Source organism: Wenjunlia vitaminophila DSM 41686, assembly GCF_000380165.1.
GTDB classification, from domain to species: domain Bacteria; phylum Actinomycetota; class Actinomycetes; order Streptomycetales; family Streptomycetaceae; genus Wenjunlia; species Wenjunlia vitaminophila.
Map to the genome: position 1 here is coordinate 1 of NZ_KB904713.1, position 57,113 is coordinate 57,113.

At 72.1% G+C, this 57,113-nt stretch carries 47 protein-coding genes, 1 tRNA gene and 1 pseudogene (1 of these 49 running past the window's edge); 32 read left to right on the forward strand and 17 right to left on the reverse strand.

Translation table 11 applies throughout. The features are described from left to right. The 6 genes from A3IG_RS32100 to A3IG_RS0123975 all read left to right on the forward strand — a co-directional run. The coding region (locus A3IG_RS32100) for a DUF6292 family protein (protein WP_244885054.1) at positions 1 to 653 on the forward strand (653 nt) is incomplete at its 5' end. Positions 654 to 697: 44 nt separating this feature from the next. Continuing rightward, complete coding sequence (gene ssb, locus A3IG_RS0123955) at positions 698 to 1,144, forward strand: single-stranded DNA-binding protein (RefSeq protein WP_018386135.1); 447 nt, start codon at positions 698 to 700, stop codon at positions 1,142 to 1,144. A gap of 88 nt (positions 1,145 to 1,232) precedes the next feature. Continuing rightward, on the forward strand, positions 1,233 to 2,126 hold the full coding sequence (locus tag A3IG_RS0123960) for a bifunctional DNA primase/polymerase (protein ID WP_018386136.1): 894 nt from the start codon (positions 1,233 to 1,235) through the stop codon (positions 2,124 to 2,126). Between the two features lie 190 nt (positions 2,127 to 2,316). Beyond that, positions 2,317 to 3,525 (forward strand): DUF3631 domain-containing protein, encoded by a 1,209-nt coding sequence (locus tag A3IG_RS0123965; protein ID WP_018386137.1) that lies wholly within the window; start codon positions 2,317 to 2,319, stop codon positions 3,523 to 3,525. Between the two features lie 170 nt (positions 3,526 to 3,695). Then, on the forward strand, positions 3,696 to 3,905 hold the full coding sequence (locus A3IG_RS0123970; RefSeq protein ID WP_018386138.1) for a helix-turn-helix domain-containing protein: 210 nt from the start codon (positions 3,696 to 3,698) through the stop codon (positions 3,903 to 3,905). 73 nt (positions 3,906 to 3,978) lie between these two features. Further along, a complete protein-coding gene (locus A3IG_RS0123975) occupies positions 3,979 to 5,163 on the forward strand; it encodes a site-specific integrase (protein WP_018386139.1) in 1,185 nt (394 codons plus the stop codon). Positions 5,164 to 5,264: 101 nt separating this feature from the next. On the opposite strand, the gene A3IG_RS0123980 is transcribed toward A3IG_RS0123975, so the two are convergent. Beyond that, positions 5,265 to 5,338 (reverse strand) — tRNA-Pro (locus tag A3IG_RS0123980). Between the two features lie 65 nt (positions 5,339 to 5,403). Further along, positions 5,404 to 6,336, reverse strand: a complete 933-nt coding sequence (locus tag A3IG_RS0123985; RefSeq protein WP_018386140.1) for a metallophosphoesterase — start codon at positions 6,334 to 6,336, stop codon at positions 5,404 to 5,406. A 61-nt stretch (positions 6,337 to 6,397) separates the two neighbouring features. Between A3IG_RS0123985 and A3IG_RS0123990 the strand changes: the two genes are divergently transcribed. Further along, positions 6,398 to 6,862, forward strand: coding sequence for a GatB/YqeY domain-containing protein (locus A3IG_RS0123990; RefSeq protein WP_018386141.1), 465 nt, complete (start codon positions 6,398 to 6,400; stop codon positions 6,860 to 6,862). 196 nt (positions 6,863 to 7,058) lie between these two features. On the opposite strand, the gene A3IG_RS0123995 is transcribed toward A3IG_RS0123990, so the two are convergent. Further along, positions 7,059 to 9,236 (reverse strand): transglycosylase domain-containing protein, encoded by a 2,178-nt coding sequence (locus A3IG_RS0123995; RefSeq protein WP_018386142.1) that lies wholly within the window; start codon positions 9,234 to 9,236, stop codon positions 7,059 to 7,061. A 401-nt stretch (positions 9,237 to 9,637) separates the two neighbouring features. Between A3IG_RS0123995 and A3IG_RS31085 the strand changes: the two genes are divergently transcribed. Continuing rightward, positions 9,638 to 9,955, forward strand: coding sequence for a WhiB family transcriptional regulator (locus A3IG_RS31085; RefSeq protein WP_040912222.1), 318 nt, complete (start codon positions 9,638 to 9,640; stop codon positions 9,953 to 9,955). 327 nt (positions 9,956 to 10,282) lie between these two features. Here A3IG_RS31085 and A3IG_RS0124005 read toward each other — a convergent pair whose 3' ends face one another. Together A3IG_RS0124005 and A3IG_RS0124010 are read right to left on the reverse strand one after the other, a co-directional pair. After that, positions 10,283 to 11,722: an ArsA family ATPase gene (locus A3IG_RS0124005; protein WP_018386144.1), complete on the reverse strand. Its 1,440-nt coding sequence runs from the start codon at positions 11,720 to 11,722 to the stop codon at positions 10,283 to 10,285. Further along, entirely contained in the window at positions 11,719 to 12,795 is a 1,077-nt protein-coding gene (locus A3IG_RS0124010) for an ArsA-related P-loop ATPase (protein ID WP_026220606.1), read from the reverse strand. The genes A3IG_RS0124005 and A3IG_RS0124010 overlap by 4 nt, the downstream gene beginning before the upstream one ends. Positions 12,796 to 13,237: 442 nt before the next feature. On the opposite strand from A3IG_RS0124010, the gene A3IG_RS33425 reads away from it, so the two are divergent. The 4 genes from A3IG_RS33425 (at position 13,238) to A3IG_RS0124030 (ending at position 15,839) form a co-directional block, all read left to right on the forward strand. After that, positions 13,238 to 13,399 carry a DUF4177 domain-containing protein gene (locus tag A3IG_RS33425; RefSeq protein WP_018386146.1) on the forward strand — a complete coding sequence of 54 codons (162 nt, stop codon included), beginning with the start codon at positions 13,238 to 13,240 and terminating at the stop codon, positions 13,397 to 13,399. Positions 13,400 to 13,460: 61 nt separating this feature from the next. Next, complete coding sequence (locus A3IG_RS0124020; RefSeq protein WP_018386147.1) at positions 13,461 to 13,925, forward strand: RidA family protein; 465 nt, start codon at positions 13,461 to 13,463, stop codon at positions 13,923 to 13,925. A gap of 40 nt (positions 13,926 to 13,965) precedes the next feature. After that, positions 13,966 to 15,015, forward strand: coding sequence for an NUDIX hydrolase (locus tag A3IG_RS31090; RefSeq protein ID WP_236719243.1), 1,050 nt, complete (start codon positions 13,966 to 13,968; stop codon positions 15,013 to 15,015). Beyond that, on the forward strand, positions 15,012 to 15,839 hold the full coding sequence (locus tag A3IG_RS0124030) for an MBL fold metallo-hydrolase (protein WP_018386149.1): 828 nt from the start codon (positions 15,012 to 15,014) through the stop codon (positions 15,837 to 15,839). Before A3IG_RS31090 ends, A3IG_RS0124030 begins: the two co-directional genes overlap by 4 nt. A gap of 21 nt (positions 15,840 to 15,860) precedes the next feature. On the opposite strand, the gene A3IG_RS0124035 is transcribed toward A3IG_RS0124030, so the two are convergent. Then, positions 15,861 to 16,535 (reverse strand): Crp/Fnr family transcriptional regulator, encoded by a 675-nt coding sequence (locus A3IG_RS0124035; RefSeq protein ID WP_018386150.1) that lies wholly within the window; start codon positions 16,533 to 16,535, stop codon positions 15,861 to 15,863. Positions 16,536 to 16,756: 221 nt separating this feature from the next. Between A3IG_RS0124035 and nth the strand changes: the two genes are divergently transcribed. From nth to A3IG_RS0124050, 3 genes are read left to right on the forward strand one after another with little or no spacing between them, the layout of a single operon-like run. Beyond that, positions 16,757 to 17,656 (forward strand): endonuclease III, encoded by a 900-nt coding sequence (gene nth / locus A3IG_RS31095; protein ID WP_236719244.1) that lies wholly within the window; start codon positions 16,757 to 16,759, stop codon positions 17,654 to 17,656. Continuing rightward, positions 17,653 to 18,390, forward strand: a complete 738-nt coding sequence (locus A3IG_RS31100) for an NUDIX hydrolase (protein WP_018386152.1) — start codon at positions 17,653 to 17,655, stop codon at positions 18,388 to 18,390. Before nth ends, A3IG_RS31100 begins: the two co-directional genes overlap by 4 nt. After that, complete coding sequence (locus tag A3IG_RS0124050) at positions 18,387 to 19,592, forward strand: MarP family serine protease (protein WP_018386153.1); 1,206 nt, start codon at positions 18,387 to 18,389, stop codon at positions 19,590 to 19,592. The genes A3IG_RS31100 and A3IG_RS0124050 overlap by 4 nt, the downstream gene beginning before the upstream one ends. Positions 19,593 to 19,636: 44 nt before the next feature. On the opposite strand, the gene A3IG_RS0124055 is transcribed toward A3IG_RS0124050, so the two are convergent. The 6 genes from A3IG_RS0124055 to A3IG_RS31110 all read right to left on the reverse strand — a co-directional run bounded on the left by A3IG_RS0124055 (position 19,637) and on the right by A3IG_RS31110 (position 27,869). Then, positions 19,637 to 19,843 (reverse strand): hypothetical protein, encoded by a 207-nt coding sequence (locus A3IG_RS0124055; RefSeq protein WP_018386154.1) that lies wholly within the window; start codon positions 19,841 to 19,843, stop codon positions 19,637 to 19,639. Between the two features lie 117 nt (positions 19,844 to 19,960). Beyond that, complete coding sequence (locus tag A3IG_RS0124060; protein WP_026220607.1) at positions 19,961 to 20,881, reverse strand: alpha/beta fold hydrolase; 921 nt, start codon at positions 20,879 to 20,881, stop codon at positions 19,961 to 19,963. A gap of 96 nt (positions 20,882 to 20,977) precedes the next feature. Then, positions 20,978 to 21,424 (reverse strand): phage holin family protein, encoded by a 447-nt coding sequence (locus A3IG_RS31105; RefSeq protein WP_018386156.1) that lies wholly within the window; start codon positions 21,422 to 21,424, stop codon positions 20,978 to 20,980. 106 nt (positions 21,425 to 21,530) lie between these two features. Next, positions 21,531 to 23,063: a Na+/H+ antiporter NhaA gene (nhaA, locus tag A3IG_RS0124070; protein ID WP_018386157.1), complete on the reverse strand. Its 1,533-nt coding sequence runs from the start codon at positions 23,061 to 23,063 to the stop codon at positions 21,531 to 21,533. 260 nt (positions 23,064 to 23,323) lie between these two features. Continuing rightward, positions 23,324 to 25,282: an acetate--CoA ligase gene (acs, locus tag A3IG_RS0124075; RefSeq protein WP_018386158.1), complete on the reverse strand. Its 1,959-nt coding sequence runs from the start codon at positions 25,280 to 25,282 to the stop codon at positions 23,324 to 23,326. Positions 25,283 to 25,469: 187 nt separating this feature from the next. Next, complete coding sequence (locus A3IG_RS31110; RefSeq protein ID WP_018386159.1) at positions 25,470 to 27,869, reverse strand: SulP family inorganic anion transporter; 2,400 nt, start codon at positions 27,867 to 27,869, stop codon at positions 25,470 to 25,472. Positions 27,870 to 28,369: 500 nt separating this feature from the next. Between A3IG_RS31110 and A3IG_RS0124085 the strand changes: the two genes are divergently transcribed. Beyond that, complete coding sequence (locus A3IG_RS0124085) at positions 28,370 to 29,617, forward strand: polysaccharide deacetylase family protein (protein ID WP_018386160.1); 1,248 nt, start codon at positions 28,370 to 28,372, stop codon at positions 29,615 to 29,617. 154 nt (positions 29,618 to 29,771) lie between these two features. On the opposite strand, the gene A3IG_RS0124090 is transcribed toward A3IG_RS0124085, so the two are convergent. Then, positions 29,772 to 30,752, reverse strand: coding sequence for an ATP-binding protein (locus tag A3IG_RS0124090; RefSeq protein ID WP_018386161.1), 981 nt, complete (start codon positions 30,750 to 30,752; stop codon positions 29,772 to 29,774). Between the two features lie 220 nt (positions 30,753 to 30,972). Between A3IG_RS0124090 and A3IG_RS0124095 the strand changes: the two genes are divergently transcribed. Beyond that, a complete protein-coding gene (locus tag A3IG_RS0124095; RefSeq protein WP_018386162.1) occupies positions 30,973 to 31,812 on the forward strand; it encodes a Fic family protein in 840 nt (279 codons plus the stop codon). An 84-nt stretch (positions 31,813 to 31,896) separates the two neighbouring features. Here the strand turns inward: A3IG_RS0124095 and A3IG_RS0124100 are convergent, their stop codons facing one another. Next, complete coding sequence (locus A3IG_RS0124100; protein WP_040912223.1) at positions 31,897 to 32,724, reverse strand: HAD family hydrolase; 828 nt, start codon at positions 32,722 to 32,724, stop codon at positions 31,897 to 31,899. A 620-nt stretch (positions 32,725 to 33,344) separates the two neighbouring features. On the opposite strand from A3IG_RS0124100, the gene ssd reads away from it, so the two are divergent. The 7 genes and pseudogenes from ssd to A3IG_RS33040 form a co-directional block, all read left to right on the forward strand. Beyond that, positions 33,345 to 34,484, forward strand: coding sequence for a septum site-determining protein Ssd (gene ssd / locus A3IG_RS0124105; RefSeq protein ID WP_018386164.1), 1,140 nt, complete (start codon positions 33,345 to 33,347; stop codon positions 34,482 to 34,484). Continuing rightward, a complete protein-coding gene (locus tag A3IG_RS0124110) occupies positions 34,481 to 35,686 on the forward strand; it encodes a TadA family conjugal transfer-associated ATPase (RefSeq protein WP_018386165.1) in 1,206 nt (401 codons plus the stop codon). The genes ssd and A3IG_RS0124110 overlap by 4 nt, the downstream gene beginning before the upstream one ends. Further along, positions 35,683 to 36,633 carry a type II secretion system F family protein gene (locus tag A3IG_RS0124115; protein ID WP_018386166.1) on the forward strand — a complete coding sequence of 317 codons (951 nt, stop codon included), beginning with the start codon at positions 35,683 to 35,685 and terminating at the stop codon, positions 36,631 to 36,633. Before A3IG_RS0124110 ends, A3IG_RS0124115 begins: the two co-directional genes overlap by 4 nt. Continuing rightward, on the forward strand, positions 36,630 to 37,442 hold the full coding sequence (locus A3IG_RS0124120) for a type II secretion system F family protein (protein WP_018386167.1): 813 nt from the start codon (positions 36,630 to 36,632) through the stop codon (positions 37,440 to 37,442). Before A3IG_RS0124115 ends, A3IG_RS0124120 begins: the two co-directional genes overlap by 4 nt. A gap of 64 nt (positions 37,443 to 37,506) precedes the next feature. Then, positions 37,507 to 37,719, forward strand: coding sequence for a DUF4244 domain-containing protein (locus A3IG_RS0124125; RefSeq protein WP_051087623.1), 213 nt, complete (start codon positions 37,507 to 37,509; stop codon positions 37,717 to 37,719). Beyond that, on the forward strand, positions 37,706 to 38,125 hold the full coding sequence (locus A3IG_RS0124130; protein WP_018386169.1) for a TadE family type IV pilus minor pilin: 420 nt from the start codon (positions 37,706 to 37,708) through the stop codon (positions 38,123 to 38,125). The genes A3IG_RS0124125 and A3IG_RS0124130 overlap by 14 nt, the downstream gene beginning before the upstream one ends. A gap of 47 nt (positions 38,126 to 38,172) precedes the next feature. Then, a pseudogene (locus A3IG_RS33040) lies at positions 38,173 to 38,397 on the forward strand (Rv3654c family TadE-like protein); the annotation flags it as partial. Positions 38,398 to 38,709: 312 nt separating this feature from the next. Here A3IG_RS33040 and A3IG_RS0124135 read toward each other — a convergent pair. Further along, positions 38,710 to 41,181, reverse strand: coding sequence for a DEAD/DEAH box helicase (locus tag A3IG_RS0124135; RefSeq protein ID WP_078500902.1), 2,472 nt, complete (start codon positions 41,179 to 41,181; stop codon positions 38,710 to 38,712). Between the two features lie 135 nt (positions 41,182 to 41,316). On the opposite strand from A3IG_RS0124135, the gene bldG reads away from it, so the two are divergent. The 5 genes from bldG to A3IG_RS0124160 all read left to right on the forward strand — a co-directional run bounded on the left by bldG (position 41,317) and on the right by A3IG_RS0124160 (position 48,080). Next, complete coding sequence (gene bldG, locus A3IG_RS0124140) at positions 41,317 to 41,658, forward strand: anti-sigma factor antagonist BldG (protein WP_018386171.1); 342 nt, start codon at positions 41,317 to 41,319, stop codon at positions 41,656 to 41,658. Positions 41,659 to 41,742: 84 nt separating this feature from the next. Further along, positions 41,743 to 42,159, forward strand: coding sequence for an ATP-binding protein (locus tag A3IG_RS0124145; protein ID WP_018386172.1), 417 nt, complete (start codon positions 41,743 to 41,745; stop codon positions 42,157 to 42,159). A gap of 1,127 nt (positions 42,160 to 43,286) precedes the next feature. Further along, the gene (locus tag A3IG_RS0124150; RefSeq protein ID WP_236719247.1) at positions 43,287 to 45,632 is read left to right on the forward strand and encodes a sodium-translocating pyrophosphatase; all 2,346 of its coding nucleotides are present in this window, start codon (positions 43,287 to 43,289) and stop codon (positions 45,630 to 45,632) included. 195 nt (positions 45,633 to 45,827) lie between these two features. Further along, positions 45,828 to 46,448 carry a small secreted protein gene (locus A3IG_RS0124155; protein WP_157862334.1) on the forward strand — a complete coding sequence of 207 codons (621 nt, stop codon included), beginning with the start codon at positions 45,828 to 45,830 and terminating at the stop codon, positions 46,446 to 46,448. Between the two features lie 63 nt (positions 46,449 to 46,511). Next, positions 46,512 to 48,080: a DUF7059 domain-containing protein gene (locus A3IG_RS0124160; RefSeq protein WP_018386175.1), complete on the forward strand. Its 1,569-nt coding sequence runs from the start codon at positions 46,512 to 46,514 to the stop codon at positions 48,078 to 48,080. A gap of 18 nt (positions 48,081 to 48,098) precedes the next feature. Here A3IG_RS0124160 and A3IG_RS0124165 read toward each other — a convergent pair whose 3' ends face one another. After that, the gene (locus A3IG_RS0124165; protein WP_018386176.1) at positions 48,099 to 48,551 is read right to left on the reverse strand and encodes a DUF2752 domain-containing protein; all 453 of its coding nucleotides are present in this window, start codon (positions 48,549 to 48,551) and stop codon (positions 48,099 to 48,101) included. Continuing rightward, positions 48,541 to 49,011, reverse strand: a complete 471-nt coding sequence (locus A3IG_RS33045; protein ID WP_040912225.1) for a TM2 domain-containing protein — start codon at positions 49,009 to 49,011, stop codon at positions 48,541 to 48,543. The genes A3IG_RS0124165 and A3IG_RS33045 overlap by 11 nt, the downstream gene beginning before the upstream one ends. A 468-nt stretch (positions 49,012 to 49,479) precedes the next feature. Between A3IG_RS33045 and topA the strand changes: the two genes are divergently transcribed. The 3 genes from topA to A3IG_RS0124195 form a co-directional block, all read left to right on the forward strand. After that, positions 49,480 to 52,398 carry a type I DNA topoisomerase gene (gene topA / locus A3IG_RS0124175; protein ID WP_018386178.1) on the forward strand — a complete coding sequence of 973 codons (2,919 nt, stop codon included), beginning with the start codon at positions 49,480 to 49,482 and terminating at the stop codon, positions 52,396 to 52,398. 79 nt (positions 52,399 to 52,477) lie between these two features. Then, positions 52,478 to 56,185: a dTMP kinase gene (tmk, locus tag A3IG_RS31120; protein WP_018386179.1), complete on the forward strand. Its 3,708-nt coding sequence runs from the start codon at positions 52,478 to 52,480 to the stop codon at positions 56,183 to 56,185. Positions 56,186 to 56,270: 85 nt separating this feature from the next. Continuing rightward, positions 56,271 to 57,113, forward strand: the 5' portion of a protein-coding gene (locus A3IG_RS0124195) for a DNA polymerase III subunit delta' (protein WP_018386180.1). Its footprint extends 363 nt past the window's final position; 843 of the gene's 1,206 nt are visible here — the first part of the coding sequence; its start codon is at positions 56,271 to 56,273; the stop codon falls past the right edge of the window.

Genomic DNA, 57,113 nt, shown 5'->3' on the forward strand with positions numbered 1-57,113 from the left:
TGACCGCCGCGTGGCCGGGCACCCTCGGCGCCATCATCGGAACCGTCCAGCTCACCGGCGTCCACCGCGCCACCGGCGGGTGCTGCGCCCCCTGGGGCGAGCCCGACGCGTGGCACTGGGAACTCACCCAGCCACGGCCGCTGCCGGACCCCATCCCCTGCCCCGGGCGACTCCGGCTGTGGACACCACCCCCGCAGGTCCTCCAGCAACTCGCCCACGCCACTCCTACCGCCTCGGCGGCCAGCGTGCCCTACCACGACGCGCACACCCCGTACATCAGGGCCGTCGCCAAGGCCCTGGCGGCACTCGGAGTCGCCGTCCACGACTGGGACACCATGCCGGACGACCCCCGCACCGCACACATCACCCTGGACACCGGCCCGGCCACGGCCGCGTACGGCGATGCGGACGTGGGCCTGCTGTGGTCCGAGGAATCGGGGTGGGCCATCGCCTGGGACACCCGAGAATCCGGCCGCTACGAAGCGCTCGCCGACCTCGGCGACGACGTGCTGCCCACCCCCCAGACCCTCGCCGAGCTGACCCGAGACGCCCTCACCACTCGCCCCGCACCCCTGCACGGCCGGTGGGCCACCTACCGCGACTTCGGCGACAACGACAACTTCGAGGACCGCCTGACCACCTACCACGACTGACACCGACACCAGCCACAGCAGCGCCATCTACACAAAGGAGTGCCATGTCCCTCGGCGAGACCCCGATCACCGTGATCGGCAACCTCACCAGTGACCCCGAGCTGAAGTTCACCGACAGCGGAGCGGCCCTGGCGAAGTTCACCGTCGCCTCCACCCCCCGCTCCTACGACAAGGACACCGGCCAGTGGAAGGACGGGACCGCCGCATTCTTCCGGTGCGCCGCCTGGCGGAGCCTGGCTGAGCACGTCGCCGAGAGTCTGACCAAGGGCAGCCGCGTGGTGGTGTCCGGCCGGATGCGCCAGCACAACTGGACCACCCCCGAGGGTGAGAATCGCTCGATGCTCGCCATCGAGGTGGACGACATCGGCGCGTCGCTGCGGTTCACCACCGTCACCATCGGCGGCAAGCCCGCGGCGAGTCCCACGCCCAGTGACGACCCTTGGGCCAACCCCGCGCCGACGGCCCCGACCGGGGCGGAACCGCCGTTCTGACCATGCCCGGGGCGACCGCACTTCTCGCCAAAGACCCACGGTCGCCCCGGCCCAACCCGTCCCTACAACAGAACAGGAGAACACCAGCATGGCCCAACCCGTGCCCGGTCGGCGACCCACCGACCGGCACCCCCTCCTGGCCACCGCACTCCGGCTCGCCACACACGGCGTGCCCGTGCTGCCCCTGCGCGGCAAGCGCCCCCTCGCGAACTGTCCCGCCTGCGCGGACAGCGTGTGCGGGGACCGGCCGAACATGAAGCAGGCCGGACCGTGCGCGTGCCCGCGGCCCTGCCACGGCTGGGCCGCAGCCTCGACCGACACCGCGGTCATCGCCTCCCCGCCCTGGCTCACGGCCTGGCGACAGGCCGACGCTGTGGCCTGGCACCCTGCCGGAGCCGGAATGACCGTGGTGGACCTCGACAGTCCCGACGCGGTGGCGTGGGCCCGCACCACCCTGCCCCCCACCCGAACCGTGCCCACCACCCGCGGAGAGCACTGGATCTACCGCGGCACCATGCCCTCCGTCTGCGCCGTCCGCCCCGGAGTAGACATCAAATCCACCGCCGCTTACACCCGGTGGCGCGGCCCCGGGGCAGGTACCACGCTGCCCCTGCCTGACGCCATCCGCGCGCTGGCCTCGAAGGAAGAAACCACCCCCGCCCCCAGGGGGGCGGGTGGCCTCTTCACCCGAGCACGCTGGGACCGGACCGTGGCCACCGGCTGCCGCCACACCGAGCGGTACGTCCGCACCGGCCTCGACCGCGGCCTAGCCAAGATCCGAACCCACCGCGAGTCCGGCGCCGGATCACAGGCGTACGGCGTCGCCCGGTTCCTCGCCGGGCTGCACTCCTCCTGCCCCGGCCCGTGCGGCCTGGACGCCATCGGGCACGAGATCGTGACCGCCGCGGTCTCCGTCGGCGTCCCCGAGGCGTACGCCCACCGCGCCGTCACCCGCGGCCTCGCTCTGCCGGGCGCCTCATGACCCCGACGCGGCCGGTGTCCGCCACCGCCACCGCACCTACGGCTGGCGAGTGCGGCCGACAGGCGTCGCCCGACAGGGCGTCCATTCAGCTTGTCCCACCGACATCCCACACCAGCGCCTCCCACGCGGCTCGGTCTCGGCTGCCCGCACCCGACACGGCACCCGCCTCCAAGCCCGCCCCGAAAGGCACATGATGAGCACCGATCCCATTGACGGCGCCGCCTTGTTGACCGATGTCGAGCGCTTCCACAGGCGGTTCAACGCGTTCCCCTCCGAGGCCGCTTACGTCGCCGTGGCCCTGTGGGACGCCCACACCCACCTGCTCGACTGCTTCGACAGCACGCCCCGTCTCGCCTTCCTCAGCCCCGAGCCAGGCTCGGGCAAGACGCGGGCGTTGGAGGTGATCGCCACGCTGGTACCCCGACCCATGCACGCAGTCAACGCCAGCCCGGCCGCGCTGTTCCGCGCGGTCGCGGATCAGGGAGGACGGCCCGTCATTCTCTTCGACGAGATCGACACCGTCTTCGGGCCGAAGACCAAGGGCGACAACGAGGACCTGCGCGGCCTGCTCAACGCCGGCCACCGCCGCTCCGGTGTGTCCTACCGGTGCGCCGGGGACGGCGGTACCCAGACCGTGGTGGCGTTCCCCTCGTACTGCGCCGTGGCCATGGGGGGACTGGGCAGCCTCCCCGACACGATCCTGGCCCGGTCGGTCATCATCCGGATGCGCCGCCGGGCCCGCACCGAGAAGGTCGAGCCGTACCGACACCGCATCCACGAACCCCAGGGCAACGCCCTCCGCGACAGGCTTGCGGACTGGGCTCAGCAGGTCCGGTCGGTGGTGGACGGGGTGTTCCCCGAGATGCCCGACGGCATCACCGACCGCCCCGCGGACGTGTGGGAGCCGCTGCTGGCCGTGGCCGACGCGGCAGGCGGTGACTGGCCCCAACGGGCCAGGGACGCGTGCGTGGAACTCGTCACCGCGGTCACCACCGACGACCGAGCGTCCCTCGGAGTCCGACTGCTGACCGACCTACGCGACCACATCTTCCCCGGCGAGACCGCCGTGTCCACCGTGGAAATCCTCCACCTCCTCAACGGCATGGAGGAATCCCCCTGGGGAGACCTCGACGGCCGACCGCTCAACCCCCGCTCCCTGTCGGCGATGCTCCGCGAGTACGTCACCGCATCCGGCAAGCCCATCGGACCCCGGTTCCTGCGCATCGGTGGCCAGCCCACTAAGGGCTACCACCGCGACGACCTCACCGACGCCTGGAACCGCTACTGCCCCCCACCCCCCGAGACTGCGGTTGCATCGGTTGCGCCACCTGCCAGAGGCCTGCTGATCAGCGAAGACGCTGCAACCGATCACGCAACCGATCCGGCGCTGCAACCGTAGCGCCGCAGCAACCGTCCGGACGCCCCTGGGTGGGGTGCAACTGAAGTTATCGGTTGCACCCCGCCCATCGGTTGCAGAGAACACGCCGCTGACCTGCGCTGTAGCCGATGCAACCGATGCAACCGATCCCTGAGGGCCAGGGCGACGCACTCACGAGGAGGCACCGCCGCATGAGCATCGCCGTCGACCCCGCCGAACAGTTCCTCTACCGGCCCGAAGAGGCCGCCAAGCTACTCCGTATCGGCCGTTCGATGGTCTACGAAGAGATCCGACTCGGACGCCTTCAGACCGTCCGCATAGGTCGGCGTCGACTCGTGCCGATGGAGTACATCCGGCGGTATGTCGAACTTCTCAAGCGCGAGGCAGAAGCCGCTGCTTGACCTCTCCATCACTCAGTTCCACAGGGCCGCGCCCCGAAGGGCACGGCCCTGTCCCATGGAGGCACAACAGAAGATGAGCGACACCCCGAAGCGCACCCGGGCTGGCCACGGTGCGGACACGATCTATTGGGACCCCGCCAAGAAGAGCTACGTCGGAGCTGTCTCCCTGGGGTACGCACCGAACGGCAAGCGCCGTCGCCCGAAGGTGTATGGCAAGACCAAGACCGAGGTACGTCAGAAGATCCGGGACTTGAAGAAGGAGGTACAGACCGGGGTCAAGGCTCCGGCCAACTACACCGTGGCCGACGCGGTGAACGACTGGTTGGAGCGCGGACTCAAGGGGCGGGACGAGAAGGGCACCATCGGCAAGAACCGCTCGATGGCGAACAAGCACCTGATCCCGTTCATCGGCAAGGCCAAGCTGAAGGAACTCAGCGCGGACGACGTCGATGACTGGTTGGACGGCAGGGCCGAATTCCTCGCGACGCGAAGCCTGCGTGACTTGCTCGCCATTCTGCGCCGCTCCATCGCGCACGCTCAGCGTAGGGACAAGGCCGCGCGGAACGTCGCCCAGCTCGTCACCGCGCCCGAGGGGCGCCCCGGCCGGCCGAGCAAGGCACTCAACTTGGAACAGGCCAAGGCCGTGCTCACCGCCGCGCGCCCGTCACGGCTCTACGCCTACCTCGTGCTGTCGCTCCTCAGCGGTGTGCGCACGGAAGAGGCGCGGCCCCTCACCTGGGATCACGTCTTCCTGGAGACGACGGACGGCATTCCGGCTCATGTCGCGGTGTGGCGTTCGGTGCGCAAGCACGGGGAGACCAAGACCAGGAAGAGCCGCAGGACCATCGCTCTGCCGAAGCAGGTGGTCGATGTCCTCGAAGAACACATGCGGTGGCAGAAGCAGGAGCGGGCATCGAGGGGGATGGAGTGGAGCCCGACCGGTCGCGTCTTCACCACCCGGAGCGGCGAGCCCCTCGACGCGGCCAACGTCCGGCGGGACTTCAAGGCCATCGTGAAGAGGGCGGGACTGAAGCCTGAGTGGACGCCGCGGGAGCTCCGGCACAGCTTCGTGTCGCTGCTCTCGGATCACGGCATCCCGTTGGAGCGCATCGCGCTGCTAGTTGGTCACAGCAGCCAGGCGACCACGGAGGCCGTCTACCGCAAGCAGCTCCGGCCCGTGATCACGCAGGGTGCCGAAGCGATGGATGACATCTTCGCCGAAGATCAGGAGGGGGAGCAGGCGGAGGACGAGGGTTAGGCCGACGCGGTGGCCTGACCAAAATCGTTTGGCCCCCTCTTTGGCCCCCCGAGCACGACAGAAGGCCAATCGCGATCACGCGATTGGCCTTCTGACCAGAGTCGGGGTGGCGGGATTTGAACCCACGACCTCTTCGTCCCGAACGAAGCGCGCTGCCAAGCTGCGCCACACCCCGAATCAACGCTCACTACTCTAGCGGACGCCTTCGCCCAGGCGAAATCCGTTTCCCCGCGGGTGTGCTCAGGGTCGGGCGCGGGGGACCAGGGTGAGCAGGGTGGCCTCGGGGAAGCAGGCGAAGCGCACCGGGGTATAGCGGTTGGTGCCGCAGCCGGCGGAGACGTGGAGGTAGGACTCGTGGCCGCCGGCCCGGTGGGTGGACAGGCCCTTGACCCGCTCCGGGTCCAGGTCGCAGTTGGTGACGATGGCGCCGTAGAACGGGACGCAGAGCTGGCCGCCGTGGGTGTGGCCGGCCAGGATCAGCGGGTAGCGGTCGGCGGTGAAGGAATCCAGGACCCTCAGGTAGGGGGCGTGGACCACGGCGAGCGAGAGGTCGGCCGCGGGGTCGGGGCCGCCGGCGACCTCCGTGTAGCGGTCGCGCTTGATGTGCGGGTCGTCCAGGCCGGTGAGCTCGACCTCGAGGTGGTCCAGCTTGACCCGGCCGCGGGTGTTGGTGAGATTGACCCAACCGGCGGAGTCGAACCCGTCGCGGAGCTCCGTCCACGGGTTGTGGATGGCGCCGGTGATCGGGCGGTTGCCGTTCGTGCCGTGGCGTCCGGTGAGCCGGGCGGTGATGTAGCGGCCGGGGTTGCGAAGACGGGGCCCGTAGTAGTCGTTGGAGCCGAAGACGTAGGCGCCGGGGAACTCGAGCAGTGGGCCGAGGGCGTCCAGCACGTCGGGGACCGCGGTCGGGTCGGAGAGGTTGTCCCCGGTGTTCACCACCAGGTCGGGCCGCAGACCGGCCAGGGACTGCAGCCAGCGCTGTTTCTTGCGCTGGCCGGAGACGAAGTGGATGTCCGAGATCTGGAGCACGCGCAGGGGGTGGGCCCCGGGGGGCAGCACGGGCACCTCGACACGACGGAGGCGGAATGCCCGGGCCTCGTACCCGGCGGCGTAGGCGATGCCCGCGGCGGTGGCCGCGGCGACTCCCAGGGGTACTCCGAACAGCGGTCGCATGGCTCCATCGTTGCAGAAATCGACTACGCGCCCGAACCGGAGGGCTGGCAGACTCGGCCGCATGACCACGCTCAAGTCTCGTCTCAGGGACGATCTCACGACCGCCATGAAGCAGCGTGACGACCTGGCCGCGGCCACGCTCCGGCTGACGCTCTCCGCGATCACCCGGGAAGAGGTGGCCGGCGAGGCGGCGCGCGAGCTGTCGGACGACGAGGTGCTCACGGTGATCAGCCGCGAGGCGAAGAAGCGCCGCGAGGCCGCCGAGGCGTTCGAGATGGGTGGCAGGGCGGAGGCGGCGGAGCGGGAGCGCGCCGAGGGGAAGGTGCTCGCCCGGTACCTGCCACAGCAGCTCTCGGACGACGAGCTGAGCGCGGTGGTGGCGCAGGCCGTGGCCGAGGCCGCGGCGAACGGGGCGGAGGGGCCACGCGCGATGGGCGCGGTCATGAAGATCGTGAACCCGAGGGTGACCGGGCGGGCCGAGGGCGGCCGGGTGGCCGCGGAGGTGCGCCGGCAGCTCGGCGGGTGACGCCCGCGGCCCCGGGCTGCCGCGCTCCCGGGGTTCCCGGTGGGGNCCGGCCCCGGCAGACGGCTCGGGTGTGCCCCGCCGTGCGGGGCACACCCGTGGTGAACCGGTGGTCAGTGGTGGCGCCGGGGCCGGCTACGCGGCCTTCGGTGACGGTGGCCGGGGCTGAGCTGACCGGGGCGTGGGCTCAGGGCCATGACTAGTCGCGTCCCTTGTTCCGCCCTCCGGGGGTGCCTCCGTCGGTGATGTCGCCCGGCAGGGAGATGTCCGGCTCGCGGTCCTCCTTGTCCTTCTCCTTGTTCTTGGGCTTCCCCTTGCTCTTGGGCTTCTCGGGCTCTGGGAGCTTGATGTCGACGAAGTCGGGGTCGGGCTTGCCCTCCAGGGCGCCGCTGACCGCGTCCCGCCAGATCGGCGCGGGACCGTCGGCACCGTAGACCTTGGGGTAGTACTTGCCACCGATGGTGATGTCGATCATCTTGCGCTTGTGCTCCGGGTCGCCCATCCACACCGCGGCGGACATGTTCGGCGTGTAGCCGACGAACCAGGCCGCGTAGCGGAAGTCGGTGGTGCCCGTCTTGCCGGCGCTGGCCCGGTCGCTGAGGCCGGCCTGCTGGCCGGTGCCGAAGTCCACCACTCCCTTGAGCATGGCGTTGATGGTGTCCGCGGTCTTCTCGGTCATGGCCCGCTTGCAGTCGGGTCCGGGTGCCCGCACCTTCTTGCCCTGGGCGTCCCTGACGGACTCGATGGCCCGGGGAGCGCAGTACACCCCGCGGTTGGCGAACGCCGCGTAGGCGCTGGCCATGGTCAACGGTGAGACCTCGTTGACGCCGAGGGTGAACGAGGCGCCCACGCCGAGCTCCTCGCCGCTGGCCCGCTCCTTTATCCCCAGGGAGCGAGCCATCTTGGTGACGTCGCACAGGCCCGTGTCCGCCTCCAGGGAGACGAAGTAGGTGTTGACCGACATCTTCATGGCCTCGGTCATGTAGTACGGGCCCTTCTCGGACTCGGACTCGTTGGGCACGGTGCCCGGGTCCCTGAGGGTCTCGCCGGCACAGTTGGTCATGTCCGGCCAGGGCATCTCGTACGGGGACGGGTAGACCTTCGCCGGGCTGATCCCCTTCTCCAGCGCCGCCGCCGCGGTGATCGGCTTGAACGTGGAGCCCGGCTGGTAGCCGGCGCCGCCGCCCATGGCGTCGTCCACGGAGTAGTTGATCACCGTCTCGCTCTTGCCGAAGCCGTACGGGCGGCTCTGTGCCATGGCACGGATCTTGCCGGTGCCCGGCTCGACCAGGGTGACCGCCGCGGCCACCGGGTCGCTGGCGTTGACGTGGTTGTTGGCGGCGGCCTGGGCGGACTTCTGCGCCTTGGGGTCCAGGGTGGTCTTGATGGTCAGGCCGCCCTCGTTCCAGCGCTTGGCCCTGGCCTTCTTGGACTTGCCGAAGGTGGGGTCGGACAGGAAGATCTCCCGCACGTAGTCGCAGAAGAAGCCCGCTCCGTCCACCGCGGTGATGCAGCCGTTCTTGGCCTTGCTGACCTTCAGGCCCAGGGGCTTCTTCTTCGCCTCCTCGACCTCCCGCTTGCTGATGTCACCGACCTCGTACATCCGCTGGAGCACCATGTTGCGCCGCTTCTTGGCCTCGTGCTCGTCGTTGATCGGGTCGAAGCGGCTCGGGGACTGGACGACGCCGGCCAGCAGGGCCGACTCGGTGAGGTTCAGGTCCTTGGCGGACTTGCTGAAGTAGCGCTTCGCCGCGGCTTCGACCCCGTAGGCCTGCTGCCCGAAGAAGGTGATGTTGAGGTAGTTCTCCAGGATCTTCTTCTTGCCGAGCTCTTCCTCGAGCTGGATGGAGTACTTGAGCTCCTTGATCTTGCGGCCGAGGGTCTGCTTGGTCGCCTGGGCGACGGCCCCGGCGTCGTCGCCCGCCTCCTCGACGAAGACGTTCTTCACGTACTGCTGGGTCAGCGTGGAGGCGCCCTCGGAGACCTCGCCGGACTCGGCGTTCTTGGTCAGGGCGCGCAGGATGCCCTTCAGGTCCACCGCTCCGTGCTCGTAGAAGCGGTCGTCCTCGATGGCGATGATCGCCTGCTGCATCGTCGGGGAGATGTCCTTGAGGTCGACGATGGTGCGGTCGCGGGAGAACACCGTGGCGATCTCTCCGCCGTTGACGTCGAGGATGTGCGAGGCCTGACTCAGCGTCGGTTGCTTCAGCTCACCGGGGAGCTCGTCGAACCCTTCCGCGGTGTCCTTGACACCCAGCCCCATGGCGCCCACGACCGGGAGCGCGATGCCGGCGAGGACCACGCCGGAGAGCACGCTCACTCCGAGGAAGTTGACGGCTTGCCGTACGGCCGCACCGCCCGAACCCTTGTAAGCCATGGGGTCAGCCTACGTGGCGATTCCACGTACATGCGCCCATGCGTTCGCTTACTCTGGTCGGGCTGCCCGGAGCGCAATGACGAGTGAGTGCGCCCTTGCGCGCTGTGATGCTCCCGGGCTGGGCGCCGGAGCCCGTCACTTGTCTTGGCATATGCCAAAAATGGGGGAGTGATCGCCGAGGGGAACGGCTTGGTGGGGTGATTTGCGGTGTATGTGGTAAAAAACCATCGCTCACTCCGACGGGTGATCTCCTACCTACCCATAGTCCGTTCGGGCCATTCAAGATTGAGCCCCAAGGGGCTGTTGAACCGTATCCCTCTTCCGTAACGTCCCGAGTGGTGGCGGCGAATTTGCCGTTGCCGCCGTGGGGGAGCCTCGATTCGGGAGAGGACGGCGCCAGCATGAGCTGGGTTACCGACTGGAGTACGCAGGCAGCGTGTCGCACCAGCGATCCGGACGAGCTGTTCGTCCAGGGGGCGGCACAGAACCGGGCGAAGGCAGTGTGCACCGGATGTCCCGTGCGGACCGAGTGCCTCGCCGACGCCCTTGACAACCGCGTTGAGTTCGGCGTGTGGGGTGGCATGACGGAACGCGAGCGCAGAGCGCTGTTGCGCCGCCGTCCGCTGGTGACCTCCTGGCGCCGTCTGCTGGAGACCGCGCGCAGCGAGTACGAGCGCGGCACCGCGACGCTCGAGCAGGACTACGCGGAGGCGGGCTGACCGCCGGATCGGTCTCGGCCGGCCTCCGGTGCGGCCGTTCCCCTGGGCCCTGGACGGGGCCCGGCCCGGTTCTGCCCTCCTGCCGCGTCCGACGGGGCTGCCGGTGGCGTGCGTCGTCGTCGTGCCCCCGGGGGGAACGCGCGGTCGTCGGCGTTTGTTGCGTGCCCAGCCAGCCAGCCAGCCAGCCAGCCAGCCGGGCCCGGGAGCCGTGGCGTGGAATCCCGGGTCCGCTGGGAGGCGTGGGGCCAGAGAGGCGTGGGGTCAGACGAACGCCTGGGCTCCGCGACGCGCCGGCTCGTCTTCCCTCGCAGGTGCTCGCGGCTGCTTTCAGCCTCCGGCGAGGCGCTCACCGATGGCACGGAGACCGTCGAGGTCGTGGACGTCGCCGGGCAGCGCAGACACCTCCACTATGGGAACTTCCGGGTGCACGGTGACGAACCGGTCGCGGGTGCGCCGCTCTCTGGCGATGACGTGCATCCTCTCGGCGTGTAGACGCAGCAGCCCGGCGGCGAGCAGTTCCGCCGAGTGCTCGGTGGGGGTGTCGTCGGTGGGCGTGGTGCCCCCCGGCGTGTTACCGGTGGAGTTCGTGGGGTCGGTGGAGCCTGGTGTGGCGACCGGTCGGGTGCCGGCCGGACCGGTCGTGAGCTCGGACGAGGCGCGGGAACCGGGGGGGAGGGTGGCGCCGTCCTCGTCCTCGGGAGAGGTCTTGCCGGTCCGCAGTGCAGCTTTCCCCTGTTGACGATCCTTAATGCCTACGATTGCTTGATTCTCGATGGACTCGACGACGTTCCTGGTGGGGGCCGTGGACGAGGAGTCCTCCGCCGCGTCCTGGAGCGCCTCGGCCGCGGCCAGCGCCCGTTCCGCGGTGAGTTCGGGAGCGCCGCTGCGGTGCACCCGGTTCAGGACCAGGCCGGCCAGCGGCATCCGCTCGTCGGCGAGCCGTTCCACGAAGAAGGACGCCTCGCGCAGTGCGTCCCGCTCCGGCGCGGCCACCACCAGGAAGGCGGTGCCGGGGGCCTGGAGGAGCTGGTAGGTCTTCTCCGCCCGGTCGCGGAAGCCGCCGAACATCGTGTCCATGGCGGCGACGAAGGTCTGCACGTCCCGCAGCACGTGGGCGCCGAGCACCTTGTTGAGCGTGCCCGTCATCATGCTCATCCCCACGTTGAGGAACTTCATCGCGCTGCGCCCCCCGACCTTGGCCGGGGCCATCAGCACCCGGATGAACCGGCCGTCCAGGAAGGAGCTCATCCGCTGCGGCGCGTCCAGGAAGTCCAGCGCGGACCGGCTCGGCGGGGTGTCCACCACGATCAGGTCCCACTCGTCCCTGGCCCTGAGCTGCCCCAGCTTCTCCATCGCCATGTACTCCTGGGTTCCGGCGAACCCCGCGGAGAGCGACTGGTAGAAGGGGTTCTCCAGGATCATGCGGGCGCGTTCCGGGTCGGCGTGGGTGAGGACGATCTCGTCGAACGTCCGCTTCATGTCCAGCATCATGGCGTGCAGCTCGCCACCGGCCTCCTCGCCCACCCCCTCGACCCGGCGCGGGGAGTTGTCCAGCTCGGTCAGGCCCATGGACTGGGCCAGGCGCTTGGCCGGGTCGATGGTCAGGACGACGACCTTGCGGCCGCGTTCGGCGGCCCGCACGCCCAGGGCCGCCGCGGTGGTGGTCTTGCCGACGCCGCCGGAGCCGCAGCACACCACGATCCGGGTCCTGGCGTCGTCCAGGATCGGGTCCACGGCCAGGGGGGTCACCGCCAGGTTCCCGTTCATGCCGCTCCCTGTTCGCGCAGGGCCCCGGCGAGGCGGTAGAGCCCGGCCAGGTCCACGCCCTCCCCCAGCAGCTCCAGCTCGTACCAGGGCCGGCCGAGGCCCTCCACCTCGGCGCGCTCGGTCTGTTCGAGCAGCAGCCGTTCGGCGTGCTCACGGGCCTGTTCCAGCAGCGGCTCCAGCAACTCCTCGGCACCCCGGGAGCGGCCCGAGCCGGTGCCACCGGCCGCTGCGCCCCGTCGGGTCCCGCCGGCCCGGCTCGCCCTGTCACCCGTAGCGGACCGGGTGCCCGCGCGTTCGCGGCCCCTCCGGCCGTCCCCGAGGCCCGCCGCGACCAGCGCCGCGGCGACGGCCTCCCGGCCGTCCCCCTCCACCGCGCGGACCGCCGCCTCGTCCAGCACGCCGGGACGCACCATGTTCACGACCACGCCGCCGACCGGCAGTCCGACGGCGCCGAGCTCGGCGACGCCGTCCACGGTCTCCTGCACGGGCATCTCCTCCAGCAGCGTCACCAGGTGCACCGCGGTCTCCGGGGAGCGCAGCACCCGCATCACCGCCTGGGCCTGGTTGTGGACGGGGCCGAACCTGGCGAGCCCGGCCACCTCGGTGTTGACGTTCAGGAAGCGCGTGATCCGCCCGGTGGGCGGGGCGTCCATCACCACCGCGTCGTAGATGCGTCGCCCGCTCTTGTCCTTGCGGCGCACCGCCTCACAGGCCTTCCCGGTGAGCAGGACGTCGCGCAGCCCGGGGGCGATGGTGGTGGCGAAGTCGATGGCTCCCAGTTTGTGCAGGGCCTTTCCGGCGCGGCCGAGCTTGTAGAACATCTCCAGGTAGTCGAGGAGCGCCAGTTCCGGGTCGATGGCCAACGCGAACAGGTCGCCGCCGCCCGGGGCCGCGGCGATGCGGCGTTCCTCGTAGGGCAGCGCTTCGGTCTCGAAGAGCTGCGCGATCCCCTGTCGCCCCTCCACCTCGATGAGCAGGGTGCGCCGCCCCTCGGCGGCGAGGGCGAGGGCGAGCGCGGCGGCGACCGTGGTCTTCCCGGTGCCGCCCTTACCGCTGACGACGTGGAGCCGCACGCCCTCCCAGTCGGGGGCCAGACCGTTGCGGACTACCGCGTTCCGACGCTTCGGACTCACGTCGTGAGCCTAACCACCGGGGCGTCCGGATATGTGCCGGGCCCTCCCATCCCGGGAAGGACGGGTGCCGGCCACCTCCCGTGGGCGGACTGGCCGAAACCGAGTGAGTGGTGAAGGTTCTGCGGGGAAAAAGAGCTAGAAGATTCAATAATCCGCTGGAAAGGTTTGCCGGTGCAAGGCTTTCCTGGTCGGCGCCGCAGTTCGTCGCATTCGACGGACCGTGCGCAGCACCGGCGGGGCGCCAGGGCCGACCGGGCCGAACAGGGGCGGTTCCGGCCGGCCCGGCCACCCCCGGGGCCCGCGACGTCAGCCGCCCGCCAACTGGCCCCGTGCCGCGGGCCGTCGGCGGATCCCACGGGCCACAGGGCATTAGAGTCAGCCCATGACCAAGTACGAGTACGCCACGGTGCCGCTGCTGGTGCACGCCACCAAGCAGATCCTGGACACCTGGGGCGAGGACGGCTGGGAGCTCGTCCAGGTCGTCCCCGGCCCGAACAACCCCGAGCAGCTTGTCGCCTATCTGAAGCGGGAGAAGCAGGCGTGACCAGGCACGACGAGGACCGGGCCGCCGATGGGGCGGGTCGCAGGACACCGGTGAGGACCGTATGAGCGTCATCGAGGACCGACTCGCCACCGTTGGCCTCAGCGTGCCCGAGGTGGCCGCGCCGGTGGCCGCGTACGCGCCAGCGGTGCGCTCCGGCCACTACGTCTACACCTCGGGCCAGCTCCCGGTGGTGGACGGCAAGCTGCGGCTGACCGGGAAGGTGGGCGCCGAGGTCACCGCGGACGAGGCCCGGGACCTGGCCAGGACCTGCGCGCTCAACGCCCTGGCGGCGGTGAAGTCGGTCGTCGGCGACCTGGACCGCGTGGTCCGGGTGGTGAAGGTGGTCGGCTTCGTCGCCTCAGCGCCGGACTTCACCGCGCAGCCCGGCGTGGTCAACGGGGCCAGCGAACTGCTGCTCGAGGTGTTCGGCGACGCCGGGGTGCACGCCCGCAGCGCCGTCGGCGTCTCCGTGCTGCCCCTGGACGCGCCGGTCGAGGTGGAGCTCCAGGTCGAGATCACGGACTGACCCGGTGCCCGCCGTGCCCGCGGAGGGTTAGCATCCGGGCATGGCATCGGCATCCGAGGCATCCGAGGCACCCCGGCCCTCCCGGGCCAGCACCGCTCCCGTACCACCCCGGACCGCTCCCGGAGCCCCCGCGGCTCCCGGCGCCACTTCGGACCCCATCGCCGCGGCGCCCGGTGACCTCGGCGGCGGTGTCGAGCCGGGGAGCGGCCAGGGCTCCCCGTCGCGGTGGCCCGCTTCCTGGCCGGACCGGATCAGGGCGCTGGCCCGCGGGGACCTCGAACCGGTGCCGCCCAGGCGGGCGGCGACGGTGATGCTGCTGCGGGACTCGCCGGCCGGGCCCGTCGTCCACCTGCTGCGCCGGCGCGCCTCCATGGCCTTCGCCGCGGGCGCGTACGCGTACCCCGGCGGCTCGGTCGATCCCCGGGACGAGCACCCCCACCTGCGGTGGGCCGGCCCGGACGCTGACTGGTGGGCACGGCGCCTGGGGTGTGGCCCCAGGGTCGCCCAGGCCGTGGTCTGCGCGGCGGTGCGGGAGACGTTCGAGGAGTCCGGTGTGCTGCTGGCCGGCCCGGACGCCGACTCCGTGGTGGCGGACACCACCGGCGACGACTGGGAGGCGGACCGCGCCGCGCTGGTCGCCCACGAGCTGCCGTTCGCCGAGGTGCTCGCCCGCCGCGGACTGGTGCTGAGGTCGGACCTGCTGGGCGCCTGGGCCCGGTGGATCACCCCCGAGTTCGAGGAACGGCGCTACGACACGTGGTTCTTCGTCTGCGCACTGCCGTCCGGGCAGCGCGCCCGCGACGTCTCGGGCGAGGCCGACCGCACGGTGTGGCTGAGCCCCGCGGAGGCCGTGGCCCGCTACGACGCCGGGGAGTTCTCGATGTTGCCGCCGACCGTCAGCACCCTGCGCCAGCTCGCCGGCCACCGCAGTGCCCGGGCGGTGCTCGACGCCGCGGGCGGCCAGGACATGGCGCCGGTGCTGGCCACCGCCCGGATCGAGGCGGACCGCGTGGTGCTGACCTGGCCGGGGCACGACGAGTTCACCGAGGCGGTGCCGTTCAGCGGCCCGGTCCCCGGGGCCGGGCGGTGAGCGGCGAGCTGCCCGGTGACCCGCGGCCGGGGGTCGGTGGTCCCGCGACCCCCCGGGCCACCTGCGTGCTGGCCCCCAACCCGTCGCCGATGACCCTGGACGGCACCAACACCTGGATCATCGCCGAACCCGACGCGGAACTCGCGGTGGTGGTCGATCCAGGGCCGCTGGACGAGGGGCACCTGCGCCGGGTGGTCCACGTCGCGGAACGGGCGGGCAAACGGGTCGCACTGACCCTGCTCACCCACGGGCACCCCGACCACGCGGCGGGGGCGGCGAGGTTCGCGGAGCTCACCGGTTCCCGGGTGCGCGCCCTCGACCCGGGGCTGCGCCTCGGCGACGAGGGTCTCGCGGCAGGTGACGTGATCACGCTCGGCGGCCTGGAGCTGCGGGTGCTCGGCACCCCCGGGCACACCGCGGACTCGCTCTGCTTCCACCTGCCGGCCGACGGCGCGGTGCTCACCGGCGACACGGTGCTGGGCCGGGGCACCACGATGGTCGCCCACCCGGACGGACGGCTCGGTGACTACCTGGACTCGTTGCGCAGGCTCCAGGAGCTGACGGTCAACGGGGAGGTGGACACCGTGCTGCCGGGGCACGGTCCGGTGCTCGCCGACGCCCGGGGCGCGGTGGAGTTCTACCTCGCGCACCGGGCGGCCAGGCTCGCCCAGGTGGAGACCGCCGTGGAGGGGGGCGCGCGCACCGCACCCGAGGTGGTGGCCCGGGTCTACGCCGACGTGGACCGCGCGCTGTGGCCGGCCGCCGAGCTGTCGGTGCGGGCCCAGCTCGAGTACCTGAGCGAGCACGGACTCATCGACGGCTGACCGACCCGGGCCCGACCGCGGTCAGCGGGAGCGCTTGGCCAGCCGCTCCACGTCCAGCAGGATCACCGCGCGGGCCTCGAGCCGGAGCCAGCCACGGCTGGCGAAGTCGGCCAGGGCCTTGTTGACCGTCTCCCGGGAGGCGCCGACGAGCTGCGCGAGCTCCTCCTGGGTGAGGTCGTGGACGACGTGGATGCCCTCGTCCGACTGGACCCCGAACCGCCGGGACAGCTCGAGGAGCTGCTTGGCGACGCGCCCGGGGACGTCGGAGAAGACCAGGTCCGACATGACGTCGTTGGTGCGGCGCAGCCGGCGCGCCACGGCCCGCAGCAGTGCGGTGGCCACCTCGGGGCGGGCGTTCAGCCAGGGCTGGAGGTCGCCGTGGCCCAGGCCCAGGAGCTTGACCTCGGTGAGCGCGGTGGCGGTCGCGGTGCGGGGGCCGGGGTCGAACAGCGACAGCTCGCCGATCATCTCTCCCGGACCGACCACCGCGAGCATGTTCTCCCGGCCGTCCGGGGAGGTGCGGTGCAGCTTGACCTTGCCCTCGGTGACGACGTACAGCCGGTCGCCGGGCTCACCCTCGTGGAACAGGGAGTCGCCGCGGGCGAGGGTGACCTCGGACATGGAGGCACGCAGCTCGGCGGCCTGCTCGTCGTCGAGCGCCGCGAAGAGCGGGGCGCGCCGCAGAACGTCGTCCACGAGTGTCCTCCTAGCGGGGGAAACCCCCCTCATACCCAACGGTAAAACAGTGCGATCAGTCACAAGTTTGACGTACGACGGGGCGGGTGGGTGCACAGGGGGCCGGTTGGAGTGGGTTCTCGCGTGCAAAGCCGTGTGGTCAGGGCGAGCACGTAGGCTGACTGAGTGCCCAAAGTGCCTGCGCGGCACGGTGGGGCGGCCGGTCGGGTGAAGGAGGCAATGTGGATTCAGCCGTGGGCGAACAGGGCGCCAGCAGGCCGGGCGGCGGGCGGAGGCCCAAGCCCGAGTCGCGTCTCGCGCTGGTACGCCGGGCGCGGCGGATCAACCGGGAGCTCGCCGAGCTCTACCCCTACGCGCACCCGGAGCTGGACTTCGAGAACCCCTTCCAGTTGCTCGTGGCCACGGTGCTCTCCGCGCAGACCACCGACCTGCGGGTGAACCAGGTCACACCCGGCCTCTTCGCCCGCTACCCCACGCCGGACGACCTGGCGGCGGCGGACCCGGAGGAACTGGAGCAGCTCATCCGGCCGACCGGCTTCTTCCGGGCCAAGGCCAAGTCGCTGCTGGGGCTCTGCACCGCCCTGCGGGACCAGTTCGACGGCCGGGTCCCCGGCCGCATCGAGGACCTGGTCACCCTGCCCGGAGTCGGGCGCAAGACGGCCAACGTCGTCCTGGGCAACGCCTTCGGGGTGCCCGGCATCACCGTGGACACCCACTTCGGGCGGCTGGCACGGCGTTGGCGGTGGACCGCCCAGGACGATCCGGACCGGGTCGAGGCGGAGGTCGGCGCGCTCTTCCCGAAGAGCGAGTGGGTGATGCTCTCGCACCGCGTCGTCTTCCACGGCCGCCGGACCTGCCACTCGCGCAAGCCCGCCTGCGGGGCCTGCCCGATCGCCCCGCTGTGCCCCTCCTACGGCGAGGGCGAGACCGACCCGGAGAAGGCCCGGAAGCTGTTGAAGTACGAGCTCGGCGGTCAGCCGGGGCAGCGCCTCAAACCGCCGGCGAACTACCCGGGCGAGCCGGCCCCGCCGCTGGCTCCCCCGTCGGCTTCCGGCCGTCCGGTGGCTGCCCTGCCGGCAGCCGACGGGGCCCCGGCCGACGGCCCGGAGGAGCGGCAGTGACCACCGCGGGTGGGGTGCGGGTCACCGCTGAGGGCCTGCCGCGGTGGCTGCTCCCGGTCGCCGACGCGGCCCGGACGGTGCGGCCCGAGCAGCTCAGCCGGTTCCTGCCCCCGGAACGCGGGGGCCGCGCCTCGGCGGTGCTGATGCTTTTCGGCGAGGGGGCGCGCGGCCCCGATCTGCTGCTGATCGAACGCGCCAGGGAACTTCGCTCGCACGCCGGCCAGGTGTCGTTCCCCGGCGGGGCACTGGACCCCCCGGACGGTGACCCGGAGGGTGAGGGGCCGCTGGTGGCGGCGTTGCGCGAGGCCGAGGAGGAGACGGGCCTGCGTCGGGACGGGGTGCAGGTGTTCGCGGCGCTGCCCCGGCTGTACATCCCGGTGAGTGACTTCGTGGTCACCCCGGTCCTCGCCTGGTGGCGCGACCCCACTCCGGTGGCCCCGGTGGACCGGGCGGAGGTGGCGGCGGTGATGCGGGTCCCGCTGAGCGAGCTGGTCGACCCGGACAACCGGGTGCTGGTCCGCCACCCGAGCGGCCACCGGGGTCCCGGCTTCCTGTTGGGGGACTCCCTGGTGTGGGGGTTCACCGGTGGGGTCATCGACCGGGTACTGCACTACTCCGAACTGGAGCGCCCCTGGGACCGCGGCCGGGAGGTCGAGCTGTCCGCCGACGCCCTGCGGCTCGACGCCCGGGACGGGGCCCGAGGAGTGCTCCGCCGAGGGAGCCGCGGAAAGTGAACGTGCTGGACATCCTGCTGCTGCTCGCCGCCGGGTGGTTCGCAGTGATCGGCTACCGCCAGGGGTTCGTCGTCGGCATCCTGTCCGTGGTCGGCTTCCTCGGCGGCGGGATACTGGCCGTCCTGCTGCTGCCCCTGGTCTGGGACCGGGTCGCCGAGGGGAACTCGGACAGCTCGGTGGTGCCGGTGCTGGCGGTCGTGATCGTGATCGTCTTCGCGTCGGTGGGCCAGGCCCTCACCACCCAGCTCGGCAGCCAGGTCCGCGAGCACATCACCTGGCAGCCCGCCAGGGCGCTGGACGCCACCGGCGGCGCGCTGGTCAACGTGCTGGCGATGCTGGTGGTCGCCTGGCTCCTCGGCTCGGCGCTGGCGGTCACCACGCTGCCCACCATCGGTCGGGAGGTGCGGGCCTCCCGGGTGCTGGCAGGTGTGTCCGACGTGATACCGCAGCAGGCCAACTCCTGGTTCGCGGACTTCAGCTCGGTGCTGGCGCAGAACGGGCTCCCGCAGGTCTTCCAACCGTTCCAGAACGAGCCCATCACCGACGTTCCCGCACCCGACCCGGCCCTGACCGGGAGCCCGGTGGTGGCGCGGGCCAAGCAGAGCGTGGTCAAGGTGATGGGTACCGCGTCGGGCTGCGACAAGGTGCTCGAGGGCACCGGCTTCGTGTACGCCCCGCACCGGGTGATGACCAACGCGCACGTGGTGGGCGGCGTGGACGAGCCGACCGTGCAGATCGGCGGGGAGGGCAGGCTCCTCGACGCCACCGTGGTGCTGTACGACTGGGAGAAGGACATCGCCGTCCTGGACGTGCCCTCGCTCGGCGACGACCACCCCACGCTGGACTTCGCCACCGACGACGCCGTGGCCAGGGACGACGCGATCGTCGTGGGGTTCCCGGAGAACGGCTCGTTCGACGTGCGGGCGGCCCGCCTGCGGGGGCGCCTCGAGGCGTCCGGCCCGGACATCTACCACCGCGGCACGGTCCACCGTGACGTGTACTCGCTCTTCGCGCTCGTCCGCCAGGGCAATTCGGGCGGTCCGCTGCTCACGCCGCAGGGCGACGTCTACGGGGTCATCTTCGCCAAGTCGCTGGATGACGACGAGACGGGTTACGCGCTGACCGCGGACGAGGTGCGCGAGGAAGCGGAGGCGGGCCTGCGGGCCCAGGGCCCGGTGGACACCCAGGACTGCGCCCTGTAGCGGCCGGCCCGGGACCCGCCGGGGTGGTGGCGCCCGTACTGGGGTCAGTCGCTGCGCGCGTGCCGCAGACGGGCCGTCATCCACCGGGCACGCCGCCCGATGATGCGGGGGATGCCCACCGGGGGAGCGCCCAGGCGGTTTCCTTCGACCACGTCTTCCCTGCGCTCCGGCGGGTCCGCCAACGAGGCCGCGTGGTTCCCGGCACGGCGGTGGTCGTGTGACACGTCACGGTAGTCGTGCGTCCAGCCCATACCCCCGGTTGTGCCCGGACCGTGGCGTTGGTAACCGCTCCCGGCACCGCCAATCGGACTATGCGGCTGACCTATGTACCCCCTTCTGACCAGCACCGCAATGCTGTTCGAAGGAACTCAGCGGTCCGGTTCGGGGTCCTTCAGCCAGTTGACCAGCTCGGTCGAGAACACCACCGGGTCCTCCTCGGGCGGGAAGTGGCCGAGGCCCTCGAACAGCCGCCAGCGGTAGGGAGCCTCGACGTACTGACTCGATCCGGCCGCGCTGCGGGTGCGCATCACCGGATCGAGTGACCCGTGCAGGTGCAGGGTCGGGACACGGACGGGACGGCGCATCCGCCGGTTGAACTGGAACCCGTCAGGGCGCAGCAGGGAGCGCACCATCCAGCGGTAGGGCTCGATCGAGCAGTGTGCGGTGCTGGGGATCTGGATGGCCCGCCGGTACGTCCACAGCGTCTCCTCCCGGGGCTTGCGGGGCCCTGACCAGTCATGGACGATCCGTCCGACCAGGGCCGCGTCGTCCGCCACGAGCTGCCGCTCGGGGACCCAGGGGCGTTGGAAACCCAGGACGTAGGAGCCGGCCGCGGTCTGCCGCGGGTCCTTGACCATCGCGGAGCGCCAGCGACGCGGGTGCGGCATCGAGCACACGGCGAGCCGGCGGATCAGCTTGGGGCGCATCACCGCGGCGGTCCAGGCCAGGTACCCGCCGAGGTCGTGCCCGACCAGGGCGGCGTCGTGCTCGCCCAGGGAGCGGATCACCCCGCAGACGTCCAACGCCAGGTTGACCGGGTCGTAGCCGCGCGGCGTGCGGTCACTGCCGCCCACTCCGCGCAGGTCCATGGCCACCGCGCGGTAGCCCGCGTCGGCGAGCGCGGTCAGTTGGTGCCGCCAGGCCCACCAGAACTGGGGGAAGCCGTGCAGCAGCAGGACCAGCGGGCCCTCACCGGCCTCGGTGATGTGGAACCTGGCCCCGTTGGCGGCCACGTCCCGATGGGTCCAGGGGCCGTCGAGCCGCACCAACGAGGTATCAGCATCGGACATGCTGGCAGCCTGTCACAGCCGGCACCGGCTTCGCTCACCACGGGGAGGCCCCCAGCGGGGCCGGGCGGTGGTCGTCGTTGCCGGTGCGGCCACGGATCACGGCTGTGGTTCGCCGGAGCGCGGCCGCACGGTGCGCAGGGTCGCGGCGGTCTCCTTGACCGAGGCGATGCTCCGCCGGGCGAACGTGATCCGCTTCACCGCACGCGCGGCGAAGAGCGCGACGACCAGCGCGACGAGCAGGTACCCGCTGCCGACGATCAGGAACGACCAGCCCAGACCCAGACCGAGGGCGTGCAGGCCGTAGGCCGCGGCGAAGCTCAGCACCGGCAGGGCGAACGCCACCAGCACCCCGACCACGGCCAGGGCACCGCCAACGATTCCCGACCACTTGGCGTCCCGGCGCAGTTCGGCCTTGGCCAAGGCGATCTCGTCGTGCACCAGGTCCGAGATCTCGACCGTGGCCTTGGTCACCAGGGCGGCGAACGAGCTGTCCATGCGGGAGTGGTCGGCGGTCGGGGCCGACCCGTTGTCGGCAGCGGTCATCGGGGAGTCTCCGTGGGTGAGTGGGCGGGCGGTCCGTCGGGGGACGGGCACACGGGAGCACCTCGATCATGCCCAAAGGGATGAACCGGGGGCCACCCGACGGCCCCTATTGCTCGTCCTGCGGCGTGTCCGTGCCGTCCCGGGGCACGTCCCGCTCGCCCTGCTGGCCGCCGGACCGCTCGGTGGGCGGGGCGTCGTCCCGCGGTGCCCGGTCGCGGGCCTGGTCGGCCAGCCCACGGTGGGCGGCGGCCCTGGCCGCGTACAACTCGGCCATCCGGGCGTGCCACTGCGGGTCGTCCTGCTCGTACACGTCGGGGATGCCGTTGTGGTCCTCGTCCCGCTCCTCCTCCTCGGCCAGCTCCCGGTAGCGCCGGTTGCGGGCCCTGATCAGCGCTCCGGCGGTCAGGGCGGCGATGAGCGAGCCCACCAGCACCGCGGCCTTGGCGTGTTCGACCGTCGCGGGGTCGTCGGGGAAGGCGAGCTCCCCGATGAGCAGCGAGACGGTGAACCCGATCCCCGCCAGGGCGGCCACGGCGAAGACGTCCGCCCACTTCAGCTCCGGGTTGAGTTCTGCCCGGGTGAACCGCGCCGCCAGCCAGGTCCCGCAGAACACGCCCAGGGTCTTGCCGACGACGAGACCGAGGACCACGCCCAGCGGTTCCGGCTCGGTGAACACCGTGCCGAGGGCGTCACCGGAGATGGCGACCCCCGCCGCGAAGAGCGCGAACACCGGAACCACGAACCCGGCCGAGACCGGCCTGACCAGGTGCTCGATGTGCTCCCCCGGTGATCGCTGCTCACCCTCGCGCCTGACGCAGCGCAACATCAGCCCCATCGCCACCCCCGCCACCGTGGCGTGCACCCCGCTGGCGTGCATCAGTGCCCAGATGACCACCCCGAGCGGGACGTAGAGGTACCACCCGCGCACGCCGGTGCGCAGGAGCAGCCAGAACAGCAGCAGGCCGGCGAACGCTCCGAGCAGGGGCAGGAAGTGCACCTCCGCGGTGTAGAAGACGGCGATGACCAGGATGGCGCCGAGGTCGTCCACCACCGCCAGGGTCAGGAGGAACGCGCGCAGGGCGGAGGGCAGCGCGGTGCCGAGCACGGCGAGCACGGCGAGCGCGAAGGCGATGTCGGTGGCGGTCGGGATCGCCCAGCCACCGGTGGCACCGCCTCCGGCCGCGGTGGTGGTGACGTACACCAGGGCGGGTACCGCCATGCCGCAGACGGCGGCGATCACCGGCAGTACGGCGGCGGCCGGGTTGCGGAGCTCCCCGGCGACCAGTTCGCGTTTGAGTTCGATGCCGGCGACGAAGAAGAAGATGGTCAGCAGGCCGTCCTTGGCCCAGTCGGCGATCGACAGGTGCAGGTGCAGTGACTCCGGCCCCAGGTGGAAGTCCCGCACGTCGGCGTAGCCGCCGCTCAGCCCGGTGTTGGCCAGGACCAGTGCGGCGACCGCTGCCACCAGCAGCAGGACGCCGCCCACCGTCTCGGTGCGCAGCGCGTCGGCGACGAAGGCCCGCTCGGGCAGTGGGAGGCGGCCGAGGAAGACGGACCGGCGTGACGGCTGCTCCTGCGGGGCCCGGTGACCGGTGTCGTGGTGGACGCGGGACGGGCGGGTGAACAACTTCCGGAGCAAGGCGCGACTACCTCCTTCAGCGTTGACCGCTGTGAGGGCGTGGGCAGTGGTCGTGCCGACCAGACTTCCCGGCGCGCCTGTTGAGGAGTGTGTCGTGGAGGAACGTTTCTCGGCAGCCTACCGGACGCGGCGGCGGCGGGAGGAGTGCCGAACCGGTTGCTGGCCGGCGTGGATGCCGGTGCCCGGGGCGGGCACCTCCGGAGACGTATCCGGAGGTGNCCCGCCGGCATCGGGCTCACTCCCGGGCCGGGCCGGCCCGGTCAGCCCTCGGAGGAGGACGCGTGCGGCAGCTTCGCCTGGATCAGGTCCATGACCGTGGTGTCGGTCAGCGTGGTGACGTCACCGAGCTCCTTGTTCTCGGCCACGTTGCGCAGCAGCCGGCGCATGATCTTGCCGGAACGCGTCTTGGGCAGCTCGGCGACCGCCAGGACCCGCTTCGGCTTGGCGATCGGACCGAGGGCCTGGCCCACGTGCGCCCGCAGTTCCTCGGTGAGACCGTCGTCCTCGGCCGCGGAGCCGCGGAGTATGACGAACGCCACGATGGCCTGCCCGGTCGTCGGGTCCGCGGCGCCGACCACGGCCGCCTCGGCCACCTTGGGGTGGGAGACCAGGGCCGACTCCACCTCGGTGGTGGAGATGTTGTGCCCGGAGACCAGCATCACGTCGTCCACCCGGCCGAGCAGCCAGATGTCGCCGTCCTCGTCCTTCTTCGCTCCGTCGCCGGCGAAGTACCGGTTCTCGAAGCGCGACCAGTAGGTGTCCAGGTAACGCTGGTCGTCGCCCCAGATGGTGCGGAGCATCGACGGCCAGGGCTCACTGAGGACGAGGTAACCGCCGGAGCCGTTGGGCACCTCGTTCGCCTCCTCGTCCACCACGGTGGCGGCGATCCCCGGCAGCGGCACCTGTGCGGAACCCGGCTTGGCCGCGGTGACCCCCGGCAGCGGGCTGATCATGATGGCGCCGGTCTCCGTCTGCCACCAGGTGTCCACCACCGGGGTGCGGTCCGCACCGATGGTCCTGCGGTACCACACCCACGCCTCGGGGTTGATCGGCTCGCCGACCGATCCGAGGATGCGCAGGCTGGACAGGTCGAAGCGGGCGGGGATGTCGTCGCCCCACTTCATGCAGGTGCGGATGGCCGTCGGCGCGGTGTACAGGATCGTCACCCCGTACTTCTGCACGATCTCCCACCAGCGGCCCTGGTGCGGGGTGTCCGGGGTGCCCTCGTAGAGGACCTCGGTGGCGCCGTTGGCGAGCGGGCCGTAGACGATGTACGAGTGCCCGGTCACCCAGCCCACGTCGGCGGTGCACCAGTAGACGTCCGTCTCGGGCTTGAGGTCGAACACCGCGTGGTGGGTGTAGGCGACCTGGGTGAGGTAGCCGCCGCTGGTGTGCAGGATTCCCTTGGGCTTGCCGGTGGTGCCCGAGGTGTACAGGATGAACAGCGGGTGTTCGGCCGGGAACGCCCGGGGGGTGTGCTCGGCGGACTGGCCGTCCACCGTCTCGTGCCACCACAGGTCACGGCCCTCGGTCCAGTCCACCGGCTGCCCCGTGCGGCGCACCACCAGGACGTTGCGCACGTTGGGCGTGCGGGAGACGGCCTCGTCCACCGCGGGCTTGAGGGCGTTGGGCTTGCCGCGCCGGTACCCACCGTCCGCGGTGATGACCACACGGGCGTCGGCGTCCTCGATGCGGGTGGCCAGCGCGTCGGCGGAGAACCCACCGAAGACCACCGAGTGCGGGGCGCCGACGCGGGCGCAGGCCAGCATCGCGACCACGGTCTCCGGGATCATCGGCATGTAGATCGCGACGCGGTCGCCCGCCTCGACGCCCAGCGACGTCAGCGCGTTGGCCGCCTTGCAGACCTCCTGCTGCAACTCGGCGTAGGTCAGGGTGCGGGTGTCGCCCGGCTCGCCCTCGAAGTGGATGGCGACCCGGTCCCCGAGCCCGGCCTCGACGTGCCGGTCCACACAGTTGTAGGCGACGTTCAGCTCTCCGTCCGCGAACCACTTGGCGAACGGGGGGTTGGACCAGTCCAGCGTCTCCTGCGGTGTCGTGCTCCAGGTGAGCCTGCGTGCCTGTTCCGCCCAGAACGCGAGGCGGTCCGCCGTCGCGCGCGCATAGCTCTCGGCGGTCACGTTCGCGGCGGCTGCCACCTCGGCCGGGGGCGGGAACCTCCGTTCTTCCTTCAGCAGGTTTGCCAGGCTCTCACTGCTCACGACATCTCCCTTTCCGGGGCTCTTCCAGATTCTCCGGGCTAGCTCATCAGGAGAGGGGGAACCTGACAAGAGCAACCGGTGGAAACTGGTTTAGACCTGTCGCGGTGAGCAGGTCAAGCCGGGTTCACCATGCGAAAGCCGTGGGGACCGCCGGGCCGGTCGAGCCGGGCCCGGCGGAAGGAGACGATCAGCCGGGACGGCAGCCCACGGCGAGGTCGGGCCGCACCCGTTGGAAGGTGTCGGACGCCGGGTCGAACACGTAGACCTGGGCGCTGGGGATGTCGAAGTACATTCCGGTGAGCCGCAGTCCGCCCTCCTGGAGCCTGCGGCCCACGCAGTCGTGCGCCCGCAGGTGGTCGAGCTGACGGACCACGTTGACCAGGGCCAACCGTTCCACCCGGTCGGTGGTGGGCCGGTCGTCGAGGCGGGGGGCGGCCCGGTCGGTCCCGTCCAGGCCGGGGAGCCCGTGGCGCAACCACCTGGCGAGCGGGGTGCCGGTCTCCGTTCCGGCTCCCACCAGGGCCTGCATGGCGCCACAGCCGGAGTGACCGCAGACGGTGACGCTGGTGACCCGCAGCACCTCCACGGCGTACTCGATGGCTGCGGCCACCGAGTCGTCGCCGACCTCCTCGCCGGGCAGCGGGACGAGGTTGCCCACGTTGCGCACGGTGAACAGGTCCCCCGGGCCACTCGACGTGATCATGCTGGTGACCAGCCGGGAGTCGGCACAGGTCAGGAAGAGCTGGGAGGGGTGTTGACCCTCTCTGGCCAGCCGGGCCAGGTCGGCGCGGACCAGGGGGGCGGTGTGGCGCTGGAAGGCGCTGACCCCGCCGAGGAGCAGGGGATCACTCGCCGGCTCCTCGGCCGGGGGCTCCGGGTCCCGCGGGGCGGTGGCCCAGGAGGTCCACGGGCGGCGGCCCTCGTCCGTCACGTCCCGTCGCTCGGGATCACCGGCGTACCCGCAGACCTCGACGGACCCGCCGCGCGCGGTGTACCCCGTCTGCCAGGCCCGCAGGGACTCGGAGGCGGCGTGGTCCATGAACGAGCCCCGCAGCTCCAACGTGACCCGCCCGCCCTCCGGGACGCGCCCCAGCGCGCGGCTCAGCCTGGGCACGGAGAGGAAGGTGAGCTGCCCGCGCACCTGGACGTGGTGGAACTCGCCGGTCGCCGCCACCACGACACGCGTCCTGGCCAGCCGGTGCAACGCCAGACCCATGGCCACCGCGACCCCCAGGGCCACCCCCTCGAGCACGCCGCCGAGGATCACCCCGGCGACGGTGACCAGGTAGACCGGGAACTCCCGGTGCCGCCACACGTGCCGCATGTGCAGGAGGTTCACCATCTGCACGCCGACCACCAGCACCAGGGCGGCGAGCGCGGCCAGCGGGATGCGCTCCAGCAGTGCCGCGAACAGACCGACGCAGAGGACCACCCAGCAGCCGTGCAGCACGGCGGAGGCACGGGTCTGTGCGCCGGCCCGGACGTTGGCGGTGCTGCGGACCGCGACACCGGTGATCGGCAACCCGCCCAACGCCCCGGAGACCACGTTCCCGGCGCCCTGACCGAGCAGCTCGCGGTCGAGGTTGGCCCTGGGGCCGTGGTGCAGCCGGTCGATGGCGACGGCCGACAGCAGCGACTCCACGCTCGCCACCAACGTCACCGTCAGCACCGCCGCGACCAGCCCGAGCGCCGGCCCCCTGGGCGTCTCGGGGAGCGCGTGGCTGTTCCACGAGGGCAGCTCCACCAGGGCCAGGTCGAGGCCGAACCCGATGGCGACCGTGGTGGCGAGGGCGACCGCGGCGAGGGCGCCCGGCACCTTGCGCAGCGCGGCGCCCCACCGCCCGGGCAACCGGGGCCACAGCAGCAGGACGGCGGCGGTGAGGAGACCGATCGTGGTGGCCGGGGCATGGTGACCGAGGAGCTGCCCGGGCAGGGCGGTGATGTTGGCCAGGGCGGAGTCCTCAGGGGCGCCTCCGAGCACGACGTGGGCCTGGGCGAGGGCGACGGTCACCCCGATCCCGGCGAGCATGCCGTGGATGATGGCGGGTGACACCGCGAGCGCGGCCCGGGCGATCCGCACCGAGCCGAGGACGAGTTGGGAGAGCCCGGCGAGCACGGTGATGGCGCAGGTGGTGCGCCAGCCATAGGTGTTGATCAGGTCGGCGACGACCACGGTGAGCCCTGCCGCCGGGCCGCTGACCTGGAGCGGTGCGCCTCCGAGCGTGCCGACGACGAGGCCGCCGACGGCGGCGGCGACCAGCCCCGCCTGCAGGGGCGCCCCGGTGGCGAGGGCGATGCCGAGGGACAGCGGGATGGCGATGAGGAAGACCGTCACCGAGGCGGCCACGTCGGCGCGCCGGGGCAGGGTCCTGGCGAGAGGCGCGCGCTTGCTCGGCGGTGGTTCCTCGGTACCAGGTGACGCGTTCGCACGGTGCGGCGCGGGGATGTGGCGCCCTCCGCCGGCCGGTGGCCGACCGTCGAGGGTCGGGGCCCGGCGGGCGGAGGGCCCGGTCCCGCGGGTGGGGGCGGTGTCGGGCGGGGGTTCGGCGGTGGGTGGCTCGTCGGTCGGCGTGTTGCCAGAGTGCATGGTGTCCCGTCTCCTCCGGGGCGGCGCAGCCGGGCTGGTGCGCCCAGGCTGCGGGGCGGGGGTACCGGGCCGGAGCCGGCCCGGGCAGTCACTGGAGCCCGAGAGATGTCTCGGGGCGGTGGCTTCCGTGGGTCACGGGGGTGCGGCGGGAGCGTGGCTGCCCCTGGATGGGGCGCCTGTCGGTCGGTTGACCGATGTGGGGGACTGTGTCTCCATCCGAGATTCGGTAAACAAAGAGTAATGGCACGTCAATGTTTCAGTAAGTGCGCCGTGTTGCTATCCAGGGAAATTCGCCCGATCGAGTGAAGATAAGTCGATTATCCGAAAAACAGTGTTCGGTGAGGGGTCGTGTCTCGCGGCCGGTTCACCGGAACGCCGTGGCACGTTGAACCGCGAGGGGCGCGCACCAGCAAGAAATGGTGGGTGATGCGCACGCCGGCGCGTAGCAGATGTTGACATGGCGTGCGAAAGCCGCGCAGCACCGGAACGAGGTTACGTCCATGAAGGCCACTTCTGTCATCGCCGCGGTCGCCGTGGCCACCGTACTGGCGTCGCTCGGCGCCTGCTCGGACGGTGGTTCGTCGGACCGGCACGGCCGTCACGACCGGCCCGGACGAGGACAGCAGGGTGCGCCCGACGACCAGCCGGGCAAGCGCCGCTCGGAGCCGATCGGCGACGGGTCCACGGCGGACACGGGACCGCAACCGAACCAGCCGACGGTGAAGCGTCTCGTTCCAGGAGAGCGGCCACCGCAGTTCGTGGTCTTCTCCTGGGACGGTGCGGGCGAGGACGGGAACCACCTCTTCTCACACTTCCGAGAACTGGGGAAGCGGCACCGCGCCTCGATGACCTACTTCCTCAGCGGCGTGTACCTCCTCCCGGATTCCGCACGGCACCGTTACGACCCGCCCCGTCATCCCCGCGGATCGTCCGACATCGGATTCACCTCCGAGGAGAACCTCGTCGCCACTGTGGAACAGCTCAGGCTCGCCTGGCTGGAGGGAAACGAGATCGGTACCCATTTCAACGGTCATTTCTGCGGCCCGAATGACGGAGTGGGTACCTGGACGCCGGCCGAGTGGAAGAGTGAGATCAATCAGGCCAAGTCGTTCGTCACCACGTGGCGCACCACCACCGGGCGGGATGACATCGATCCCCTGCCGTTCGATTACGAGAAGGAACTCGTCGGAGGACGGGCGCCGTGCCTGGAGGGCCAGCAGAACCTGATTGCCGCCGCCAAGGAGATGGGGTTCCGCTACGACGCCAGTTCCCCTGGTGGTCTGCAGGTCTGGCCCAAGAAGATCGACGGCATCTGGGACTTCCCGCTGCAACAAGTCCCCTTCCCCGGGCGGAAGTTCGAAACATTGTCCATGGACTACAACTTCCTGGCGAACCAGTCCGGCAGTGTCCAGGGAGATCCGGCGATGCACGACACCTGGCATCAACAGACCAGGGACGGTCTCCTGGCTGGTTTCGAACGTGTTTATGAGGGCAATCGAGCTCCTCTGTTTATCGGCAACCACTTCGAACAGTGGAACGGCGGTATCTACATGCGGGCCGTGGAAGAGGTCATCAAGACCGTGTGCACCAAGGAGGAGGTCCGGTGCGTCTCCTTCCGGCAACTCGCCGACTGGCTGGACGCACAGGACCCCGAGGTGCTCGAGCGCCTGCGGACCCTGGAGGTGGGACAGCAGCCGGAGTGGTCCACGTTCCTGGGGGCGGCGGCCAGCGACGTCACGCAGGGCTGACCTGCGGCCGGGGAGTACCCGGCCCCGTCACCAGCACGGAGCGGTGCGCCCACCGAGGCACTGGTGGGTTGGACCCACCCGGGCACTCCTGGCCGGTGCCCCGGCATGGGCACGGGCTCGTCGTGGCCGGGTGCTGCCGGCCGCCCGGCGCGCGTCAGGTCAGGGCCGCTGCTGCTTCCCCCAGGCAGAAGTCCGGGTCCACCTGGCCGGTGAGGTCGGTCCCCACCCTGGCGCTGCCCCAGCTCTGCGCGTTCTTGACGTGGAAGTGCACCATCTGACGGGTGTACCGGTCCCAGTCACGGTGCTCGTAGGCGGCGTCCGCGGCCTCCTGCATCGTGGCCAGCGCCCGCGCGTTGGGCTCCTCCAGGGCGTCGAAGCGGAGCGGGCACCCCTTCTCCGCCGAACGCACCCAGTCCGAGTGGCCGACCGTCACCAGCAGGTCATCCCCCACCTCCGCACGCAGGAAGGCGAGGTCGTCCGGCCCCTGCACCTTGTTGCCGATCACCCGTAGGGCGACGTCGAAGTCACGGGCGTACTCCTGGTACTGCCGGTACACCGCCACGCCCTTGCGGGTCGGCTCGGCCACCAGGAACGTCATGTCGAACCTGGTGAACATGCCGGAGGCGAACGAGTCGGAACCCGCGGTCATGTCGACGACCACGTACTCGCCCGGCCCGTCCACGAGGTGGTTGAGACAGATCTCGACGGCGCCCACCTTGGAGTGGTAGCAGGCGACGCCCAGGTCGGCCTCGTTGAACGGTCCGGTGACCAGCAGACGCACCAGGCCGCCGTCCAACGGGACCGGGCGCGCGCACAGGTCGTAGACGGGGTTGGCCTCCACCACGCGCAACAGCCGGGAGCCGCGGCCGGGCGGCGTGGTCTTGATCATCGCGTCGGCGCTGGTGATGCGGGGGTTGGTCCCGCGCAGGTACTCCTTGATCTGCGGCAGGTGAGCGCCCATGGCGGGCAACGCGGCGGCCTCGCGCTCGTCCAGGCCGAGCGCGACGCCGAGGTGCTGGTTGATGTCGGCGTCCACCGCGATCACGGGGAGCCGGGCGGCGGCGAGGTGACGGACGAAGAGGGAGGAGAGCGTGGTCTTGCCGCTGCCGCCCTTGCCGACGAAGGCGATCTTCATGGATGAGCTCCTGGACTGCTGACCCGGCCCTGAACGGGGGGCGAGGTGCGTTCCGCCGCCGAGGGGCGGAGCACCCAAAGTGAATTGGCAACCGTTATCGTATCCATAACGTACGGGCATAGTAACGAGATTGCTGCGGATTGTTACCGGCTCCATGGGGGAGTCACTCCATCGGGGGGTTCTCGGACTGCCCACACCGAGGTGCGTAGGGTCTGGACCCATGAGTAACAACGACCCTCTTGCCGCCCTGGCAGCGCTGCCGGGCGTCACCGAGTCGGTGGAGTCGGTGCGGAAGGCAGTGGACCGGGCCTACGGACACCGGGTGATGCGTCGACGGAGCAGTGAGGTGACGGCCGAGGCCGCGCTCCGCGGGGCGCGGGCCTCGGCGGCCTGTGAGGGGGCGGACTGGCCGCTGGAGGAGGTGCGCCGGCGCAGTGACTTCTCCGTCGGTGCGGACGGCGGGCACGGTGAGGCCGAACTCGTCGGCGCGGCACTGCGGCTCTCCGCGGAAGCCGGGCACCTGCTGGAGGTCTGGCGGCGGGCGCCGTTGCAGGCCCTGGCTCGGCTGCACCTCCTTGCGGCGAGCGGAACCCTCGATGCCGACCGGGTCGGACGTCCGCGTCGGGACGGGGAGGAACCCGTGTCGCCGCCGCCGGCGCGACTCCTGACGCCGCCTCCGGCCGAGGAGGTGGCGGGGCGGCTGGACGGGCTGGCCCGGTTGCTGCTCGCCGGGACCGAGGCACCGGCGCTCGTGGTGGCCGCGGTGGTGCACGGCGAGGTGCTGGCGCTGCGTCCGTTCGGTTCGATGGACGGGCTGGTCGCGCGGGCGGCGCAGCGTGTCACCCTGGTCTCCGCCGGCCTGGACCCCAAGGCGATCTGCCCGGCGGAGGTGGGGCTGGCCGAGCTGGGGGCCGAGGCGTACGCCGGCGCGCTGCAGGCCTACGCCTCCGGGACGCCGGACGGTGTCGCGTCCTGGATCGCCCACTGTGCCGAGGCCCTCCTGCTCGGCGTGCGGGAGACCACCGCGGTGTGCGAGGCGCTGCAGCGCGGTGCCGCCTGAACCAGTGCGCCGTGCGGTGTGAGATGCCACCGTGCTCTGGTGCGACGCCCGGTACGGGCCCCGGGTGCCGGCGCCCCGCCGAGCTCACCAGGTGGGGGTTCTCCTGCGGGTGGCGTACCAGACCACTCCGGCGGTGGTCACCGCGGCACCGACGGCCGCGAGGGCGACGGCGAGCGGTGGTGCGGCGCTGAGCGAGGGGAGCCGGCGGCGCAGCCTGACCGGGCGGCTGAAGGTCAGGACCGGCCACTGGCGCGCGACTGCCTCACGGCGCAGCGCGCGGTCCGGGTTGACGGCGCAGGGGTGCCCGACGGCCTCGAGCATCGGCAGATCGGTGATGGAGTCGCTGTAGGCGTAGCTGCGGTGAAGGTCGTACCCTTCGCTCTCGGCCAGCTCCGCAATGGCCCGGGCCTTGGTCTCGGCGTAGGCGTAGTACTCGATCTCACCGGTGTAGCAGCCGTCCACCACCTCCATCCGGGTGGCCACCACGTGGTCGGCGCCGAGCATCTCCCCAATGGGTTCCACGACCTCCGAGCCCGATGTGCTGACTATCACAATGTCGCGTCCCGCGGTGTGGTGCTCCTCGATCAGTGAGGCCGCCTCGTCGTAGATGATGGGATCGATCAGTTCGTGGAGGGCTTCGGCGATGATTTCCCTGACCTGCTGGACGTCCCATCCCCGGCACAACGTGGAGAGGTACTCCCGCAGTCCCTCCATCTGGTCGTGGTCGGCCCCTCCCGCCAGGAAGACGAACTGCGCGTAGGCGGTGCGCAGTACGGCGCGGCGGTTGATCAGCCCACCGCGGTAGAAGGTTCTGCCGAAGGCGAGCGCGCTCGACTTCGCGATGACCGTCTTGTCCAGGTCGAAGAAGGCCGCGGCACGCGGTTGGGGGTGGTTTTCCACGGGGATGAGGATAGGCGCCCACCATTCGGCGTAAGCTGGGGCGCGTGGGTTTGCCTGAGAAGGCTCTCGGGTACACCATGGAAGTCACGGATCGTTCGCGACCGTGCTAACCCGGACCGACTCCTCCCCCCCCGAGTCGGCCGTGGGGACGACCCCCGCTCTCCCCCCCGGCGGGGGTCGTCGCATGTCCGGACGCATTTTTCCTCCCCTGTGAACTTCCCCCTTCCACGCCCTTCCACTCATTCTTCTTCCCTTGGGTGACCAGCGACTTGTCGTCCTACTTGTCGGTCTACTCGCGTATCCGACTACTCATCCATGATGACTGGTTGCTTGTTGTGTAGATGGCGGTCTGTTGTGTGGGTTCGCGCTCGCAATGAGTGTTCCGTCGGTGGCGCAGTGTCAATGGCTACGTTGTCCGTGTCGGGGACTCCGTGTCGGCGAGTACGTGTCGACCTACGTGGACAAGAGTGACAGTGTTCCCGGATGTGGGTGAAGTCACCCGGTTGAGTGACGAGACTTTCCACAAGCTGCTAATTGTCCCCAGAAACGGCCCAAGATCCCCGAGAGAACCGGCAATGGGTCCACCGTGATCCCCGGCGCGCCGACCGTGCGCGCGACGAAGGGGGAGGGCCATGGTTGGACCGGACAGGCCGAAGGGCCCGGACGTCCCGGCCGGTGAGCGCGCCGGTGGGAGGACGCTGATCGTCACCGAGGACGAGGAGCTCCTCGACGACCTACTACGCCTGTGCGCGGCGGCCGGGGCCGAGCCGGAGGTGGTCCACGGCAGGCTGTCGCCGCTGCACCGGGCGAGCTGGGAGAGCGCGCCGCTGGTGCTCGTCGGGGACGACTCGGCGGCTCGTCTCGCCCGCGGCGAGGAGGTGAGCGGGGCTCGCCGCGGTGGGGTGCTGCTGATCGGTCGGGACCTGGACGACCAGGGCGTCTGGCGCAGGGCCGTCGAGATCGGCGCGGACCACGTGCTGTTCCTCCCCGATGCCGAGCCCTGGCTGGTGGACCGGATCGCCGACGCGACGGAAGGCGTGGGACAGCAGGCGCTCACCGTGGGGGTGATCGGCGGCCGGGGCGGAGCCGGGGCGAGCACGCTGGCGTGCGCCCTCGCTGTGACGGCTGCCCGTGGCGGCCAGCGCACCGTGTTGGTGGACGCCGATCCGCTGGGTGGTGGCCTCGACGTGCTGCTGGGCGGCGAGCGCACCGACGGGCTGCGCTGGCCGGACCTGGCCGGCTCCCGGGGGCGGGTCAACGGTGGCGCGCTGGAGGAGTCGCTGCCCCACCTGCACGACCTCGCGGTGCTGTCCTGGGACCGCTCCGACACGGTGTCCGTGCCTGCCGAGGCGATGCGCTCGGTGCTCGGCGCCGCCCGGCGGTGCGGCGGGCTCGTGGTGGTGGACATGCCCCGCCGGGTCGATGACGCGGCGGCAGAGGCACTCTCCCAGACGGACATCGGGCTGTTGGTGGTCCCCTCCGAACTGCGCGCCGTGGCGGCGGCCAGGCGGGTGGCGTCCACGGTCGGGATGGTGCTCGGGGACCTACGGGTGGTGGTGCGGGGGCCGGTGGCGTCCGGACTGCGGGACGAGGACATCGCGGGGATGCTCCGGCTCCGGCTCGCCGGGGAGCTGCCGCCCGAGCCGGGACTTGTCGCCGCGCTGCACGGCGGGGAGCCCCCCGGCGGCAGTGCCCGGGGCCCGCTGGCCCGGTTCTGCTCCGCCTTCCTCAGCGAGGTGCTCCCGGCGCCCGGGGGGAGTGCGGCGGCATGAGCGGGGCCGTGCTGACCGGAGCGCCCGGTGCACCGCGCGGGGAGGACCACACCGCGCTGGTTGACGCCGTGCGGCTGCGGCTCGCCGAGGCGGGCGACGAACCGACCCCGGCCCGGGTGGCCGCCGCGCTGCGGGCGCAGGGCAGGCTGCTGGGGGACACCGCGGTGCTCGGGGTGGTGCGGGCGTTGCGGTCCGAGATGGTCGGTGCGGGCCCGCTGGAGCCGCTGCTCGCCCAGGAGCGGGTCACCGACGTGCTGGTGAACGGCCCGGACCAGGTCTGGATCGACCGGGGCGGCGGGCTGGAACGGGTCCCCGTCCGGTTCCCGGACGCAGCAGCGGTGCGCTCGCTCGCCCAGCGGCTGGCGATGTCCGCGGGTCGGCGGCTGGACGACGCCCACCCTTACGTCGACACCCGGTTGCCTGACGGCACGCGGCTGCACGCGGTGCTGCCCCCGGTCGCCGTGGGCTCCCCCTGCCTGTCGCTGCGGGTGGTCCGCTCCCGGGCGTTCACCCTCGATGACCTGGTCGCCGCGGGAACGCTGGGTGCGCAGGGCGCGGCGCTGCTCGGGGCGGTGCTCGACGCCCGCCTCTCCTTCCTCGTCAGCGGCGGGACGGGCAGCGGCAAGACCACGCTGCTCGGCACCCTGCTGGGGCGGGTCGCGCCCGATGAGCGGATCGTGCTCGCCGAGGACTCCGCGGAGTTGCGCCCGGCCCATCCCCATGTGGTGCGGCTCGAGACCAGGCCCGCCAACCAGGAGGGCGCCGGGCTGGTCACCCTCCGCGACCTGGTCCGGCAGGCGCTGCGGATGCGCCCGGACCGGCTGGTGGTGGGCGAGGTCCGCGGGCCGGAGGTCACCGATCTGCTGGCTGCCCTGAACACGGGACACGAAGGCGGCTGTGGAACTGTCCACGCCAACGCCGCGGCGGACGTGCCGGCGCGGCTGGAGGCCCTGGGAGCCACCGCGGGCCTTGACCGGTTCTCCCTGCACAGCCAACTGGCCGCGGCGCTCGCCGTCCTGGTGCACGTCGTGCGGGAGCGCGGCGGCAGACGACGCGTCGCCGAGCTGCACGTGCTGGAGCGCACCGCCGCCGGTCTGGTGGTCACCGTACCCGCGGTGGTGTGGCCAGCCGACGGCCGGATCGTCCGGGGGCGCGGCTGGCAGCGGCTCCAGTCGCTGTGCCGCCGCGGGGACGTCCCGTGAGCCCCGGGACGGCCGCTGCCTGGGTGGTGCTCGCCGGTGCGGCGGCCTGGTTGCTCTCCGGGCGGGACGAGGCGCTGCGGCGGGCCCGCTGGGTCACCGGGGCCAGAGAGGTCGCAGGGGTGGGTGTCGCCGGCGCAGGACCCGCAGGGCCGGGCCCTACCGCCGTGGCCTGGGGGCCGCCCCGCCCGGCGTGGGGGCGGTACCGCGGGGCGTTCTCGTCGGGGTGGCGGCGGCTGGCCGACGGGCCGAGGGGCTGGGCCGGGGAGGTGGGATGCGTGGTCGCCGGTGCGGCGGTCGCCTTGCTCTCGCGCTCGCCACTGCCCGCACTCGCGGGTGTCGCGGCGGTGCCGCTGGTTCGGCGGTGGTTGCGGAGGCGGGCCGGGGAACGGCAGGCGGCCAGGCGCCGGGCTGGTGTGGTCGAGCTGTGTTCCGGCCTGGCCGGGGAGCTGCGCACCGGTCGGCCGCCGCAGCAGGTGCTCGCCGAAGCGGTCGAGGACAGCCCGTGGATGACCGGGCCGGGGCTGTCGGAGGCGGCGGTGGGCGTGCTGGCGGCGGCTCGGTTCGGCGGGGACGTGCCGGCAGCGCTCCGCCGGGCCGCGGGCGCGCCCGGGGCCGAGGGCCTCGCCGGGGTGGCCGCCTGCTGGCAGGTCGCGGTGGACCGCGGGTGTGGGCTGGCCGAAGGCGTCGAACGGGTGGGGGCGGCGCTGAGGGAGCAGCAGCGGCTGGACGACGAGCTGCGGGCCGAGTTGGCCGGGCCACGTTCCACCGCGGCGCTGCTCGCCGCGTTGCCGATGGTCGGGCTGCTGCTGGGTACCGCCCTGGAGGCGCAGCCGCTTCGAGTGCTCCTGCACACCCCCGCGGGCCTCGGCTGCCTTGTGCTCGGTGCCGTCTTGCAGGGGTTGGGGCTCGCCTGGACGGCGCGGATCGTCCGGAGGGCAGCGGCATGACCGGGTTGTTGCGGTCGCTGCCGCTGCTGGCACTGCTGTCCTGTGGTGGCGTAGCCCTCTGGTCGGCTGTGGCGGCGGGCCGGCGGTCCAGGGCGCTGCGACTGCGCGTGCGGGCTCTCGCCGGGTGCGGGAAGCCGCAGCGCACCCCGTGGCGTGACCGGCTCCCCGGGAGGGCCAGTCGCCGGTCCGGGCTACCGGGTACGGCACTCGGCGCCCCCGCCGCCGGGATCGGCACCGCGGCGTTGGTCGGCGGGCCCGAGGGAGTGCTCGCCGGGGCGCTGCTCGCCGTCGCGGTACTGGCCTGGTGGCGTCGCGGCGCCTTGGTCGGGGCGCCGCAACGAGGTTCGGCCGCGGACGTCGAGCGGGTGCGGCGGGAGCTTCCCCTGGTGGCGGATCTGCTCGCGGCCTGTTTCGCGGCGGGAGCGGGGCCCCGGCAGGCCGCCGAGGCGGTGGGGGGCTCCGTCGGCGGGCCCCTGGGCGAACAGCTGACCAGAGTCGGTGCCGAGCTGAGGCTCGGCGGTGACCCCGCGCAGTGCTGGGCGAGGTTCACGTCCACACTGCCCGCCGCGGCCGACCTCGGCCGCCGCATGGAACGGGCCTGTGCGTCCGGGGCACCGCCGGTGCGCCCTGTCGAGGCACTGGCCGCGCAGTGCAGGGCCGAGGCGGCACAGACCGGGCGGGCCCGGGCACGAAGGGCGGGGGTGCTGGCCACGGCTCCGTTGGGGTTGTGCTTTCTCCCCGCCTTCCTGCTGGTCGGTGTCGTCCCGATGGTGATCGGGCTGACCGGGACCATGCTCGCCGGCGGATGACCAAAACAGATGACCACACAACACATGGGTGTCCCGTTCGGGACGCCGGGAGATCGGGGGAGTGATGGCAGGGGTTCGGGGGTTCCGCGGCCGGTTGGCCGCGCTGCGGGGTGGCGGTCCGGGAGGCGGCGACGCGGGGATGACGACGGCCGAGTACGCCGTGGGCACGGTGGCGGCGTGCGCCTTCGCGGCCGTCCTGTACCGGGTCGTCACCAGCGGCACGGTCACCTCGGCGTTGAGCGCAATGGTGGAAAGGGCGCTCCATGCGACGTTCTGACCGCGGTCTGAGGTGGCTCCGGCGGCGTTGCGCGCCGCGGCGGCGGGGTGACGGGGGCTACGTCACGGCCGAGACGGCGGTCCTGCTGCCGGCCCTGGTGTTGTTGATGGCGATGCTGCTCTGGGGGGTGCTGGCCGCGGCGGCGCAGATCCGCTGTGTGGACGCGGCACGTGCCGGTGCGCGGGCCGCCGCACGGTCCGAGTCCCGCTCCGCGGTGCTGGCGACCGCCCGGGAGGCCGCTCCAGCGGGTGCACGGGTGCGTGCCGAGGTGCGGGGGGACATGGTGCTCGTGCGGGTGCGGGCGCACGCCCCGGGCCCCGGCAGGCTCGCCGCGCTGCTCTCCGTCGAGCTGGGAGCGACGGCCACCGCGCTGGCCGAGGACAGTGTGGCCGGGGAGGCGCGGTGAGGGGCCGGGACCGCGGTTCGGCAACGGTGTGGACGATGGCGCTGGCCATGACCGCGGTTGCTGCGCTGGCGGCGGTCCTGGGCGTCGCGCAGGCCGTGGTGGCCCGGCACCGCGCCGGTGCCGCGGCCGACCTGGCCGCTCTCGCGGCGGCCGATCGAGCGTTGGACGGATCACGGCAGGCGTGTGCGACCGCGGCCCGGGTGGCGGTGGCCAACGGCACCGCACTGGTCTCCTGCGCGGTGCGGGGCGATATCGCGGACGTCGTGGTCGAGGCGGTCGCCGGTTCCCTGCGCGGGTTCCCTGTGGCGAGGGCCCGTTCCCGTGCCGGCCCGACGTCCCCCGGTGTTCCCGCCGGGCGTGCCCGTCAGGGGGAGCCGGGCTTCGCCTCCGCGCGGCGGTTCGGGGTCCCACGCGGCCAGGGCCGGGGGTTCCACCGCGCGTCACCGGAGGTGGCGTGCGGCCCAGGTCGGACAGTGCGCGGCGGGGGCGGTCAGCGCGTTCCCTTCGCTCTGACGGTCGAGTGCCGGAGGGTGGGCGCGGGTGCGGGCCCTCCGTGGCGCCGCACGGCGCCACGGCGGCCGTGGTCAGGCGCCGACGTCCTGGGTCTCCACGGGGCCTGTCCCGGCGCGTTGGGCGGGGACGGCGCCGGGGTCCCCGGCGCAGGACAGCAGCAGGTCGAGCAGCCGTACCGCACCCTGCTTGTCGAGGGGTTCGTTGCCGTTGCCGCACTTCGGGGACTGGATGCAGGACGGGCAGCCGAAGTCACACTCACAGGAGGCGATGGCCTCCCGGGTGGCGGTCAGCCACGCCTGGGCCGTACCGAAGGCCCGCTCCGCGAAGCCCGCGCCCCCGGGGTGGCCGTCATAGACGAACACGGTCGGCAACCCGGTGTCGGGGTGGAGCGGCACCGAGACACCGCCGATGTCCCAGCGGTCACAGGTCGCGAACAGCGGCAGCATGCCGATCGAGGCGTGTTCCGCCGCGTGGGCCGCCCCGGGCAGCTCCTCCGGGTGGATCCCCCCCTCCTCGAGCTGGCCGGGGGTCACCGTCCACCACACGGCCCGGGTACGAAGGGTGCGCGGCGGCAGGTCGAGCCGGGTCTCGCCGAGGACCTCGCCGGTGATGACCCTGCGGCGCAGGAAGGAGACCACCTGGTTGGTGACCTCCACGGAGCCGAAGCACAGTCGGGCCTGCCCCCACGGCACCTCCGTCTCGGTGTCCAGGACGGAGACCGAGGTGGTGTCCCTGGCCATGGTCGTGTACGGCGGATCGGCCTCCTTGACCAGGGCGACCGAGTCCGCCAGGTCGAGGGTGCTGACCAGGTAGGTGCGGCCCCGGTGCAGGTGCACGGCGCCCTCGTGGACGGCGGTGTGCGCCGCGGAGGCGTCCACGGTGCCCAGGAGCCGTCCGGTGCCCTCCTCCACCACCTGTACCGGCCGGCCCCCGGCACCGCGGATGTCGGTGAGGTCCGCCGCCCGTTCCCGCCGGGTCCAGTACCAGACCGCGCTGGGCTCGTCGTCGCCCTCGCCGGCCGGTGGGCGAGCCTGGACAGTGAGGTCCCGGCGCCTGAGCAGCCCGCGCCGTTCCAACTGGGGCAGCAGTTCCGCCGCGGAGGGCCCGAATATCTGCGTGTCCCCGTCGGTGAGCGGGATCTCCGCCGCTGCCGCGCAGAGGTGCGGGGCCAGCACGTACGGGTTGTCCGGGTCCAGGACGGTGGACTCCACGGGCTGCTGGAACAGCGCCTCGGGGTGGTGCACCAGATAGGTGTCCAGGGGGTCGTCCCGGGCCACCAGCACGGCCAGCGCGCCCTGCCCGGCGCGCCCGGCCCGCCCCGCCTGCTGCCACAGGGAGGCCCGGGTGCCGGGATACCCCGCGAGCAGCACCGCGTCCAGCCCGGAGACGTCCACGCCCAGCTCCAGGGCGGAGGTCGAGGCGAGCCCGAGCAGCCGCCCGGAGTGCAGCGCCCGCTCCAGGGCCCTGCGTTCCTCCGGCAGGTACCCGCCCCGGTAGGCGGCGATCCGGCCGGGCAGCGCGGGATCGACGTCGGCCAGGCGCTCCTGGGCGACCATCGCGATCACCTCAGCGGCCCGGCGGGAACGCGCGAAGGCGACCGACCGCACGCGCGAGCGCACCAGGTCGGCCAGGAGCTCCGCGCTCTCCGCCGCGGCGGTGCGTCGGACCGGGGCGCCGTGCTCCCCGCTCAGCTCGGTCAGTGGCGGTTCCCACAGCGCGAAGACGACCTCACCGCGCGGCGATCCGTCCTCGGTGACCTCCATCACCTCCAGCCCGGTCAGCCGGCTCGCCGACACGCCGGGCTCGGCGGACGTGGCGGAGGCGAGGAGGAAGACCGGGTCCGCGCCGTAACGGGCGCAGACCCGCCGCAGCCGCCGCAGCACCTGGGCGACGTGCGAGCCGAAGACCCCCCGGTAGACGTGGCACTCGTCGACCACCACGTAGCGCAGGGCACGGAGGAACGACGACCAGCGGGCGTGGCCGGGCAGGACGGTGCGGTGCAGCATGTCCGGGTTGGTGAGGACGTAGTTCGCGTGCTGCCGCACCCACTCGCGTTCCTCGACCGGGGTGTCACCGTCGTAGACGGCTGGGCGGACGCCCGGCTTCAGGTCCTCGGCGAGGTCGGCGACGGACCGCCGCTGGTCCGCGGCGAGCGCCTTGGTCGGCGCCAGGTACAGGGCGGTGGCGCCACGGCCGTTCGGTGCCTGGGCCCCGTCCAACAGGCAACTGAGCACCGGGAGGAGATAGGCGAGGGACTTGCCCGACGCGGTCCCGGTGGCGACCACCACCGAGCGGCCCTCCAGCGCGGCGGCGGCGGCGCGCGCCTGGTGCTCCCACAGCCGTTCGACGCCCCTGGTCCGCACCGCTGCCACCACCGCCGGGTGGATTCCTCCAGGCCAGGGGGCATGGCGAGCCACGCGCGGGGGCAAGTGCTCCATATGAGTGATGCGTTGGTCTCTGCCGGGTCCGGCGGCCAACCGCCGGAGTACCGCGCCGGGACCTGCGTATCCGCGCGTCGCCTGTGGGAAGGAATCGTGGGCCATTGACACTCAGTGTGTCACTGGCGTGACGGACAATCGCGTGAAGGCGTCGTGCTCGCCTGCTCGTAAGTGATTGAATGCCATGGCGGCTGCCGATCCATGGGGGGCGACCGCTCGATGCAAGGTGCTGGAGGATCCGTGGACCTGTCCCTGTCGACCCGTACCGTCGGTGATCGCACGATCGTCGATGTCGGTGGCGAGATCGATGTGTACACCGCGCCGAAGTTGCGTGAGCAGCTCGTCGAGCTCGTCAACGACGGCAGCTACCACCTGGTGGTGGACATGGAAGGCGTTGACTTCCTGGACTCCACCGGCCTCGGTGTGCTCGTCGGAGGCCTGAAGCGTGTGCGCGCACACGAGGGCTCGCTGCGTCTGGTGTGCAACCAGGAGCGAATTTTGAAGATTTTCCGGATCACCGGACTGACGAAGGTTTTCCCGATTCACACCTCGGTTGAAGAGGCTGTCGCCGCGACCGACTGACGACCGCGTAGGGTCGGCGGACAGGGGCAACCGGACGGTGCGTCCGGTCCCTGTGCGGCGCGTCCGAGGACCGAGGGGGAGATCATGGCCACCGTCGAGCTGCGTTTCAGTGCACTTCCCGAGCACGTGCGGACCGCGCGGTTGGTTGCCGCGGCGGTGGCTCGGCGTGCCGGGGTCGACGAGTCCATCCTCGACGAGGTCCGGCTCGCCGTGGGTGAGGCCTGTAGCCGTGCGGTCGGCCTGCACCGCGGTAGCGGTGTGGACCAACCGGTGCGTGTGGTGTTGGTCGAGGACGAGAAGAAGTTCTCGATCGAGGTCGGGGACGCGGTGCCGGAAGGCGCCGTGTCCGCCGGCGCGCCTGGCGAGGAGGCCGGGGAGGAGAGCGAGATGGGGCTCGCCGTGATCAGCGGCCTCGTCGACGACCTTGAGGTCTCCAGCGGCGAGGAAGGCGGAACGATCAGGATGACCTGGCCCGTCACACCAGCCTCTCTCCTGCCCTGAGCCACCCGGATCGCTGGGGCAACCCACTCCAACAACAGCCCGTCCCGCGCCACGCCCCCACGCTTGACGTTCGGGGCCTATCCCGTGTGCCCGGCCAAGCCCCCCGCCTGGCCAAGCCCCCGCCCGGCCAAGCCCCGAGCCCTCGCCGGGAGTCCCCGCCGCCCTCGCCGGGAGTCCCGGCGCCGGGTCCGGCAGCCTTCGCGGGCACCGACGCCCCGTACCGTGCCGCCGGGTGTTCCGGCTCACGTCCCAGCAGGCGTTCCCTGGCTGGCTCACGCCCACCACGGGATCGGGAGCCTGTTTCTCGTCGGTCTAGTTCGGTCCAGTTTGGTCCAGGGCGGGTGTGCCGTGGTCCGGCTCGGGCCAGCTCGGTCCGGCGGTGCCCTGCCGAGCCGGCCCGCCCCTGTCCCGCTCCGCTGAGGCCCAGCGCGCTTCTCGGGCCTCGCGCTTCTCGCCTCGGGGCATTTTGATCAGGCCAATCCGGGGACCCCAATCCGGAATTGATCTCCGATGAGACCACGCCCCAATGCCTTTGATCTTTTCACGCCGTGCCGGCACGGCCTTCTGGCCCACCGGCGACCGCCCGTCGCGGTGTGCCGGACCGCGCCCGGCAGCGCGGTCAACCCTTTGGGGATTCCCGCCACCGAGCGTATTTAAACCTTGAAGCATTGTATTAACCAGTTCCCGGTGATTCACGCGTCAGTGGCTTGCAATTCCTTTCACTGGCAGGGGCGAACAGAAGTGACGATGGTCTGTCGTGCCCTGTTTTGATCATGCCCTGATCCTTAGAATCCCCCTCGTCCCTTGCTTCCCACGATCCAGGTCCGTGGCGGGGATGCTCTTCATGCCCACACGGCCGAGCAGTTACGTGCGCACCGTCGATGGTCGCGACTGTTCCGCGGTCGCTAGGACCTCCGCGGCACACACGTGCCAAACATCAAGGAGGACGAATGGCGGGGTCTGCCTTCCCCGGAAACGAGGCCGCAGAGATCATTTCCTCCGGCCCGCCACCTGATCATCTCATGCCATCAGATCACCCCGTGCTATCTGATCATCTTGTCGGGCGATGGAATTTCGCCGCTGAGTTCGGCGAGGTCGAGGCCGTGCTCACCGGGGGGAACCGGGCCATGATCCTGGTCATCGCCGCGGTGGCGCTCGCCGCCCTGGTGGTTGCCGGCGTTCTGGTCCGTCAGGTGCTCGCCGCCGACGAGGGCACGCCGAAGATGAAGGAGATCGCGGCGGCGGTGCAGGAGGGGGCCAACGCCTATCTGGCCCGCCAGCTCCGCACCCTGAGCGTCTTCGCCGCAGTGGTGTTCTTCCTGCTCATGCTGCTCCCCGCGGACGACTGGAACGAACGGATCGGGCGCTCGATCTTCTTCGTGGTCGGGGCGTTGTTCTCCGCGACCACGGGGTACATCGGCATGTGGCTGGCTGTCCGCAGCAACGTGCGGGTGGCCGCGGCGGCCAGGGCGGCGACGCCGGGCGTCCCCGTGCAGGCCGGTGGGGGCTCCGACGAGTTCACGGCCCCCAAGTCAGCGATCGACGTGAAAAGCGTCTCGCACTCCGCGATGCGGATCGCGTTCCGCACCGGTGGCGTGGTCGGCATGTTCACCGTCGGCCTCGGGTTGCTCGGCGCTGCCTCGGTGGTGCTGATCTACGAGGAGAGCGCCCCCAAGGTGCTCGAGGGTTTCGGATTCGGTGCCGCGCTGCTGGCGATGTTCATGAGGGTCGGCGGCGGCATCTTCACCAAGGCCGCTGACGTCGGCGCCGACCTGGTCGGCAAGGTCGAGCAGGGCATTCCCGAGGACGACCCGCGGAACGCCGCGACCATTGCCGACAACGTGGGCGACAACGTCGGTGACTGCGCCGGCATGGCCGCTGATCTTTTCGAGTCGTACGCGGTGACGCTCGTCGCCGCGTTGATCCTGGGCATGAAGGCGTTCGGTGACGCGGGCCTCGCATTCCCCTTGCTGGTGCCGGCGATCGGTGTGATCACAGCAATGATCGGGATCTTCGCGGTCTCCCCGCGGGTGAATGATCGCAGCGGAATGACGGCGATCAATCGTGGTTTCTTCATTTCTGCGATCATCTCCCTGATCCTGGTCGCGATCGCCGTGTACGCCTACCTGCCGTCCAGCTACGCGGAACTGGACAACGTTCCCGGTGAGATCAGTGGCCACGACGGTGACCCGCGGGTGCTGGCACTGGTCGCGGTCGCCATCGGCATCGTGCTCGCCGCCCTGATCCAGCAGCTCACCGGATACTTCACCGAAACCAACCGCCGCCCGGTCCAGGACATCGGCAAGACCTCGCTGACCGGCCCGGCGACGGTGGTGCTCGCCGGCATGTCGGTGGGCCTGGAGTCGGCGGTGTACTCGGCGGTGCTGATCGGCCTCGGCGTCTACGGCGCCTTCCTGCTCGGCGGCAGCACCCTGATGCTCGCCCTGTTCGCCGTGGCGCTCGCCGGAACCGGCCTGCTCACCACGGTCGGTGTCATCGTGGCCATGGACACGTTCGGGCCGGTGTCGGACAACGCCCAGGGCATCGCCGAGATGTCCGGGGACGTGCACGGCGAGGGCGCCCAGGTGCTCACCGAACTCGACGCGGTCGGCAACACCACCAAGGCCATCACCAAGGGCATCGCCATCGCCACCGCGGTGCTCGCGGCCACGGCCCTGTTCGGCTCGTACACCGACGCGGTGGACGAGGAGGTGAGCAACGTGGGCACGCCCAGCGACCTCAGCCTGAACCTGGACATCGCCCAGCCGAACAACCTCGTCGGGCTCCTGCTCGGGGCGGCCGTGGTGTTCCTGTTCTCCGGTCTGGCGATCAACGCGGTGTCCCGGTCGGCCGGTGCCGTGGTCCTGGAGGTCCGCAACCAGTTCCGCACCCGTCCCGGGATCATGGACGGCACCGAGAAGCCGGAGTACGGCAGGGTCGTGGACATCTGCACCCGGGACGCGCTGCGCGAACTGGCCACACCGGGTCTGCTCGCGGTGATGGCCCCGATCGCGGTCGGCTTCAGCCTGGGCGTCGGTCCCCTCGGGGCCTTCCTCGCCGGGTCCATCGGTGCCGGCACCCTGATGGCGGTGTTCCTGGCCAACTCCGGTGGCTCCTGGGACAACGCCAAGAAGCTGGTGGAGGACGGGGCACACGGTGGCAAGGGCAGCGAGGCACATGCCGCCACGGTGATCGGGGACACGGTCGGTGACCCGTTCAAGGACACCGCAGGGCCGGCGATCAACCCGCTGCTGAAGGTCATGAACCTGGTCTCGCTGCTGATCGCCCCCGCCGTGGTGACCTACAGCTTCGGCGAGGACGAGAACCTCGCGGTGCGGGTCGTGGCGGCGGTGACGGCGCTCGCGGTCATCGTCGGGGCGGTCTACGTCTCCAAGCGGCGTGGCATCGCCATGGGCAGTGACGACCACACCGACACCCCCAATCCCGCCCCCGACCACGTGATCGTTTCCTAGCCCGCNGGGAACAACGGGACCGCACCGGCGGAATCCAGCCCCACCAGCACCCAAGGGGCACCGGGGCGGGCGGCGCGGAAACCCCCGCGCCGCCCGCCCTCCGCCGTGCCGCCCCGCCCCGCCCCGCCCCCCGCCTGACCAGCCGCCCGTCGGTCCCCCTCCCTGGCGCCGTGTATGTTCCGGAGCGCACGAGCCATGGAAGGGACAGAAGCGGTGAACGAGAAGGTGGCCACTGCACTGGCCGGTGCGGCCCTGGCGGCGCTCGCCCTGGCGGGATGCGGCGGGGGCGACGACAACTCCAAGGAGATGGAGGCCTGGGCCAAGGACGTCTGCGGTTCGATGAAGACGCTCCTGGACCGGGCGGAGCAGGCCGAGAAGGACACCGGGGTGGTCAAGGAGGGCGAGAAGCCGGCGGACCTCAAGAAGCGCCTCTCCCAGGACATGGACACCGCCGCGACCTCCTACCGTGAGCTGGCCGACGACGTGAACGGCGCCGGCCCGCCACCGGTGGACGACGGCGAGCAGCTCCACCGCGACGCGGTCGAACAGCTCCGGAACTCCGCCAAGGCGTACGAGGACCTCAAGCAGCAGGTGGACGAGCTCGACACCAAGAACCAGGGGAACTTCGCCGAGGGCCTCACCGACGTCAGCAAGGAGCAGCAGGCCCTGGGCAAGATGGACAGTGAGGCCCTGCGCAAGCTCGGCACCGGAGAGACCGGACGAGCCATGGCGGAACAGCCCGGCTGCAAGGCCTCCTCCTCGGCCCCGGAGGCGTCCTCCGACTCCGGAACGGCGTCGCAGGACGCCGCCGACTGACCGCGGCGTCCGCCCGTTCCCCCGAGCGCCCGCCGGCCACCGACTCGCTGGAGAACCCCCCGCATGCACCGGCTGCCCAGCCCCAGCCCCGCCACCTGCGCCGTCCTGCGCACCGCGCTGCGCCGCGCCGACTTCACCCCGGACGGTTGTCGGGACCTCCTCGGCGCCACCGCCTACGCGGCGCTGGCCAGGAACGAGGTGGTCCCCGCCCTGCGGGTCACCCACGGCGGCAGCCCGCTGGAGACCCTGCTGCGGTTGTTCCTGTTGGGGGCGGACGTGCCCCGCGAACAGGCGGAGGCCGCGCTGCCCGTCGAGCAGTGCCTGGCCGGCGGCTGGGTCGAGCCGGCCGGGGACGGGGCCGACCAGGACGCGGTGCGGGCCACCGTGGACATCCGTCCCTACGCGGGCGAGCCGGCACCGCGTCCCGGCGGGGCCGCCGCCGACTGGTGGATCGTGTCCGACCTCGGGTGTTCGGCTGGCGGTTCGGGCAGCGCGGGGCGGCCTGCCGACGTGGTCCTGGGGGCGTACGGGGCCTCGGCGACGCTGGCCGGGATCACCGTGCGCCGACCGGTGGGCACCGCCCTCGACATCGGCACCGGCTCCGGTGTCCAGGCGCTGCACGCCTCGCGCCACGCGGGACGGGTCACCGCCACGGACGTCAACCCGCGAGCGCTGCACTTCGCCGCCCTGACCCTGGCCCTGTCCGGGGTGGACAACGTGGACCTGGTGCGCGGGAGCCTGTTCGAGCCCGTGGGCGAGGCCCGCTACGACCTGGTCGTGGCCAATCCGCCGTACGTCATCTCGCCCGCGCCACCGACGTCCGTCCCCACCGCCGCGGTCCCGTCGCCCCTGACCAGGCACACCTACCGGGACGGGGGGATGGAGGGCGACGACCTGTGCCGGACGCTGGTCACGCGGGCCGCCCACCACCTGGCCGACGGCGGCTACTGCCAGTTGCTGGCCAACTGGCAGCACGTCGAGGGGCAGGACTGGCGGGACCGGCTCGCGGACTGGGTCCGCCCGACCGGGTGTGACGCGCTGGTGATCCAGCGTGAGGTGCAGGACCCGGCACAGTACGTCGAGCTGTGGCTCCGGGACAGTGGGGACCACCTCTCCGACCCGGCACGCTACGCCGCGCGTTACGACGCCTGGCTGGGCGGGTTCGAGCGGCAGCGGGTCAGTGGGATCGGCTTCGGATGGATCACCCTGCGCAGGTCCGGCGCGGACCACCCGGTCGTCCGGATCGAGGAGTGGCCGCACCCGGTGGAGCAGCCGCTGGGGGAGCATCTCGAACGCTGGTTCGACCGTCAGGACTTCCTGCGTGCCCACGACGACGCGGGACTGCTCACCTCCCGGCTGCGGCTCGCCGACGGGGTGGTCCAGGAGCAGGTCGGGGTCCCGGGCGCGGAGGACCCCGAGCACCTGGTGCTGCGGCACGAACGGGGGCTGCGCCGCGCGACGCGGGTGGACACGGTGGGCGCCGGGTTCGCCGGCGCGTGCGACGGGACCCTGCCCGCGGGCACCATCCTGGACGCCATCGCCCAGTTGATCGGGGAGGACCCGGTACTGCTGCGGGACAGGACTCCGGACACCATCCGCCTCCTGGTGGAGCAGGGCTTCCTGGAGCCGTGAGCCGGGCGGGGCGCCAGCTCACCACAGGTTCCGGGTCACACCCCAGACGGCCGCGAGGAGGAGCACCGACGCCGTGCCCCGGGCGCCCAGACGGAAGCGGTAGCGCCGGCCGCGGAGCCCCTCGACCAGCCAGCGCGCGACGAGCACCGCCACCAGGGGGGTGACGAGCAGCAGCGCGGCGTTGTCGTGCCAGGCGGCCACCAGGTCGACGTGGAGCAGGTCGTAGGTCATCCGGGTGCCGCCGCAGGCGGGGCAGTCGAGTCCGGTGAGCCAGTTGAACGGGCAGCGGGGGAGCAGCGAGCCCGACTCGTGGGGGTTCGTCCCCCAGAGGTAGACGCAGCCGGCGAGCCCGGCCAGCAGCAGCCCGATCGGTGCCGCGGCCGGGTGGGTGAGGCGCCTGCGCAGCCCGTGGCGGGCGGTGTTGACCCGTTGGCGCAGCCGCCCCCCGGGGGCTCCGGCGTCAACCGCCACGGAGCGGGCGCCCCTGGGCGTCGGTGACCGTGCCGCTGGTGAGGATGATGATCCCGTCGATCAGGGCCCATATGCCCAGGCCGCCGCAGGTCAGTAGCTGCGCCACGGCCATTCCGGTGTGGCCGGTGTAGAAGCGGCCGACGCCGAAGCACCCGAGGAAGATCTGGAGGAGGCCGGCGGTGGTCTTCGACTTGTCCGAGTAGGGACGGCCGTAGGGGTCGTAGCCGTACGGCGCCATGGGGTCCCCGTACCCGGGCGGGTACCCGGGGTATCCCGCCGGCCCGGGGTACCCGTAACCCCCCGGCGCATACCCTCCCGGTGCGTAACCACCCGCGACGGGCCCGGGCTGTCCGTACCCCGCCCCGTAACCCGGCTGGCCCGGGTCCGCCGGTGGCGGCGGGGTGGAACCGTCGGGGGCGGAGTGGGGTGGCGGTGGGCCGAAAGGTGATTGATCGGACATGGACAGCCTCCGTATCGCTCGTCTGCCATCATCTTTTCAGGGGAGTGACGCCGCTGGGTGGGGGGCTCGGTTCCCGGCGCCCAACCAGTACGGGGACGGCGCCGAATCCGCACCGACGCACCGACGCACCGACGCACCGTCAGCGCCGGCTCCCCGGGCGTCGGTCCGGGCCGGTCGGCACGGCGCCCCGCCCCGTCCCGCGGTTCCCCGCCGCACCCGGAGGCGGCCGGTCGGGCTCCGTGGGCAGACCGGCGGGTCTCGGCCCCCGATCGCACATAAAGCCGATCTTAGACAATGTGTGTCTGTATGATGACGAATCGGACATGGGCGGCGGTCCGTGCGGCATGAATACCGGTTGTCGGGTTACCGTTCGAGTGGCGTTGTGGGCTTTTCCCGTTTGACACGGGGGGCTGGGTTACGGTCACACTCCGCGACGTCACCCTTTTCGACCCGGAGAGAAGAGCGAAGTTGTCCCCGACCAGCGAGACCGCGCGCAACGGCCGCCGACTCGTCATCGTCGAGTCGCCGGCCAAGGCGAAGACGATCAAGGGCTACCTGGGCCCTGGCTACGTGGTCGAAGCCAGTGTGGGGCACATCCGCGACCTGCCCAACGGGGCCGCCGAAGTGCCCGCCAAGTACAAGAGCGAGCCGTGGGCCCGCCTCGGCGTGAACGTGGACCGGGACTTCGAGCCGATCTATGTCGTGAACAGCGACAAGAAGGCCCAGGTCACCAAGCTCAAGAGCCTGCTCGCCGACGCTGACGAGCTCTTCCTCGCCACGGACGAGGACCGCGAGGGCGAGGCGATCGCCTGGCACCTGCAGGAGGTGCTCAAGCCCAAGGTCCCGGTCCGCCGGATGGTCTTCCACGAGATCACCAAGGACGCGATCCAGCAGGCCGTCGCCAACCCGCGTGACCTGAACAAGCGTCTGGTGGACGCCCAGGAGACCCGTCGCATCCTGGACCGCCTCTACGGCTACGAGGTCTCCCCCGTGCTGTGGAAGAAGGTCATGCCGCGTCTCTCGGCGGGGCGGGTGCAGTCGGTGGCGACCCGCCTGGTGGTGGAGCGGGAGAGGGAGCGCATGGCGTTCACCTCCGCCGAGTACTGGGACCTGACGGCGACCTTCGCCACCGGTCGGGCCGGTGACGTCTCGGACCCCGGCACGTTCGGAGCCCGGCTGACCTCGGTGGACGGCACCCGGGTCGCCCAGGGCCGCGACTTCGGCCCCGACGGACGGCTCAAGTCCGCGGCGCGGGTGCTGCACCTGGACGAGCAGGCGGCCAGGGGGCTCGCCGCGGCCCTGCAGGGCGTGGAGTTCGGCGTGCGCGGGGTGGAGTCCAAGCCGTACCGCCGCAGCCCCTACGCGCCGTTCCGCACCACCACCCTGCAGCAGGAGGCGTCCCGCAAGCTGGGCTTCGGCGCCAAGCGCGCCATGCAGGTCGCGCAGCGGCTGTACGAGAACGGCCACATCACCTACATGCGGACCGACTCCACGACCCTCTCGGCGACCGCGGTGACGGCTGCGCGGGCGCAGGTGGAGCAGCTCTACGGCCGTGACTACCTGCCGGACGCGCCGCGCACCTACGCCGGCAAGGTGAAGAACGCCCAGGAGGCGCACGAGGCGATCCGTCCTTCGGGGGACCGTTTCCGCACCCCCGCCGAGACGGGTCTGTCCGGGGACGAGTTCCGGCTGTACGAGCTGATCTGGATGCGCACCGTCGCCTCCCAGATGAAGGACGCCGTGGGCCAGTCGGTGACGGTGCGGGTCGGCGGACGGACCGGGGACGGACGGGAAGCGGAGTTCTCCGCCTCCGGCAAGATCATCACCTTCCACGGCTTCCTGAAGGCGTACGTCGAGGGCCGGGACGACCCCGAGGCGGAGCTGGACGACCGGGAGCGCCGGCTGCCGCAGGTCACCGAGGGCGATGAGCTGACCGCGGACGCCATCACCGCCGACGGCCACTCCACCAAGCCCCCGGCCCGTTACACCGAGGCCAGCCTGGTCAAGGAGCTCGAGGAGCGGGAGATCGGTCGCCCCTCCACCTACGCGACGATCCTGGGCACGATCCTGGACCGCGGCTACGTGTTCAAGAAGGGCACGGCCCTGGTCCCGTCGTTCCTGTCGTTCGCCGTCGTCGGGCTGCTGGAGAAGCACTTCGGCCGTCTGGTCGACTACGACTTCACCGCCCGGATGGAGGACGACCTCGACCGCATCGCCCGGGGCGAGGCGCAGGCCGTGCCGTGGCTGCGCCGCTTCTACTTCGGCACCGACCAGGAGGGGCCGGAGGCCGGCTCCGCCGCCGACGTGGCCGGTGACCACCTCGGCGGGCTCAAGGAACTGGTGACCGACCTGGGGGCGATCGACGCCCGCGAGGTCTCCTCGTTCCCCGTCGGGGACGGCATCGTGCTGCGGGTGGGCCGCTACGGCCCCTACGTCGAGAAGGGCGGCAAGGAGGGGCAGCGTGCCGACGTCCCGGACGACCTGCCGCCGGACGAGCTGACCGTCGAGCTCGCCGAGGAGCTGCTGGCCAAGCCGAGCGGCGACCGGCTGCTGGGCGAGGACCCGCGCACCGGGCGCCCGATCGTGGCCAAGGACGGGCGCTACGGGCCGTACGTCACCGAGGTGCTCCCCGAGGACACCCCCAAGACCGGCAAGCACGCCGTCAAGCCACGCACCGCGTCGCTGTTCAAGTCGATGGCACTGGACACGGTCACGCTCCAGGACGCGCTGAAGCTGTTCGACCTGCCGCGGGTGGTCGGGGTGGACCCGGCGTCCGGCGAGGAGATCACCGCGCAGAACGGGCGCTACGGCCCCTACCTGAAGAAGGGCACCGACTCCCGTTCGCTGCAGGACGAGGAGCAGCTCTTCACGGTGACGCTTGAGGAGGCGCTCGCCCTGTACGCGCAGCCCAAGCAGCGCGGACGGGCGGCGGCCAAGCCGCCGTTGAAGGAGCTGGGCAACGACCCGGTGACCCAGCGCCCCGTGGTGGTCAAGGACGGTCGCTTCGGCCCCTACGTCACCGACGGCGAGACCAACGCGACGCTGCGCCGGGACGACGACGTGGAGACGATCACGCCCGAGCGCGGCTACGAGCTGTTGGCGGAGAAGCGGGCCAAGGGGCCGGCCAAGAAGACGGTGAAGAAGGCCGCGGCCAAGAAGTCCACGGCCAAGAAGACGGCGACGAAGAAGACCGCCGCGAAGAAGACCACCCCGTCCACGGCCAAGAAGACCGCCGCCGCGAAGACGACGGCCAAGAAGGCACCCGCGAAGAAGTCCGCCGCGGGTGGGTCGGCGGCCAAGCGGGGGACCGCCAGGACCGCGGCCGCCGGGCGGAGCACCGCCAACGAGGTCGTCGTGCCCAGCTCGAAGGGGACGGACCCCCACTGATCCGCACCCCCGGCGACTGTCGTCCGTTTGTTCGGCCAGCCCCCGACGGGAAGGAGTACGCGCCGGATAGGCTGGCGGAATGACGCGTGCCGACCAGCCCACGGACGTGACCGGACAGACCAACGACGCTGGCGCCGACGCCCTCACCGCCGACGCCCGTGACCGCGCCGTCGGAGCCCTGCTACGCATCCCCGCCCTGCGCAAGTTGTGGACGGCGCAGCTCCTGGGGGGCATCGGTGACCGGCTCGCGCTGCTGGCGCTGGTCGTGCTCGCCGTCCAGGCGGCCGGGGCAGCCCTGTCGTTCGGCGGCGAGTACGGGGGCGTGGCGGTCGCGGTCGCCCTGGTGTTCGCAGCCAGGCTGTCGGGCATCCTGCTCATCGGCGTGGTGCTGCTCGGGCCGGTGTCCACTCTCACCGCGCCGGAGGGCCCCCTCGACCGACGCTGGACCATGATCGGCTCAGACGTGCTGCGGGTGCTCCTGCTGGTCTGCGCCCCGCTGTGGGTCTCCTGGACCGAGTCCTCGGCCGTGGTGTGGCTGTTGGTCACCGCGTTCCTCGTGGGGGCGGCCGAACGGGTGTGGACCGTGTCCAAGGACAGCGTCACCCCCGCCCTGCTGCCCGGCACCCCGCCCGAGCCACTGGCCGCCAGGGTCGCCATCGCCGGCCTGACCGACGCCCCGGACCAGACCGTGCGCCCCGCCGACGCCGCCGCACCCACCGTGCGCGTCCCGGTCGAGGACGGTGCCGCGGGCCAGCCCGCCGGGACGTCCCCAGGAACCGCACCGGCAGGGGCCGCCGGAGGCCTGGCAGTACCCACCAAGCCCGGTCAGGAGGCCGCAGCCGCCAGCCCCGGTCCGAAGACCGCCCAACCCAGTCAGAAGGCCGCGAAACCGGCGAAGGCGCCCAGGAAGCCCGGTGTCGTCGTCCGCCCGCCCGCCGAGCACCTCGACGCGCTGCGTCGACTGGACCTGCGGACCGGCTACGGCGCCCTGCCGGCAGCCGCCGCGGTCCTCATCGGCATCACCCTGATCAGCAACCTGTTCGCCGTCGGCATCGACTGGTTCCACACCCACCAGGTCGCGCTCGCCACCTACACCGCCGCGGGTCTCTTCGCCGCGTCCGTCGCCGTTCTGTACCTGCTGGAGCTGCCCGAGGCCAGCGGCCCGCGGCTCCGTTCCCCGCTGGAGGGCCTGCGGCTGCGCGGGCAGGGCCAGTCCGCTCCCGGGCACGGGGGTGCCGGGGCGAAGGGCCGCACCGGCTCCGTCCCCGTCCTGGTCCTGAGCACCGCCGCCACGTGCGCGGCCGTCGCCGCCGCGGTGGCGGTCGCCGTGCTGCACGCCGCCGACCTCGGCGGCGGGCCGATCGCCTACGGGCTGCTGGTGCTGGCGCTGACCGGCGGATCGGTCGTCGGAGCCCGGACGGCGCAGCGCCTGCTGCCCGGTTTCTCCCAGCGTCGGCTGTTCGCCCTCGCCATCGCCGTGGTCGGTTCGGCGTTGTTCGTCGCCGGGCTCGTCCCCGACCTGACCACCGTGCTGCTGCTGGCGCTGCTGGCCGGCTACGGCCTGGGTGTGGTCGCCAACACCGGCCACCGACTGCTGGACCTGGAGGTCGAGGAGGCCCAGCGGGGCCGGCTCACGGCCCACCTGCACGCCGTGGTCCGGCTCTGCACCGGTGTCACGGTCGTGGGCGGCCCCCTGCTGGCCGCCGCGATCGGACCGCACCGGGTGGAGGAGGGCGCGTTCACCTTCGACCACGGCGGCGCCTCCTTCGTCCTGATCCTCATCGGGGCGCTGTTGCTGCCGGTCGCCGCGGTGGCCCTGGGCCGCACCGACCACCGCAGGGGCGTCCCGCTGCGCCGGGACCTGTGGGAAGCGGTGCGCGGTGGGGCCGAGCCGAGGACCCGTCCCGCGCCCACCGGCTACTTCCTCGCCATCGAGGGCGGGGACGGCGCGGGTAAGTCCACCCAGGTCGAGATGCTGGCCGAGTGGGTTCGCAACAAGGGGCACGAGGTCGTGGTGACCCGCGAGCCGGGCGCCACCGCGGTCGGCAAGCGACTGCGGTCCATCCTCCTCGACGTCTCCACCACCGGGATCTCCCACCGCACCGAGGCCCTGCTCTACGCCGCCGACCGCGCCGAACACATCGAGTCGGTGGTCCGGCCTGCGCTCGCCCGTGGGGCCGTGGTGATCAGCGACCGTTACATCGACTCCTCGGTGGCGTACCAGGGCGCGGGCCGTGACCTGTCGCCGGTCGAGGTGGCCCGGATCTCCCGGTGGGCCACGGACGGCCTGGTGCCCCACCTCACCGTGCTCCTGGACATCGCGCCCGAGACCGCACGGGAACGGTTCACCGAGGCCCCCGACCGGCTGGAGTCCGAGTCGGCCGAGTTCCACCAGCGGGTGCGGAACGGCTTCCTGGCACTGGCCTCCGCCGACCCGTCCCGCTACCTCGTGGTGGACGCCGGGCAGGACCCGGACGACGTGGCCACCACCATCCGGCACCGCCTCGACCGCGACCTCCCGCTGTCCGAGCAGGAGATCCGGGCACGCGCCGAGGCCGAACGCCGGGCGGCCGAGGAGGCGCGGCGGCGCGCCGAGGAGGAGGCCAGGCGGAAGGCCGAGGAGGAGCGCCTGGAACGCGAGCGGCAGGAGCAGCTCGCCCGGCTGCGCGCGGAGGCCGAGGAGCGCCGGCGTGCCGAGGCGGAGGAGGCCCGCCGCAAGGAGGAGGAGCGCAAGGCGGAGGAGGCCAGGCGCCTCGCCGCCGAGGCCCGCCGACTGGCCGAGGAGGAGGCCCGCCGCAGGGAGGCCGAGGAGAAGGCCCGCCGCGAGCAGGAGGAGCGGGCGCGTCGCCAGGCCGAGGAGGAGGCCAGGCTCCGCCAGGAGGCCGAGGAGCGGCGCCTGGAGAAGCAGCGCAAGGCCGAGGAGGCGCTGCTGCGCGCGGAGGAGGCCCGCCGACTCGCCGAGGAGGAGGCCCGCCGCCAGGCGGAGGCCGAACGCCTGGAGACCGCCCGCCGCGAGGCCGAGCGGCGTGCCGAGGCCGAGCGCCTCGCGGCCGAGGAACAGCGGCTGGCCGAGGAGCGCAGGGCCGCGGAGGAGCGCAGGGCCGCTCAGGAGCGCCTGGCCGCGGAGGAGGAGGCCCGCCGGGAACGGGAGGCCGCCGCGGCGGACACCGTGCAGACCCCGCAGCCCGCCGCCCCCCACCCCGGGTCCGAGGACGACACCAGGACCGTGGAGACCCCGCGGGTGGTGCAGGACGAGGCGCCGGCCGACGACCAGGACCAGCACACCCGCACGGTGCCGACCCGGCGCCCCACCAGCGGACCCGACGACGAGACCACCGCGTTGCCGCAGGTCACCGACCGTCCCGAGCCCCACTCCGGGGGCCGGCGCGCCCCGGGCGACGAGGACGAGACCACCGTGCTGCCGCAGGTTCCCCACCCGTCCGCCGACTCCCCCGCACCCCGTCGGTCGGCGGGGCCCGCGGACCAGGACTCGGACCCCGCCGACCGCGTCCCCCCGTGGCTCTGGCGCCCCGAGCCGCAGCCCGCCGACGAGGTCGAGCGCACCCGTGAGCTGCCCCAGCCGCAGGTCGATCCGGACGCCGGCGGGCCCCGGCGCCGCTCCCGCCGCCCGTACTGGGCGGAGGAGACCCCGCTGGACGACCTGCCGACCCTCGCCGACGAGCTGTTGGGCCCGCGCGAGGACGGCGCCGTGGACTACGGTGACGAGGACCCGGCAGAACCGGACCAGGGGGGCCGCCGCGGCTGGGGCCGCCGCGGTCACCGCTGACCGGCCGGCCCGTCCGTTCCGGCGAACCGACCCGTCCGCCCCGACCCATCCGCAACCCCACGAGCACAGGTAACGGTAGGAGCCCATGACCGTCTGGGACGACGTGGTCGGACAGCAGCGGGTGGTGGACCAGCTCAGCGCGGCGGCCCTGGCCGCCGGCGCCCTGATCACCGCCGACCCCGCCGAGGCCCGGCCCGACTCGTCGGCGATGACCCACGCCTGGCTGTTCACCGGCCCGCCCGGCTCCGGGCGGGCCACCGCCGCCCGGGCGTTCGCCGCCGCGTTGCAGTGCGTCAGCCCGGACCGGGCGCTCGGCGCCGCGCCGGGCTGCGGCTTCTGCGAGGGCTGCCACACCACCCTGGTCGGCACCCACGCGGACGTCGAGGTCGTCCGCACCGACCTGCTCACCATCGGGGTGAAGGACACCCGGGACCTGGTCCGCCGCTCCTCCCTCACGCCCGCCGGTGGCCGCTGGCAGGTCATCGTCCTCGAGGACGCCGACCGGCTCACCGAAGGCGCGGGGAACGTCCTGCTCAAAGCGGTGGAGGAGCCGGCGCCGCGCACCGTCTGGCTGCTGTGCGCCCCCTCCCTGGAGGACGTGCTGCCCACCATCCGCTCCCGCTGCCGCGCCCTGGTGCTGCGCACCCCGCCCGCCGAGGCGATCGCGGACACGCTGGTGCGCAGGGACGGGGTGGACCCGCAGATGGCGGCGTTCGCGGCCCGCGCGGCCCACGGCCACATCGGCCGCGCACGCCGACTGGCCACCGACGAGGGCGCCAGGACCAGGCGTGAGGAGGTCCTGCGCATCCCCCAGATGGTCTCCGACATCGGCGGCTGCCTGAAGGCGGCGCAGCAGCTCGTGGACTCCGCCGTCGAGGACGCCCGGCAGGTCGCCGAGGGGACCGACGCCAAGGAGACCGAGGAACTG

Excerpts from the sequence above, each read along its gene's own strand:
- ssb (WP_018386135.1), top strand. The coding sequence starts at position 698 with ATGTCCCTCGGCGAGACCCCGATCACCGTGATCGGCAACCTCACCAGT.
- A3IG_RS0123960 (WP_018386136.1), top strand. The coding sequence starts at position 1,233 with ATGGCCCAACCCGTGCCCGGTCGGCGACCCACCGACCGGCACCCCCTC.
- A3IG_RS0123965 (WP_018386137.1), top strand. The coding sequence starts at position 2,317 with ATGATGAGCACCGATCCCATTGACGGCGCCGCCTTGTTGACCGATGTC.
- A3IG_RS0123970 (WP_018386138.1), top strand. The coding sequence starts at position 3,696 with ATGAGCATCGCCGTCGACCCCGCCGAACAGTTCCTCTACCGGCCCGAA.
- A3IG_RS0123975 (WP_018386139.1), top strand. The coding sequence starts at position 3,979 with ATGAGCGACACCCCGAAGCGCACCCGGGCTGGCCACGGTGCGGACACG.
- A3IG_RS0123985 (WP_018386140.1), bottom strand. The coding sequence starts at position 6,336 with ATGCGACCGCTGTTCGGAGTACCCCTGGGAGTCGCCGCGGCCACCGCC.
- A3IG_RS0123990 (WP_018386141.1), top strand. The coding sequence starts at position 6,398 with ATGACCACGCTCAAGTCTCGTCTCAGGGACGATCTCACGACCGCCATG.
- A3IG_RS0123995 (WP_018386142.1), bottom strand. The coding sequence starts at position 9,236 with ATGGCTTACAAGGGTTCGGGCGGTGCGGCCGTACGGCAAGCCGTCAAC.
- A3IG_RS31085 (WP_040912222.1), top strand. The coding sequence starts at position 9,638 with ATGAGCTGGGTTACCGACTGGAGTACGCAGGCAGCGTGTCGCACCAGC.
- A3IG_RS0124005 (WP_018386144.1), bottom strand. The coding sequence starts at position 11,722 with ATGAACGGGAACCTGGCGGTGACCCCCCTGGCCGTGGACCCGATCCTG.
- A3IG_RS33425 (WP_018386146.1), top strand. The coding sequence starts at position 13,238 with ATGACCAAGTACGAGTACGCCACGGTGCCGCTGCTGGTGCACGCCACC.
- A3IG_RS0124020 (WP_018386147.1), top strand. The coding sequence starts at position 13,461 with ATGAGCGTCATCGAGGACCGACTCGCCACCGTTGGCCTCAGCGTGCCC.
- A3IG_RS31090 (WP_236719243.1), top strand. The coding sequence starts at position 13,966 with ATGGCATCGGCATCCGAGGCATCCGAGGCACCCCGGCCCTCCCGGGCC.
- A3IG_RS0124055 (WP_018386154.1), bottom strand. The coding sequence starts at position 19,843 with ATGGGCTGGACGCACGACTACCGTGACGTGTCACACGACCACCGCCGT.
- A3IG_RS0124060 (WP_026220607.1), bottom strand. The coding sequence starts at position 20,881 with ATGTCCGATGCTGATACCTCGTTGGTGCGGCTCGACGGCCCCTGGACC.
- A3IG_RS31105 (WP_018386156.1), bottom strand. The coding sequence starts at position 21,424 with ATGACCGCTGCCGACAACGGGTCGGCCCCGACCGCCGACCACTCCCGC.
- A3IG_RS31110 (WP_018386159.1), bottom strand. The coding sequence starts at position 27,869 with ATGCACTCTGGCAACACGCCGACCGACGAGCCACCCACCGCCGAACCC.
- A3IG_RS0124085 (WP_018386160.1), top strand. The coding sequence starts at position 28,370 with ATGAAGGCCACTTCTGTCATCGCCGCGGTCGCCGTGGCCACCGTACTG.
- A3IG_RS0124090 (WP_018386161.1), bottom strand. The coding sequence starts at position 30,752 with ATGAAGATCGCCTTCGTCGGCAAGGGCGGCAGCGGCAAGACCACGCTC.
- A3IG_RS0124095 (WP_018386162.1), top strand. The coding sequence starts at position 30,973 with ATGAGTAACAACGACCCTCTTGCCGCCCTGGCAGCGCTGCCGGGCGTC.
- ssd (WP_018386164.1), top strand. The coding sequence starts at position 33,345 with ATGGTTGGACCGGACAGGCCGAAGGGCCCGGACGTCCCGGCCGGTGAG.
- A3IG_RS0124110 (WP_018386165.1), top strand. The coding sequence starts at position 34,481 with ATGAGCGGGGCCGTGCTGACCGGAGCGCCCGGTGCACCGCGCGGGGAG.
- A3IG_RS0124120 (WP_018386167.1), top strand. The coding sequence starts at position 36,630 with ATGACCGGGTTGTTGCGGTCGCTGCCGCTGCTGGCACTGCTGTCCTGT.
- A3IG_RS0124125 (WP_051087623.1), top strand. The coding sequence starts at position 37,507 with ATGGCAGGGGTTCGGGGGTTCCGCGGCCGGTTGGCCGCGCTGCGGGGT.
- A3IG_RS0124130 (WP_018386169.1), top strand. The coding sequence starts at position 37,706 with ATGCGACGTTCTGACCGCGGTCTGAGGTGGCTCCGGCGGCGTTGCGCG.
- A3IG_RS0124135 (WP_078500902.1), bottom strand. The coding sequence starts at position 41,181 with ATGGCCCACGATTCCTTCCCACAGGCGACGCGCGGATACGCAGGTCCC.
- A3IG_RS0124145 (WP_018386172.1), top strand. The coding sequence starts at position 41,743 with ATGGCCACCGTCGAGCTGCGTTTCAGTGCACTTCCCGAGCACGTGCGG.
- A3IG_RS0124150 (WP_236719247.1), top strand. The coding sequence starts at position 43,287 with ATGATCCTGGTCATCGCCGCGGTGGCGCTCGCCGCCCTGGTGGTTGCC.
- A3IG_RS0124155 (WP_157862334.1), top strand. The coding sequence starts at position 45,828 with ATGGAAGGGACAGAAGCGGTGAACGAGAAGGTGGCCACTGCACTGGCC.
- A3IG_RS0124160 (WP_018386175.1), top strand. The coding sequence starts at position 46,512 with ATGCACCGGCTGCCCAGCCCCAGCCCCGCCACCTGCGCCGTCCTGCGC.
- A3IG_RS33045 (WP_040912225.1), bottom strand. The coding sequence starts at position 49,011 with ATGTCCGATCAATCACCTTTCGGCCCACCGCCACCCCACTCCGCCCCC.
- tmk (WP_018386179.1), top strand. The coding sequence starts at position 52,478 with ATGACGCGTGCCGACCAGCCCACGGACGTGACCGGACAGACCAACGAC.